We start from the raw sequence: 56,658 nt of genomic DNA on the forward strand, positions 1-56,658 counted from the left end.
ACGTCGCAGATAAGCAAACGAATGGCGCTGGCGCGCTGGAAAACCTCTTCTTCTACAGTGCCATAGCACGTATCAATCATATCAATACTCTTTAAAACGCTCAGCCCGAATGACGTAAACGTTCTATTTTGCCCTAAACGACGCCTGCGCGCAGCATATCATGCATGTGCACGACGCCTTCCAACTTATCGCCTTCGGCGACGATAAGCGCTGTGATGTGCTTAGACTGCATCAGATTCAGCGCTTCAACCGCCAGAATCGAAGGGGAAACCCGGATGCCGCCTTTAGTCATGACGTCAGCGATTTTTGCATCTCTGATATCAATATTCTGGTCGAAAATACGTCGTAAGTCACCGTCGGTAAAGATGCCTTTAATTATCATGTCGTCATTGCAGATGACGGTCAGCCCCAGATTTTTACGGGTAATCTCAACCAGCGCTTCTCTTAGCGTCGCGTCGGCGGCAACGCGAGGGATTTCATCGCCTGCGTGCATAATGTCGCTGACCCGCAGCAAGAGTTTGCGCCCTAGCGCGCCGCCGGGGTGAGAAAGCGCGAAGTCATCGGCGGTGAATCCCTTGGCTTTGAGCAGCGCGACGGCCAGCGCGTCGCCCATTACCAGTGTCGCCGTGGTGCTGCTGGTTGGCGCAAGCCCCAGCGGGCAGGCTTCTTTAGGGACGTGAACGCACAGGTGGACGTCGGCCACTCTGCCCATGGCGCTGTTAGGGTTGCCCGTCATGCAGATAAGCGGAATTTGCAGGCGTTTAATGACCGGAACCAGCGCCATAATTTCGCTGGATTCGCCGGAATAAGAGATAGCTATCACCACGTCGTTTGCGGTTATCATGCCCAGATCGCCGTGGCTTGCTTCGGCCGGGTGCACAAAGAAAGAGGGCGTTCCCGTACTGGCGAAAGAGGCGGCGATCTTACAGCCGATGTGGCCGGATTTCCCCATTCCCATCACGATGACCTTGCCCTTGCACTCAAGCATCATGGCGCAGGCGCGGTTGAAGTCCTTGTCTATGTATTGATAAAGCTGGTCCAGGGCGCTTCTTTCGATATCAAGAACCTGCTTACCCGCCTGCTGAAAGTCAAAACTGGACATTGCGCTGTCTCGCTGTATTTAAGGATGAATCAAAAAATGCGTCTAAATATCAACCGCTACGTTAGCGGCCGTCGCCCGATAAGGGCATAAAAATGAGTGTGGCTAAGCGTAACAGGTCAGCGGCACCAATCGCAAACTCACTGCGTCGCCGAAAGCGCTATTATGAGTGCCAACATGGTAAAATCCCAACTGCGAAATGAGATTAGAGGCTATTATAAGGCTATATCCTCCGTGGTCGTAAGGGGGAAGGGAATTTGTATCGCCCGCTTGTGTAAATTTCACGTAAAGAAGCATCTTTATTATGGTGCGTTAGTCATAATATCCGCCGGGTCGTGGCCGCAGAATTTGCTAAACGGCTGGCCCGATTCATAGAGTGATGGATGATGGTCTGATTTGGTTTTGCTTTACCGTTAGTCTTGGCGTGCGGTGAGGAGTTGAGCCAGAGTATATAAATACTTATGATGGACACATGAAGTATTTCATCCTGATAGTGAAGGACGAGAATGAATAAGTCGACAACAAATTTGGTTGAAGTGCGCGAGATGTCGTTTTTCCGCGGAGGTCGTCCAATTTTTCAGGATATCAACCTGACGGTGCCGCGCGGAAAAGTTACCGCGATTATGGGGCCTTCGGGGATTGGTAAAACCACCCTTTTGCGGCTCATCGGCGGCCAATTGACCCCAAGCAGCGGCGAAATCATCTTTGATGGGGACAATATCCCTTCGCTTTCCCGCAGGCGCCTTTACGACGTTCGTAAGAAAATGAGCATGCTGTTTCAGTCCGGCGCGCTGTTCACCGATTTAACCGTATTTGAAAACGTCGCCTATCCGCTGCGCGAACATACGCGCCTGCCGGAAGAGCTGGTGCGCAGCACGGTATTAATGAAGCTTGAAGCGGTAGGGCTGCGCGGCGCGGCGAACCTGATGCCGTCCGAGCTTTCTGGCGGCATGGCGCGCCGTGCCGCGCTGGCGCGCGCTATTGCGCTGGAGCCGGAGCTCATCATGTTTGACGAACCGTTTGTCGGTCAGGATCCTATCACGATGGGCGTGTTGGTGAAGCTTATCGACGAGCTTAATAACGCGCTGGGTATTACCTGCATTGTCGTTTCTCACGACGTGCCCGAAGTGCTGAGCATTGCGGACTATGCTTATATCGTGGCCGAGCATCACGTTATTGCCGAAGGATCTCCGGCCGAACTGCGGGCTAATCCGGACCCCCGCGCCCGGCAGTTCCTTGACGGCATTGCCGACGGGCCGGTGCCTTTCCGCTTTCCCGCCGATGATTATAAAACGGAGTTATTAAGCTGATGTTGCTACAGACGTTGGCGTCGCTAGGGCGCCGGGGCATTCATTTTATCGGCTCGTTCGGTCGCTCTGGCGCTATGCTATATGGGGCGCTGGTGGGGACGCCGGAGTTTCGAAAGCAGTGGCCGCTGCTTATCAAGCAGCTGTACGTCGTCGGCGTCCAGTCCCTGCTGATTATCATCGTTTCCGGCCTGTTCATCGGCATGGTGCTGGGGCTGCAAGGGTACCTTATTTTAACCACCTACAGCGCCGAGGCGAGCCTCGGTATGATGGTGGCGCTGTCGCTGCTCAGAGAGCTGGGCCCGGTGGTTACCGCGCTGCTGTTTGCCGGTCGCGCGGGTTCTGCCCTGACGGCGGAGATAGGCCTGATGAAGGCGACGGAGCAGCTCTCCAGCCTTGAGATGATGGCGGTCGATCCCCTGCGTCGGGTGGTGGCGCCGCGCTTCTGGGCCGGTTTTATCAGCATGCCGCTTTTGACCGCGATTTTTGTCGCCGTGGGCATTCTGGGCGGTGCAATGGTCGGTGTGGACTGGAAGGGCATTGACGGCGGCTTTTTCTGGTCGGCGATGCAGGATTCCGTCAGCTGGCATACCGACATACTAAACTGTTTTATTAAAAGCATGGTGTTTGCTATCACCGTGACCTGGATTGCGTTGCACAACGGCTATGACTGTATTCCAACGTCGCAGGGCATTAGCCAAGCGACGACGCGTACCGTCGTGCACGCCTCTCTTGCCGTATTAGGTTTGGATTTTGTACTGACCGCAATGATGTTTGGGAACTAAATCGATGCAAAGTAAAAAAACGGAAATCTGGGTAGGCGTGTTTATGCTCATTGGGCTGTGTTCACTGCTTTTCCTGTGTTTGAAAGTGGCGGACGTAAAGTCGCTGGGCAATGAACCGACATACCGAATCTACGCTACGTTTGACAACATCGGCAGCCTTAAGGTGCGTTCGCCGGTGAAGGTGGGCGGCGTGCTGATTGGCCGCGTGGCGGATATTACGCTTGACGAAAAGTCTTACCTGCCGCGGGTCGCTATCGACATTCAGGACCGCTATAACCATATTCCTGACACCAGTTCGCTGTCTATTCGTACCGCAGGCCTGCTGGGGGAACAGTTTTTGGCGCTGAACATAGGCTTTGAGGATGAAGATATGGGCACCTCAATTCTTAAAAACGGCGATACGCTGAAAGACACCAAGTCAGCGATGGTGCTGGAAGACCTGATTGGACAGTTCTTGTACAAGAGCGGCGATGAAAAGCCGGCGGAAGATCCCGCTGCACAGCCGCAGAGCGCTCATTGATTTTGGGTAATGAACCACGGGTAGTGAGAGGAACAGTTATGTTTAAACGTTTTATGATGGCCGCGCTTCTTGTTGTTGCGCCTTTGGCGGTTAACGCAGCGGCGAATAATCCCTATCAGGAAATGCAGGCGGCGGCGGAGAAAACCTTCAACCGCTTGAAAGCGGAGCAGCCTAAAATCAAGGCCAATCCCGACTATTTGAAAACCATCGTTAAGGAAGAGCTGATCCCTTACGTTCAGGTGAAGTATGCCGGAGCGCTGGTTTTAGGTCGCTATTACAAGGACGCGACACCGGCCCAGCGCGATGCCTATATGCCTGCGTTTGAGGCCTATCTGGAACAGGCCTACGGCCAGGCGCTGGCGATGTATAACGGCCAAAACTACCAGATCTCTCCGGAGCAGCCGCTCGGCGATAAAGACAACGTGTCCATTCGCATTACCATCAACGACACTAACGGACGCCCGCCGATCCGCCTTGACTTCCAATGGCGTAAGAACAGCAAAACCGGCGAGTGGAAGGCCTATGACATGATTGCCGAAGGCATCAGCATGATCACCACCAAGCAGAACGAGTGGGCGGAGACGCTGCGCCGCGACGGCGTTGACGGATTGACCACGCAGCTGAGCGCGCTTTCTAAACAGCCTATTAAGCTGGACAGCAAATAATGGCCTCGGCGTCGTTAGACTGGCGGGTTAATGACGGCACTATGGCGTTGAGCGGCGATTTAAACCGTGAGACGCTGATGCCTCTGTGGGATGCGCGTCAGACGTTTATTCCACCAGAGGTTCACACGCTTGACGTGGCCGGGCTCGATCGCGTTGACTCGCCCGGCCTGGCGATGCTGGTTTATTTGCTGGACGCAACGTCCGCCCGTAAGCGCCCCGTTATGCTGGTCGGGCTGACGGAAAAGCTGAGCTCGCTGATGGCGCTCTACAATTTGCAGCAAATTATTCAGCCGTATCTGGTGAGCCAGAGCGAAGGGCTGTGATACTATAAACCCTAGCCTATCGTACCGGCGCAGTAAAATGTGCCGGTACGCTGTTTTTATCGTTATAAAAATGACGGCCGCCTGCTTCTCGACTTTGGTTGTTTTTTCATCCGCAGCGGCTTGGCATGTTTAACCCAGTGAGCACAGAAAAGCCCATGGAAACTACCCTCATCAGACAGATTTTAATGGATGCCCTAAACCTGCAGGATGCCCACGTTACCGGCGACGGCAGCCATTTTCAGGTGATTGCCATCGGTGAAATTTTTGCAGGCATGAGCCGAGTCAAACAGCAGCAGGCAGTTTACGCGCCGCTGGCGGAATATATCTCCGATAACCGTATTCACGCGTTATCGATCAAAGTGTACACCCCGGCAGAGTGGGAACGCGATCGTAAGCTAAACGGTCTGTAATTCACTTTTTGCCTTCAGTGAAGAAAAAAACGCATAGACATCACAATCACTTCACCGAAGCGGTGCATGCTGATCGCAGGTTTTTTTAAGAGAGAACGGTTATGGACAAATTTCGAGTACAGGGGCCTACGCGTCTTAGCGGCGAGGTCACAATTTCCGGGGCGAAAAACGCCGCGCTGCCAATTCTGTTTGCCGCACTGCTGGCCGAAGAGCCGGTGGAGCTGCAAAACGTTCCCAAACTTAAGGATATCGACACAACGATTAAGCTGCTTAGCCGCTTGGGCGTGAAAATTGAACGCAACGGCTCTATTTTTGTCGATGCCTCTAATGTGACCGAACTCTGTGCGCCTTACGATTTGGTGAAAACCATGCGCGCTTCTATCTGGGCGCTGGGGCCGCTGGTGTCTCGTTTTGGTCACGGTGAAGTTTCTCTCCCTGGCGGGTGTGCAATCGGCGCTCGCCCCGTTGACCTGCACATTAGCGGCTTGGAGCAGCTTGGTGCGGAAATCAAGTTAGAGGAAGGCTACGTCAAGGCGTCCGTTAACGGGCGCTTAAAAGGCGCGCATATCGTTATGGATAAGGTGAGCGTTGGTGCGACGGTTACCATTATGTGCGCAGCCACGCTGGCGGAAGGTACGACCATTATTGAGAACGCGGCCCGCGAGCCGGAGATCGTCGATACCGCCGAGTTCCTTAACACTCTTGGCGCCAAGATTACCGGTGCTGGTACCGATCATATTACCATCGAAGGCGTTGAGCGCCTGGGCGGCGGCGTTTATCGCGTACTGCCTGACCGTATTGAAACCGGTACCTTCCTGGTGGCGGCGGCCGTTTCCGGCGGTAAGGTCGTGTGCCGCAACACGCGTCCCGACATGCTGGACGCCGTGCTGGCCAAGCTGCGCGAAGCCGGCGCTGAAATTGAAACCGGCGAAGACTGGATTAGCCTGGACATGAAGGGCAAGCGTCCGCGCAGCGTTAACGTGCGAACCGCGCCGCATCCGGGCTTCCCTACCGACATGCAGGCCCAGTTCTCTTTGCTCAATCTGGTTGCGGAAGGCACCGGCGTTATCACGGAAACCATCTTCGAAAACCGCTTTATGCACATCCCTGAGCTGATCCGCATGGGCGCCCACGCGGAAATCGAAGGTAATACCGTTATTTGCCACAGCGTAGACCAGCTTTCCCCTGCTCAGGTGATGGCGACAGACCTTCGCGCGTCCGCCAGTCTGGTTCTGGCCGGCTGTATCGCTAACGGCGTGACGACCGTAGACCGTATCTACCATATCGATCGCGGCTATGAGCGCATTGAAGAGAAGCTCAACGCGCTGGGCGCAAATATTCAGCGCGTGAAGGAAGAGTCGTAGTCAAGCAGCGATGCGGGTATAAATAAATGAGAAGGGGGAGCGCCTGTCGCTCCCCCTTTGCTTTAGGTGTCTATTCAGCCAGCCTGTCAGGTCGCCGGGTATTCAGCGATAGTGACGGTTACGGTGGTTTTCTGGCCTCGACGTAGGACCTCTACCGGAATGCTGGTGCCGGGGCGAATTTCGGCTATCTGATCCATAACTTCAAGAACTGAACCAGCGGCCTTGCCGTTGACGCTCAGCAGGATATCTCCGGCCTGTATTCCCGCACGATCCGCCGGCCCGCCGGGCGTTACCGATCTGACCAGGATGCCCTGCAGTCGGTCAAACGGGCCGCTTTGCGCCTGTACCTGACCAAGATCTCCGCCACCGATGCCGATATATCCGCGAATAACGCGCCCGTCGCGGATAAGCTTATCCATGATTTTGGTCGCCAGCTCGATGGGAATAGCAAAGCTGATGCCTTCCGGCGTATCGCCGTCCGTTCGTTTATCCAACGACAGCGTATTGATGCCGACCAGTTCGCCAAGCGAGTTGACCAGCGCGCCGCCGGAGTTGCCGTGGTTAATGGAGGCGTCGGTCTGAAGCAGGTTCTGGCGGCCGTAGGGGCTTAGGCCGATGCGCCCGGTTGCGCTGATGATGCCCTGAGTTACCGTTTGCCCGAGGTTATAGGGGTTGCCGATCGCTAAAACGACGTCGCCGACGTGGGACGTCCTTTTGGTATTGATAGGTATCACCGGCAGATTGCCTTCCTGAATTTTCAGAACGGCGAGATCCGTTAGGGTATCGCTTCCGACAACCAGCGCTTCGTCGATTTGTCCGTTTTGCAGCGCGACGATGATTTGGTCGGCGTTGACGATAACGTGTCGGTTAGTGAGGATGTAGCCCTTTTTATTCATGATGACGCCAGAGCCCAGCGTATTGATGCCCGGCCCGTTTTGGCTGTGAATGTTGCGGTTGTATATGTTGACTACCGCAGGGGCGGCGCGCTTGACGGCGCTGTTATAGCTCGCGGGCGCTTCGCCAAGGGAGAGCGAAAGCGAATTATCCAGCAGGCCTGAGGTATCGCGCAGCGACGGGAAAATGGTCAGCAGCGTCGCAGCGATGATAAGGCCGATAAGAATTGAGCGTAACAGTTTGGCAAACATGCATGTCATCAGGAAAAATAGGGGTAGTTAAGGATAACATGACTTTAACGGATACGGCACATCGCCGTATCCGTTTTTGCGATCGAGGTTAGCGCAGGATCAGGTAGATATTATCGTCGCCGCGTAAAATGTTCAGCGCGACTACGTTAGGCTTGCCGTCCAGAATCTTACGCAGCTCGCCGAGGTTTTGCGTACGCTCGCTGTTAACGCCGATGATCATATCGCCTGCGCGCAGGCCGCTTTGAGCAGCCGGAGAGCCTTTCTCAACGTCTTTGATTAGGACACCCTTGTTGCCCTGGACTTCACCGTTGTTCAGGGTTGCGCCCTGAAGAGCCGGCATCAGGGTTTCCGCGCTGGTGGAGGACTGGTCGCTGTTTTGCAGCTCGACGTCCACTTCCATCGGCTTGCCTTCACGCAGCAGGCCCATCTTCACCTTCTTGCCCGCACCGGCGGTCGCGACCTTGGCGCGCAGTTCGGCAAAGCTGCTGATGGTTTTGCCGTCAAGAGACACGATGACGTCGCCGGACTTGATGCCCGCAGCCGCTGCGGCAGACTTGGGAATAACTTCGCTGACGAAGGCGCCGCGCTGTGCGTCAACCTTGAAGGCTTTCGCCATCTCGGCGGTCATTTCGCTGCCCTTGATGCCCAGCATGCCGCGCTTGACTTCACCGTATTTAATCAGCTGCTCGGTCAGGCTTTGCACCATGTTGCTTGGAATGGCGAAACCGATGCCGACGTTACCGCCGCTTGGCGCAAGAATAGCGGTGTTGATGCCGATAAGCTCGCCGTTCAGGTTGACCAGCGCGCCGCCGGAGTTGCCGCGGTTAATGGAGGCATCGGTCTGGATGAAGTTTTCAAACCCTTCCAGATTCAGGCCGCTGCGGCCCAGAGCGGAGATTATGCCGGAGGTTGCGGTTTGCCCCAGGCCGAACGGGTTACCGACGGCGACGGCAAAGTCGCCGACGCGCAGGGAATCAGAGTCCGCCATTTTGACGGCGGTGAGATCTTTTTCTTTGGCGTCAATCAGCTGAAGCAGGGCGATATCCGACTGCTCGTCGCGGCCGATAAGCTTCGCCTGATACTCTTTGCCGTTGTTTAACTGAACGCGGATCTTGTCGGCGTTGTTCACCACGTGGTTATTGGTGACGACGTAGCCCTTTTCTGCGTTGATAATTACGCCGGAACCCAGGCCTTCAAACGGGCGTACGCTCTGCTGTTCGGACGGCATATTCGGTCCGAAGAAGAACTTAAACTCTTCAGGAATGCGCTGACGCTGAACCTGAGTGCCTTCAACGTAGACGCTAACGACCGCGGGCAGTACCTTCTCTAACATGGGCGCCAGGCTTGGCGTTTGCTCGCCGGCGACGGCAGTAGGCAGAGCGGCGTTGGCTGCCGGTACTGAGGAAAAAGTTAATCCTAGACTGACGGTCAGGGCGCTCAATAATAACGTTGTTTTCTTCATGGGTAATATACTCTCAATACCAACCTTTAACCTAAATAGAAGCCGCATAAGCGGCCGCTGATAAAGCTTCTTAGGGCCAATCCCATTAGGCTATTTAATTTGCCCGTTTGGATACGGGCAGTGCCAATATATACCTACTGGGACAGGCCCTTACTCTATGATAGTAGCTAATCTAAGACCCGGCATAGGCGAAAAAAGTTCATCAAAGAACACATTACGTCAGGGGGGAAGCGGAAATGTTAGAAATGTGACCGGCCTCAAATCCAGACGGCATGCGGGAGAACGGGGAACGTAAAGAAAGGTAATGTTATTCAAGTAGCTGCGGCGTCGTTAAAAACGGCGCCGCGTCGAGTTATTTTGCTTATTCTTTGCGCTCTGGCCGAAACAGGCCTGAAGCTCCTTCGGAATAGTCGCGAGGAGGATGTTCCGGACTCATGCGATCTTCTTCGCTATCGGCTGCGCCAGGCTTAAAGTTGAGATAGCTAAAAGGGTTGCTGGACGCCATGTCAGGCAGCAGGGTAGTAGAGCTTTTCACCATATGCTTGTGAAATTGGCGATAGTCCTGAGCCATTTTTTCAAGCAGTTCGGCGCTGTGGGAAAAGTGATTGACCAGTTCCTGACGGTAGGTTTCCAGTTCGGCTCTGCTCTTATCAAGCTCTTGTTGTAGTGCCGTTTGCTGACGCAGCTTCCGGTTGCCGAACCGCATGGCTAAGGCGCCAATAATAAGCCCGACGACTAAGCCAACGATCAGTGCATATTCCCAAGTCATAGTGACTCCTTGTTACGGTCATAAATTACAGAGGGACAAACCCGACAAAAGGCCGGAAAACGGTGACACAGCCCGCAGTTCCCCCGCGTTCTCGCGCATCACTATACCTGCAAAGATAGGGTTGGGGGAACCTCAATCAGTATGTTGTTATATCCTATCATGATAAAGACGCGTTTTTCATCTCAAAAGGCCGGGCAGAAAGCGAACGTCTGCCCACCAGTCGATTAGTTCTCTTTTCTCTGCGGGCTGAGCCGGTAAATGCGTTGAGGACGGCCTACTTTACCGTAAATGATCTCTGCCTTAAGGAAGCTTTCTTTTGTGCAAAACTCAAGGTAGCGTCGGGCCGTCGTGCGGCTTAAGCCTAGCTTTTTGGCAATGTCTTCGGCCGTGTAGCCAATTTCCTCGCCGCTGTCGATGAAGGCGTCCTGTACGACCTTCAGCGTAATTTCATCGATGCCGATAGGCATTGACGGTTTGGCTTGAATGCGAGCAAACGTATTGAACATTTCATCGACCTGCCACTGGCTGACGTCTTCTGCCTGACGCTGTACGCGGTGCAGGTGGCTTAGGCGTTCCAGTGTTTGCTCCAGCCTGTCGTAGGAAACCGGCTTTATCAAATAGTCAAATACGCCATAGCGGATAGCGTCAGCGACGGTTTCAATATCGCTGGCGGCCGTAATGAAGATAATTTGCCCTTGATACTTGGCGGCGGACAGTTCTTGTAATAGTTCGATCCCTTTGCCGTCGGGCAAGTAGTTATCCAGCACGATTAAGTCGGGTTTGAAGTTGGCAATCATCATCCGGCCCTGTTCCAGATTGCCGGCCAACCATACCTGACGGCAGGCGCTGTGGCGCTTTATAAATTCAGCGTGCATTTCGGCCAGCGGCGTTTCGTCCTCGATGATTAATATGTTCAGGTATTTCATGACTAATTTCCTTTTGCTGTCCCCTTAGGAATAAAAATAGAAAACACAGTACCGTAGGGCTCGTTATCTTCTATCGTAATGGTGCCGTTGTACTGATCGATATAGGTTTTAACCAGATAAAGCCCTATTCCGTGATCGCCGCTTCGTTTGGAGGATACGCCGCGGGTAAAAATTTTGTCGCGAATGTCGGGTGCTATGCCAGAACCCTGATCCGAAACCTCAATCACCAGCTCTTCGCCTTCGTCCGAGATATAGCACTCAACTATCTTGCTACCGTCCGGATTCTTTAGCGTAGCCTCAAAAGCGTTATTAAGCAGGTTGCCCAAAATGCTGGCGAGCTCATTTTCGGTGAGCGGCCCCGGAGTGGCGCTCAGTGAACTCCCCGATATAAAGTCGATCTCAAGCCCCAGTTCCTTCGCTCGATGATATTTGCCAAACAGCAGTCCCGCAATCAGGCGGTTTTTAAACATGCTGCTGATATTGTCGATAATAGACTGTTGATTAGACGACTCAAATTTCACCATCTCCAGCGCCCGATCGTACTCTTTTAGCTGAAGCAGCCCGCCAATAGTGGACATCCAGTTCAGGTGTTCGTGGCGCAGGGTGCGTAAATTCTCTACGTACTGTTGGATTTGCGACAGCTGGGCGCTCAGCATGTTGAGCTCGTCCTGACGCCGGAAGCTTATTACCCATCCTTGGAATTCATTGTCTATCCAAATGCCAACGCGGTTAGCGATGATTTTTACTCCGTTAAGAACCAGCAAATCATCAATACGGTTATTGCCCTGGTTTTCAGTAAAGTAGTCAGAAGGCGTAACCAGCGTTTTGATTCCCAGACCGATGAGATGTTTCGGCGCGCCGGTCAGCTTTAGCATTTTTTGTGCATTTTGGTTGATAGCGGTGATCTTCCCCTCCGTATCGACGGCGATCAGGCCTTCAAATACGGCGTCGAAAAGCGCGTCCTGCAGTCGCTGCACGCGTGCGATCTCTGCAGGTTCCATACCCATCATCTGTTTTTTGATGTGGGTGGAGAACTGCCAGGAAAGAAAAATCAAAACAAACAGAATAAGCAGCAGGGCGCTGGTCAAAGGAAGTATCTGATTTGAGCGCCAGATATCGATTTTACTGTTGAGATAGCCAAGGGAGATAACGCCGATAACCTTGTTGTTTTTATCCCATATCGGCGTTTTGGCTCTTAGCGCGAGGCCCATAGAGCCTTCGCTGCTGATGATGTAGCTCTCCCCGCGTTCCAGCGCGCCCGGCTTGTTCCACTGCATGGTGTAGCCGATTTTTTCCGGATTGGGGTGATAAAGCCTGACGGAGTTTTCATCACCTATGACCAGATAGCTGAAGTTGGACTCCATGCTTAGTCTGTCGGCAATTTTTTTAAGCTTTGTCGTATCCCTATGTTCCACGCCTTCGATGATGTCATCCATAGAAGCGATGATTTTGGCCTGGTTCATAGCGATTTCGCTGACTTTATCGGTTAGATAGATATCTAGCTGATATTCGACGAACTTGTTTAATGCGCCCAAGAGTAACGTAAACACGACAAGCAATAGTAAAAAAACACGCCATTGAAACGACATGTTCTTTAACATACTTTTCATATAATCTTTGGTTAATTTAATATGCATTTAACATTCGCTTTTTTATTTCTTATTCTACGATATCCGATATACTAAATATAATTAATTTGGTTATAAAATGCATTTAATTAATAAAGTTAATAAAAACCATTAAGTTATTTCTATTTATTCAGTTATCTGTGAAGCAGATCAATTAACTGGCTATAGCTAATTAATATGATGTGGTTCGCCATAATATTAGTCAATTGGCTTATCATTTCTAATGATTAAAAAGACATTTTCATTTATGCCGCCTATTGCTGGGGATAGGCTGCGCTTTGACTCTGACTGTGGTTTCGGCCGGGCGCCCGTGCGTGTCGCCTGCCTTTAAGTATTTCTTTGTTGTCTTATTAATACGTCTATAGAGAATGAATTATGTATAATTCAACAATATTCAATCGGGTAAAGCGTTCGGAGTTTAAAAAAATTGCCGAGATCGTGAAATTCCTTCGTCAAAACGATTTGAATATTGACACCACCGTTGAAGAATTTATTACCGTAACTCGCGATTCCCAAATTATCGCCTGTGGCGGAATTGCCGATAATATTATCAAGTGCGTAGCGATAAGCGAGGATCTTCGCGGTGAGGGCATCGCCCTTTCTCTGGCGACGGAGTTGGTCAACCTGGCCTACGAGCGCCACCATACTCATCTTTTCATCTATACAAAGACGCAAAACGAAGTGCTATTCCGCCAGTGCGGCTTTTTCCCGATCGCTTCCGTTCCCGGAACTATCGTTTTAATGGAAAACAGCAGCTGTCGCCTGAAGCGCTACGGCGAGCAGTTGGCGAAAAGCCGTAAACCGGGCGATAAAATCGGCTGTATCATCATGAACGCTAATCCGTTCACGCTAGGCCATCAATACCTGGTTCAGCAGGCCGCCGCGCAGTGCGACTGGCTCCACCTTTTTCTGGTTAAAGAAAATACCTCCACGTTCCCCTATGTCGATCGCCTGAAGCTGGTGACGGAGGGAACGGCCAATATTCCTAACCTGACGGTGCATCCCGGTTCGGAATACATGATTTCGCGCGCGACCTTCCCCTGCTATTTCATTAAAGAGCAGGGCATCGTCGACAACTGCTATACCGAAATCGACCTCAAAATTTTCCGGCAGTATCTGGCTCCGGCCTTGGGCGTAACGCATCGTTTCGTTGGCACGGAACCCTTTTGCGAAGTGACCCGCAAATACAATGCCGACATGCGTTATTGGCTCGGCACGCCAGAGCTTGCCAGCCCGCCGATTGAACTGGTTGAAATAGAACGTCTGCAGCATGAAGGGACGGCCGTTTCAGCCTCATGGGTGCGTCGTTTGCTGTCGAAAGGGCAGATGGACACCATTTCTCATCTGGTTCCGGAGTGCACGTATCAGTATTTGTTAAAAAGCCCGCTCCTTCGCCAGAAGTCCACGGACGCCCCAACAGAAGATTCCGTTATTACCGTAGGTGAACTATGAAAATTATCAAAGAAGCCGTAGCCGGCACGCTTGAGTCAAGCGATGTCATGATGCGGGTCGCTCCAATCGATGGACAGGAGATCGACCTACAGTTGAACAGCAGCGTAGAGAAGCAGTTTGGCGACGCTATCCGGGAGACCGTGATGGACACCTTAGCCAAGCTTGGCGTTACCGGCGTTCAGCTCATTGTTGACGATAAAGGCGCGCTGGACTGCATCCTGCGCGCTCGCTTACAAACCGTACTGCTAAGGGCCAGTGACAGCAAAACGCTACCGTGGGAGGCATTGAAATGAAGCCTGAATTGAAAAAACGCGTCCGCCGCAGCATGCTGTTCGTTCCCGGCGCTAATGCCGCTATGGTCAGCAACTCTTTTATCTACTCCGCTGACTCCATCATGTTCGACCTGGAAGACTCCGTCGCGCTCAGAGAGAAAGACGCTGCTCGACTGCTGGTTTTCCATGCGCTGCAGCATCCGATGTATCAAAAGATTGAAACCGTCGTTCGCGTTAACGCTCTGGATTCCGAATTCGGTATTAAAGACCTTGAAGCCGTAGTTCGCGGCGGCGTCGACATCGTTCGCCTGCCAAAAACCGACCGCGCGCAGGACGTCGTCGATATGGAAAAAGAGATCGAGCGCATCGAGCGTGAGTGCGGACGCGAAGTCGGCAGCACCGGCATGATGGCCGCGATTGAATCCGCCGAAGGCATCAACAATGCGGTAGAGATCGCCCATGCTTCCGAGCGCCTGATTGGTATCGCTCTGGGTGCGGAAGACTACGTGCGCAACCTGCGCACCGAGCGTTCTCCCGAAGGCATCGAGCTGCTGTTTGCGCGCTGTTCCATTCTGCAGGCCGCTCGCCATGCCGGCATCGCTGCGTTTGATACCGTATATTCCGACGCGAACAACGAGCAGGGCTTCCTCAACGAAGCTTCTCACATCAAACAGCTGGGCTTTGACGGTAAGTCTCTGATTAACCCTCGCCAGATTGAACTTCTTCACAACCTTTATGCGCCAACCGCAAAAGAGCTTGACCACGCTCAGCGCGTGATTGAAGCGGCTGAAGCGGCTGCGGCAGAAGGATTAGGCGTCGTTTCTCTTAACGGCAAAATGATTGACGGCCCGATTATCGAACGTGCCCGTCTGGTGGTTCAGCGCGCAGCGCTGTCCGGCATCCGTGAAGAATAAGGTGGGGTGAATCGAAATGTCTCGTCAACAACAAGTAATGAATATCTGTAACGGTTCTGAAGGCCGTAAGCTGTCGCCGTTTAGCGATATGCCGAAAGCAGAACTGCAGGCTCAAAGGCCGCGTAATAAAAAGATGTGTTCTTCTTTGGAAGAGGCTATCCGTCGTTCAGGTCTGAAAGACGGCATGACTATCTCTTTCCACCACGCGTTCCGCGGCGGCGACCTGACTATTAACCTGGTTATGGCGCAAATCGCAGCGATGGGCTTTAAAAACCTGACGCTGGCGTCAAGTTCGCTGGCCGGCTGCCACTCTCCGGTCATTGAACACATTCGCAACGGCGTCGTGACCAAGATCTATACCTCTGGCCTGCGCGGCCCGCTGGCGGAAGAGATTTCCCGCGGCCTGCTGAAAGAGCCCGTACACATTCACTCCCACGGCGGACGCGTGAATCTGGTTCAGTCCGGCGAGTTGAATATTGACGTCGCTTTTCTGGGCGTCCCGGCCTGTGATGAGTTCGGCAACGCCAACGGTTACACCGGCAAAGCGTGCTGCGGCTCGTTGGGCTATGCTCGCGTAGACGCTGAAAACGCCAAGACGGTCGTTATGCTGACCGAAGAAATCCTTCCTTATCCGCATCATCCGCTGAGCATCTGTCAGGATCAGGTCGACATGATTGTGCAGGTTGAGCGCGTAGGCGATGCTGAAAAGATCGGTGCCGATGCGACCCGTATGACCACCAACCCACGCGAACTGCTGATTGCCCGCCGCGCGGCGGACGTCATCATCAATTCTGGCTATTTCAAGCCGGGCTTCTCCATGCAGACCGGTACCGGCGGCGCTTCTCTGGCGGTAGTTCGCTTCCTGGAAAGCAAAATGCGCAGCCAGAACGTGAAGGCCGGATTTGCTTTGGGCGGCATTACCAGCGCAATGGTCGATCTGCACGAGAAGGGGCTGATTGAAAAGCTGCTGGACGTTCAGAGCTTTGACGCCGGCGCGGCGGCCTCTTTGGCCCGCAACCCGAATCACGTTGAGATCAGCGCTAACCAGTACGCTAACTTCACCTCCAAGGGCGCGTCCGTTGAGCGTCTGGACGTGGTTATCTTAAGCGCCTTGGAAATCGACACCAAGTTCAACATCAACGTACTGACCGGTTCTGACGGCGTACTGCGCGGCGCCTCTGGCGGCCACTGCGATACCGCTGCGGCTTCTCAGCTGGCTATCATCGTAGCGCCGCTGGTGCGTGGCCGCATTCCGACCATCGTTGAGCACGTTACGACGATGATCACTCCGGGAAGCAGCATCGACATTCTGGTTACCGACCACGGTATCGCCGTTAACCCGGCGCGTCCGGAACTGGCTGAGCGTCTGAAAGAGGCCGGCATGCCGGTGACCACCATCGAAGCGCTGTACGAACGCGCGGTGGCTCTGACCGGCGCGCCTAAGCCGATTGAGTTCACTGACCGCGTTGTGGCAGTGGTGCGCTATCGTGACGGCTCCGTGATTGACGTTGTTAATCAAATAAAAGAGTAAGCTCGCGATGGGCATTCTCCCGGAACTCGTCGAAGAACGCAGCGTCTCTCTGGAGGAAGTTTTACTCAGCAGAGAGGCTCGTCAGGAACGGCAGCGGGCTTGGATTAGCCGCTACGAAATGGCCATAGTTTCTTTGACGATAGTCGTTCCGGGAGAGTTTAAAGACACTCGACTGTCCCGCCAGGCCTTTAACATGGCCTGGCAGGCGCTGGACGCACTAAGCCTTGAAAAGGGCTGGCGCACGGTGGCCAAGGAAGTCTTTTGTCTGCCGACCGGCCCGGAAGGGCTGATGGCGATAGATTTACCCGCAGAAGACGTCAAACGCGCCAGCGTTGAGCTGGAGCAGCAAAGCGCCGCAGGGCGCCTTTGGGATATTGACGTTATCGGTAAAAACGGGATTTTGTCCCGGCAGGCGCTAGGCCTGGGTCCTAGGCGCTGTCTGGTTTGTGAGCGTGATGCGCGCATTTGCGCCCGCGAACGAACCCACTCTTTACAAGCGCTGAATCAGGCAATGGAGGCGCTGTTCTTATGATGTTGAAATCCACCGATCCCGTTCAAAAACCCGTTTCCCTTGAAATTAACAAGCTGCCTTGGGTTGTCCGCTGTAGCCAGCTGGCGCATGGCGCCATGCTGAACGAAGTCAACCTGACGCCGAAACCGGGGCTTGTGGACATGCGCAACAGCGGCGCCCACAAGGATATGGAAATTGTTGATTTCTACCGCAGCGCGGACGCCATCAGAACGTGGATCCCCTATTTTGTCGAATACGGCATGAGTTCATATCAGCAGGCGAGTCGCGACGTGCTGCACGGCATTCGCCCGCTGGGTCTGGCCTGTGAATCGTCAATGTATAAAGCGACGTCGGGGGTGAATACCCATAAGGGAACCATTTTCTCTCTCGGCCTGCTGGCCACAGCAATGGGGCGGCTGGTGGCTGGGCAGCGCCCCGTCACGCAGCTTAACCTGTGTAAAGCGGTGGCTGACATGTGTCAGGGAATGGTCGCCAACGAACTTGCTCAAAATAACCCTTCGCTCACTGCCGGCCAGCGGCTGTACCGAGAGTTCGGCTTAACCGGCGCAAGGGGAGAAGCCGAGTCAGGCTTTTCTTTAGTATTGACGGTTTCTCTTCCCGTTTATCAGCAGGCTATTTCTCAAGGCATCGACCCACAGAGGGCGCTTCTTCAGGCGCTGTTAAGCCTGATGGCGGTAAACGGCGACACTAACGTTGCTTCCCGCGGCGGCGCACAAGGGCTGAGCTGGATTAAGCACACGGCTCAGCAGTTTTTAGCCGACGGCGGCGTTATGCAGCCGGATTACATCACCCGCCTGAAAGAGTTCGACAATCAGTGCATTGAAAGAAACTTAAGCCCCGGCGGCAGCGCCGATCTTCTTATTGTGACTTGGTTTTTGGCTCAATTTCCCGAGTCATACGGAAAAAATTAAAACGACGAAACGTCACTGGAGGTTTTATATGAAAAGTCATAGCGTACCCTGCTTCTGGATGCGGGGTGGAACCAGTAAGGCCGGCTGCTTTGTTGAAAGCGATATGCCTGCCGATGTCGCCACGCAGAACGAGTGGCTTTGTAAGATTTACGGCAGCAGCGATCCGTCAGGTAGACAGATTAACGGCATGGGGGGCGGAACGTCGACCACCAGCAAAGCAATGATCGTAAGTCGACGCCCGGAAGAGAAAAACGGCGTCAACTATACGTTCTGCCAGGTTGAAACGGCGGCTAATGCGGTAGATCGTAAAGGAAACTGCGGCAACATCTCTTCGGCGGTGGGCCCCTTTGCAATTGAAAGAGGCCTGGTGGATGAAATCACCGAGCCGGTAACGCAGGTCAGAATTTATAACACCAACACCAAGAAAACCATCGTGTCGCACGTGCCGGTCAAAAACGGCAAGGTCGTGTACGACGGCAACTTCGCCATCTCGGGCGTACCGGGTACCGGCGCTCGCATTCAGCTGGACTTCCTGTCTCCTGGCGGTGCGGTAACGGGCAAGCTGCTGCCAACGGGTAACGTCAAGGATACGATAGACGTTCCCGGCGTTGGTCCTGTGGAAATCTCGATTGTTGACGCGGCAAACCCTCTGGTGTTTGTCAGAGCAGCGGACCTTGGGCTAACCGGCGGCGAACTTCCCGCCCAGATTGACAGCGACCCTGAACTGTTAAGAAGAATGCTTTCTATCCGCGAAGCCGCTGCGGTACTGATCGGGTTAGCGAAGGATATGGACGACGCTCGCGTCAACAGCCAGGCCGTGCCGAAGTTTTGTTTTGTCGCTCCTGCCGCTGGCTACGTCAGCCTGGCCGGTGAGAACGTCAACAAGAATGACGTCGACATTCAGGCCCGCATGCTGTCAATGGGAAAACTTCATCCCGTATTGGCTATTACCGGGGGCGTTTGTATTGGCGTTGCGGCAAAAATTGAAGGAACGCTGGTTAATGAGATCACTAAAGACATTAACCATAAAGATGAATTAAATATTGGACACTGTAGCGGAATACTTTCCGTCAGCGCCAACGTTGAAAATCATCAGGGAGAGTTCAACGCGTTAAATGGAACCGTATACCGAACGGCTCGTGTCTTAATGAAAGGCGAGGTTGAGGTATATTAATCTGGCGCGCTCAGCTGTCTACGCGTTATGTAGTTTTCCTCAGTAAGCTATTTTAAATAGAATAACGTTACACTATGTTAAACGGCGCCTATTTTGATGGGCGCCCTTTTTTATTCGGGTTTTAGCCATAGGAGTAATTAAATCCATAAGGTTGATAAGGAATAAAACGGAAATTAAAAACATTAAATTTATGATATCAACTTTAGCCTGTGTCACATATTTATCGTCAAGTATGGCGCATTATGCGAAACATTATAGAAGCGAAAATCCCGCTTCGAATTTTTTAATTTATTATTAACGGTTAGATAACGAAATAACTCCATAACCTAATTTTAAAATTCTTTAATAAGTATTTTCACGTTTAAGTTTTTTTAAACGTGGGGCCAGACTGTGTTTTTTATTATCAAGGAGAATGTCCGTAATGAGTAAAGAGAAAATGTGGAAGCTATTATTGCTAATAGCCATTCCCATTATCGTGGCTCTGATACCGACACCCGCAGGACTATCAAGTCTCGCATGGGTATTGTTCGGTCTCTATTTGGCCGCTATCGTTGGTTTGGTGCTAAAGCCTTATTCCGAGCCGGTTATCCTGTTGGGAACAATTGCCGCAACTGCCGTTGTCATTGGCGTGTTCGGCGAGTTTGGACTTGGCGAAAAAGGGCTGAAAGCCGGTGAAGTATTGAGAGGCTATTCCTCCGGTACGACCTGGCTGGTATTCGCTGCGTTTACGCTAAGTTCCGCGTTTGTTCTGACAGGTTTAGGTAAGCGTATTTCCTATATCCTTATCGGCAAGCTGGGCGGAACGACGCTGGGCCTGGGCTACGTTACCGCAATTCTGGACCTGTTAATCGCTCCGGCAACGCCATCCAACACGGCGCGCGCCGGTGGGATCGTGTTCCCAATCATCAACAGCGTCTCCGTCGCTTTAGGTTCAGATCCGAATGAAAGCCCGCGTAAGGCCGGTCATTACCTGATGGTTAACATCTATATGGTGACGAAAACCACCAGCTATATGTTCCTGACGGCGATGGCGCCTAACGCGTTGGCGCTGGAGATGATGTCCAAGATCCTGAACATCCAGCTGAGCTGGGGTCAGTGGGCGCTGGCCGCCTGCGTACCGGGTCTGATCATGCTGATCCTGACGCCGTTTATGATCTACAAAATGTATCCGCCTGAGCTTAAGAAAGTCGACAACAAGAAGATCGCAAGAGAAGGTCTTGAGCTACTTGGGCCGATGTCTCTGCGCGAGAAGCTGCTGCTGGTTCTGTTCGTTCTTGCTCTGCTGGGCTGGATGTGTTCAGACTTCATCGGCGTTGACGCTTCAACCGTTGCTATCTGCGTCATGGCGCTGACCATTCTGTGCGGCGTAGTGACTTGGGACGACATTCTGAAGAATAAGGGCGGTTGGAACACCCTGATTTGGTACGGCGGCATCATCGGTATGTCCGGCGTATTGACCAAGGCCAAGTTCTTTGAGTGGCTGGCGACAGTAATGAAAGACAACCTGTCCTTCGGCGATAGCGCGATGATGGCCCTGTTTGTCATCCTGTTTATCAGCGTGGCTATTCGCTACCTGTTCGCCTCCGGCGGCGCTTACGTTGCTGCGATGGTGCCGGTGTTTGCGACCGTAGGTTTGGTTGCCGGCGCTCCTCCGATGCTGCTGGCGCTGGGCCTGCTGTTCTCTAACTCCTACGGCGGCAGCCTGACCCATTACGGAGGCGCTGCGGCTCCTATCGTATTCGGTGCTGGCTACAACGATACCCGCTCCTGGTGGATTATCGGCGGCGTCGTAGCCTTCCTGAGTCTGGCTATTCATATGACAGTTGGCTTGGGCTGGTGGGAAATGTTAATCAGCATGGGCATCATCGGCGGCTGATAGATTTCCAGAATGCTCTGCGGCGCGTTCGCAGAGCGTTGGATGGAACGGCATCGAGTTTATCGATGCCGTTTTCTTTTATATAGAATAAATCATCGTAACGGCGTAAAAACAGGTCGATCTTTGTGGTCGACTTCTCTATAATCTTGCGACCCCACGTTACAACAAGGTTTTTTTCCCAGAACCTTGATAGTGTCGGCATGTACTGCTCGAAGGGGTAGGTTTGCTGGACTCGATTGGTCGTGTGAGCCTCAATAACGTTTCTTGACGATTGGTGTTCACCAACGTGTAACTTTAGATTGGGTAAGTTATTTAATGAAAACTTTTTCAGCTAAGCCAGAAACAGTAAAGCGTGACTGGTATGTTGTAGATGCGACCGGCAAAACGCTGGGCCGTCTTGCTACTGAACTGGCTCGCCGTCTGCGCGGTAAGCATAAAGCGGAATACACTCCGCACGTTGATACCGGTGATTACATCATCGTTCTGAACGCAGAAAAAGTTGCCGTAACCGGCAACAAGCGTTCTGACAAGATTTATTATCACCACACCGGCTATATCGGTGGTATCAAACAAGCGACCTTTGAAGAGATGATTGCCCGCCACCCTGAGCGCGTGATCGAGATCGCGGTTAAAGGCATGCTGCCTAAGGGCCCGCTGGGTCGTGCAATGTACCGTAAACTGAAAGTTTACGCAGGTAACGAGCACAACCATGCGGCACAACAACCGCAAGTTCTGGACATTTAATCGGGATATAGGCAATGGCAGAGAATCAATACTACGGCACTGGTCGCCGCAAAAGCTCTTCCGCACGCGTCTTTATTAAGCCGGGTAGCGGTAACATCGTTATTAACCAGCGCAGCCTTGAACAGTATTTCGGCCGTGAAACTGCCCGCATGGTAGTTCGTCAGCCGCTGGAACTGGTCGAGATGATTGGTAAACTGGATCTGTACATCACCGTTAAAGGTGGTGGTATCTCTGGTCAAGCTGGTGCTATCCGTCACGGTATCACCCGTGCGCTGATGGAATACGATGAGTCACTGCGTGGCGAACTGCGTAAAGCAGGTTTCGTTACTCGTGACGCACGTGAAGTTGAACGTAAGAAAGTCGGTCTGCGTAAAGCACGCCGTCGTCCTCAGTTCTCCAAGCGTTAATTGTTTGCCGTTTCGGCAGCCAATTAATATTAAAAAACCCGGCATTGCCGGGTTTTTTTATCTTCACGCTTTGCAAAATAACGTTATTTTACGGTGGAATAATAATCTGCCGTGAATGATGGATAAATTATCACGCTCATCTGATCAAGTGCGTAGAAAATCTGCTAAACTAGCCGACGTTTAGTATGCGTTATTGAATCAATAAGTGAATTCTATTACTGATGTTCCCTATTGAGACAGGCGTTTGGCGGATGAACGCTTAAGCCGCCGCTGTCACTATACATAAGCTATCAATTGAGAAACTTGGAGGTTTTCATGGCTGTCGCTGCCAATAAACGTTCGGTAATGACGCTGTTTTCCGGCCCGGCTGATATTTATAGCCATCAGGTTCGTATCGTTCTGGCTGAAAAGGGTGTGAGCGTTGAGATTGAACAGGTCGACATGGATAACCTGCCGCAGGATTTAATCGACCTGAATCCTTATGGTTCTGTCCCTACGCTGGTCGATCGCGAGCTGACGCTGTATAAGTCCCAAATCATTATGGAATATTTGGACGAGCGTTTCCCCCATCCTCCGCTAATGCCGGTTTATCCCGTCGCCCGCGGCACCAGCCGCCTGATGATGCACCGTATTGAGCAGGACTGGTATTCGCTGCTCGACGCTATCCTGACCGGCAGCGCTCAGGACGCTGACGCAGCACGCAAGCAGCTGCGTGAAGAGCTTCTGGCTATTGCGCCTATTTTCAACGAATCGCCTTATTTTATGAGCGAAGAGTTTAGCCTGGTTGACTGCTATCTTGCTCCGCTGCTTTGGCGTTTGCCGCAAATGGGCATTGAGATTAGCGGAAGCGGCGCGAAAGAGATTAAGGCCTATATGAACCGCGTATTCGAGCGCGAGTCGTTCTTAGCTTCACTCACGGAAGTTGAGCGCGAAATGCGCCTGCAGATGAGAGGATAAGCGGGATGACGCCTCGTCGACCCTATCTGCTGCGAGCCGTTAATGACTGGCTGTTGGACAATGGGCTGACGCCCCACCTGATCGTCGACGCCACGGTTGTAGGCGTCGTTGTTCCTATGGAGTTCGTTCGCGACGGGCAGATAGTTTTAAACATCGCGCCGCGTTCCGTCGGTAATCTGGAGCTGGGCAATGATGAAATTCGATTCAATGCTCGCTTCGGCGGCGTTCCTCGCCGCGTAGAGATCCCTTTGGCGGCCGTATTGGCTATCTACGCCAGAGAGAACGGAGCCGGGATGGCGTTTGAGCCAGAAGAGTATCCGGATGCGCACGGCTTTGAGCAGGAAGAGATCTTTTCCGATGAGATTCAGCCCGAAAGCGGGATCCATCTGGTATCAACGCAGGAAGAGTCCGCTGGAAAAAGCGACGCCGATGGAGATGATGATGAACCTACGCCGCCGCCTCGCGGAAGGCCCGCTCTGAGAGTCGTGAAGTAGCTGTAGCGTACGGCGAATAGAAAAATAAAAAAGGCGAAGCATTGTGCTTCGCCTTTTTGCATCTATCTCACCGGCTATGCAATGGCCGTCTTTTTACTGTTACCTCGGGTAAGCTTGATTCCCCAGGCGATGGTCATAACCACCAAAATGAGGAAGCAAAGCCCGAACGCCAGGAAGCAGGATTGCGCCATGTTCATAAACTTCAGTGAAGGGATGAGGTACCATCCTTCGGCCTGAACGTACATGTCGACAAAAAACTGCTGGAAGCTGCTCAGCGTTACGCCGTCCGGAACGATAGGAGCATCGTAACCGCAGTCGCCGGTAGGCATGAACCACTCGGGCGCCCATTGGGCCAAAGGGAGGCCAAAGGGGAAGTTAGGATCGGTAGAGCACCCCTGAACGCCGAACAGCGCATCCGGGCTGTGAACGGCGTGGTGTATATTGTTCAGCTTAATGGAGTAAAGCATTCCCGTAATGGCGCCATAAAATGCGGCAATACAGCCAATCAGCTTTAGAACTACATTTTTGGGATTGATTGCAGCAATAAGCCCGCCAATGACCATAACGAACATGGCAAAGCGGATGTATACACACTGTTCACAGGGCGCCATGTAGAGATAGATTTGAAAAAACGAGTGCGCAAGAATGATAAGCCCACCCATGACAACTACCATCAGAAGCCACAGGAAGCGCTGTTCTTGCCATCTCACCAGCGTATCTACCGGAGTAGTACGCAGGTCTCTCCACATTTTCTTAAACATAATGTGAAATCCTTATTTAGCGGCCAGCTCTTTGATTAAGTCGGCCATAGAGTCGACAGACTTGATGCTCTTGGTCAGGATCAAATACTTGCCGTTGACGACGTAGGCCGGAACGCCCTGGATCTTGGCGACGTCATAGGCCGCTTTCCATTTTTCCAACGTTTCCTGAACCTTTGGATCTTTCAGCGCGGTGTCGAAATCGGCTCTGCTCATACCGGCTGCGTCCAGACCCGTTTTGATAAAGGCGTCCGGATCTTTACCGTCAGACCAGCGCTCCTTCTTATCGTGGTAGGCGGCGTAATAGGCGAATTTGGCCTTTTTAAACTGTGAATTTGCGTCAAACAGGGAGAGGCCTGCGGCCTGATCTTTGGCGATCAGTACGGCGAAAACTTCGCTGCCTTGACGACCATATTCACCTTTTGTTTCCAGGTGGAAGGGGACGAAGGTCACGACGTCGGCCACTTTTTCAGAGACCTGAGCCGTTACGGCCTTATCATACTTGTAGCAGAACGGGCAGGCATAGCTGAAGACCTTAATCAGCGTCTTTTCGGCGTTAGGAATTGGCTTTTCCAAAACGACATAGTCAGTTCCCTCAGTAAAGGCTGACGCCATAAATGACGTAGCCAGCAGGCCTGCGCACAGAACGCTTTTAAATACTTTCTTAAACGGACTGGTATACATGGAATAACTCCTTGATGCATAAATATTTTTAAGTTGGCATTTAAAGGCCCCGCAGTGCGGGGCCTTTGGGTTAGTTACTTTTTAAACATGTTTTCTGGGCGAACCAGTACGGCACGATAGTGCGTCTGGTTTGGTTTGTCTGACAGAACGTCGATTTCTACCTTGACCTCTTTGGTTTTGTAATCGATTTCATTCAGTTTACCGATGGTTGGCTGACCGACGTCAAACAGGTGAATCGAGCCGCCGAAGCCAAACATGGTGTTGCGGTCAGGCTGATATTCAACGATAGAGGTGATTGGGCTATACCAGTCATAGCCGCGGTCTTTGCCGTATTCCCAGACCTGCTGAACGGTCATGTTCTTTTCATCAACCTTGTATTCAACAAAGCGCGAGTACTTCATGGTTGGCAGCGCGGGTTGTTCAAGGTTGCGGCCGTCGCCGTTATCGAAAATCGTTAACGTCCCCTTGCTGGAAAGCCAAGCGGTGTGCTGGGTGTAAACAAAGTCGAAGTCGGTGTTTTCACACTTGCCGTTTTCGTCACACTTGAGCGGCTTGCCGTTAGCGTCCACCGGCTTAAGCAGCTTCGGCGCCAGCTTCTCGTTCCAGCCTTTGGACGGCGCCAGAATCCACTTCACCTTCTTGTCGCGGGTGACTTTTACGACGCCCTGATGGCGGAAAGAAAGAATGATGGAGTCATCCTTATCGTCGTAGGCGATGGAGTTGACGTGCGCCCAGTTGCGGCCAGGGCCAACGCCCAAAGCGTCGCCGTACGGCGTATCCGGCTCAAGCTTGGCCTGTTGGCCCGCGTGGGCCAAGTCGACGTTAACGCAAACCGCACCGGCATCCAGCGCGCCCAGCAGGCTGTCGCGCAGCGGGTCGAGGATCAGGTTGAGGTCCCAAACGTCGAGAACGCGGCCCGCTTTGTCCACTTCGATAATGTGGTCACGGATAGTGTGAACGTGAAGGCCGTCATCGCGCTTATAGTTGCGTTTACCGACGCGCAGCAGCACGGTGCCTTTGGAGGTTTCAATCGACTCGTGGGTTGCATCCTGGAAGCCGCGGGGAAGCTTATGATCGACCAGAATCTGGCCCATCATGTCAAACTCGTACCAGTGCTGGCCCTGAACGGCGGTAAACGTACCGCGAGGCGTCTCGCGGATGCCCATCAGGTAGCCGCGTTTGTTAATGTTAACGTCGCGACCGTCGTAGGTGGCGTTTTGATCCAGCCACCAGCGGTATTCACCCTGAGTGTCAACGATGAAGGTGAACGGCGCGATGTCAAAAGGCAGGGCGCCGCCCGCCGGGCCTGCGTCAAGAATGCCGGCATTTTTGTCTTTTTCGCCGTGCCAGTGCAGATCAGAGCCGCGGGCGGTAAAGGTGTGAGTATTGACCAGATAAAGGCGGTCTTCAAAACCAGGAGCGACCTTGACGACCTTCGTTTCCTGCAGGTCGGTGATAGAACGGTTGTCCATATAGTTGTTTACGATGGCGGACGTTTTTATCGTGTATTCGTCCTTCATCGGCTTGCCGTTTTCTTTAAACTCAACGGTCACCTTGTTGTCGTGCTTTTGATAAAGGCCGAAGATGGGAACGCCGTCGTAGTTTTTCAGCGCTTCGGCGCCGACGTCGTATTTAATATCTACGCCCTTATCGCCTTTACCGTGAACGACAACCTTAACGTCGGAAATCTTGTGGCCGTCGAGCTCAACCAGAGCCGTCAGCGGGGCATTGCCGTACGGATCCACGATGACGGCGCCCAGGCTTGCCGCCGGCTGAGGCGGCTTAAAGCCTGCGGCAAGCGCGCTGGTTGCGGTCAAGCCGAAGGCTAATACGATTGCACTAGCTACCAGCGTTTTTCTGGTCTTTGTAAACATGATTCTCTCCTGAGTTGGCAATAATAATTTTGCAAATCTTGAGGGCGTCGTTTTGATTAAACCGTCTGTTTGCCCCGTAAGTCTTAAGGCCGTAAAAGTCCCGTCGCGTTTATGTAAAAAAGCGACTCGTTACTTTTGTTTTCAAAGCGTTATAACTAAATTCTGAAGGCAACCCGTAATTATTCGATGACGATTAAGTAACTACGTGATTCCTTTGCCTTTTTATTTTGATGGTCATACCTCTTTCATTAATTATGTTAAATAAGATATGAGAAAATTTACGATTAGTAGATGATTTATCTAAGTTATTAACGGTCTTAATTCAATTTAATCAAATAGTTATTTGATATAAGTTTGAACTGGATCACGTTACGTTTTTTACATTTATTTACTTTATGGCGATAGTAGGTTATCTCTAAAAAGAGATAAAGAGCCCTTTCCGGATAACGATCATGCGTAAAGTGGAAAATGTACCTCTGGATACTGAACTTCTTGGATTGTTCAGAGCGCTGTCAGAAACAGAGTCTTTGACGCTGGCGGCCAACAAGCAGGGAATGAGTCAGGCAGCGGCTAGCAGAGCGTTGACCAAGCTGAGATCTATTTTTAACGATAACCTGTTTATCAAAGCGGGATACGGCATGCAGGCTACGCCCAGAGCGAAGGCGCTTTCCCCTCGCATTACGGCCGCGCTGCTGGAGCTGGAAAGGCTGACCGAACCGGATATATTCAGGCCTGAAACGCTAACGCGGACGCTTTATCTTGGCGCAGTGGATAACGGCGTGTTTTCCATCTTTTCCCGCGTGATAAAAGAGCTGTTTGACCAGGCGCCAAAGGCCAGAATTGAGATTCTGCCTATCGGCAACGATCTCTGTTCCAGCCTTAAATACGGCAGAATGGACCTTGCGATTTTTCCTCTGGTGACGATGCCGCCCGATTTCCACGAAATAAACCTGTTTCAGACGTCATACTCCTGCGTTGTGCGCAAGGGACATCCGTTGGTGAGTTACATACAGGAGGGAAACCGGCTGACGCAGGAGAAAATCAACGGCTATCGGCGCATACAGGTGATGGTGCACGATGGAAAACAGGAACAGGGCTACGCGCTTGATGAAGCCGCATTTCCGCAAACGGGCGAGTTTGATATCGCAATGACGGTGCCCTATTTTTTAGCTGCGCCGATGGTGCTGGCCGAAACGGATTTTGTCCTGACGCTGCCGCGGCAAACGGCGCTGCACTTTGCGAAGATGGCTGACCTGGAGGTTTTACCCTATCCCTGCGACTCCCGAACGTTTTTCACCCGTTTGATTTGGCACCACCGCGTGCACCACGATCCTGCGGTTCAATGGCTGCGTGGGCTGTTTATTAAGCATGCATCAGAGGAAGTTGCGGAGAAGTACGCATCCTAATGAGTGAAAGAATAGCAAAAAGGCGATCGCCCGATCGCCTTCTTGCGTTTTTCAACTCGGTTAAACGCCGAGGTAAGACATCATGCTTTCAGCCGCCTTCCTTCCTTCGGCGATGGCCGTCACTACCAGGTCGGAACCTCGTACTGCGTCGCCGCCGGCAAAGATTTTTTCGTTGCCGGTTTGATACGGATACTCCCCGACGTCGGGCGCGGAAATCCTGCCGCGGCTATCAAGCGTAACGCCGAAGTCTTTCAGCCACGGCATGGCGTGCGGTTGGAAGCCGAATGCCATGATGACGGCGTCAGCGCTTAGGGTATGTTCCGAACCTTTTACCGGCTGGGGCGAGCGGCGTCCTTTTTCGTCCGGCGCGCCCAGTTCGGTGCGCACAACCTTAACGCCGCTGACTTGGCCGACCGCGTCAACCTCAATGCTTATCGGCTGCAGGTTGAACATGAATTCAGCGCCTTCTTCGCGCGCGTTTTTGACCTCGCGGCGCGAGCCCGGCATGTTTTTTTCATCCCGTCGATAAGCGCAGATTACCTGCGATGCGCCCTGACGAACGGCGGTTCTGACGCAGTCCATGGCGGTATCGCCCCCGCCCAGCACGACAACCCGCTTGCCTTCAAGGCTGACGTAGGGTTCCTCTTTGGTTGAAGAGTAGCCCATCAGGTGCTTGGTATTGGCGATAAGGTAGGGCAGCGCGTTGAGTACGCCGTTGGCCTCTTCGTTGGGCAGGCCTCCGGCCATCGATTGGTAGGTGCCGACGGCGAGAAACACGCCGTCAAACTCTTCAACCAGCGCGTCCAGCTTAACGTCTTTTCCGATTTCGGTATTGAGACGAAACTCAATGCCCATTTCGGTAAAGATTTCTCGCCGACGGGTCATCACCGCTTTATCCAACTTGAAAGAGGGGATGCCGAAGGTCAGCAGGCCGCCTATTTCAGGATGGCGGTCGAATACGACCGCCTGTACGCCGTTGCGGGCCAACACGTCAGCACAGGCGAGGCCGGCCGGGCCTGCACCTATAATGGCAATGCGCTTACCGGTAGGCTTGACCTGCGACATGTCCGGCTTCCAGCCTTCGGCCAGCGCGCGGTCGGTAATGTAGCGCTCGATGTTGCCGATAGTGACGGCGCCGAATTCGTCGTTGAGCGTACAGGCGCCTTCGCACAGCCTGTCCTGAGGGCAGACGCGTCCGCACACTTCCGGCAGGCTGTTGGTCTGGTGGGCAAGCGTTGCCGCCTCCATGATGCGCCCTTCGTTGGCCAGCTTCAGCCAGTTCGGAATGTAGTTATGCACCGGGCACTTCCACTCGCAGTAAGGGTTACCGCAGGACAGACAGCGATCGGCCTGCGCTTTGGCCTGAGTGTCCAGAAAGGGCTCATATATTTCCACAAACTGTATTTTGCGGATGTTCAGCGGCTTTTTGGGCGGATCGATGCGCTGTAGGTCGATAAATTGATAAACGTTTTCGCTCATGATGACCTCTCTCTTACTGCGCCAGGATCCGCAGCTCTGCGCTGGAGCGGCTGCGGTGGCCAAGCAGCGCCTTGACGTCGCTGGACTTGGGCTTGATTAAAACGAACAGGGTGGACCACTGCGACCAGTTGGCCAGGATCTCTTCGGCACGGGCGGAGCCGGTGTGCTGGACGTGTTCGGTGATCAGGCCGCGCAGGTGCTCTTCGTGGATCGGCAGTTCGTCCACCGCCAGTACGTCAACCAGCTCGGCGTTGACCCGCTTGCGAAACTCCCTGTCTTCATCAAGCACGTAGGCAAACCCTCCTGTCATGCCCGCGCCGAAGTTGATACCGGTACGTCCAAGAATACAGACGATGCCGCCGGTCATGTATTCACAGCCGTTGTCGCCGATGCCTTCAACCACCGTAAGCGCGCCGGAGTTGCGTACGGCGAATCGTTCGCCCGCGCGCCCGGCGGCGAACAGCTTGCCGCCGGTGGCGCCGTACAGGCAGGTGTTGCCGATAATCGACGCTTCGTGGCTCTTAAACGCAGAGCCGACCGGCGGGCGAATGACAATGACGCCGCCCGCCATGCCTTTGCCGACGTAGTCGTTGGCGTCCCCGGTGAGCGAAAGCTCAACGCCGCCGGCGTTCCACACGCCGAAGCTTTGGCCCGCAGTGCCGTTGAAATTGACCTTGATCGGAGAACCCGCCAGCCCCTGATCGCCATGCTGGCGCGCGATTGCGCCGGACAGGGCCGCGCCGACGGAGCGGTCAGTGTTGCGAATGTCGAAATAGAACGACTTGCTCTGTTTGGCCTGAACGAAGGGCGATGCCTGCGACAGCAGCGTTTGGTTCAGCATTCCCTTATCGAAGGGAGGGTTGTTTTCGGTACAGTAAAGCGCTTTGCCCGGATGCGGCTGAGCGCACGCCAGCAGCGAAGAAAGATCAAGCTTCTGCTGCTTGGCGGAAAAGCCTTCCAGCTCGATGAGCAGGTCGGTCCGTCCGATAAGGTCAGTCAGTTGAGCTACGCCCAGCTCCGCCATGATCCGACGCGTTTCTTCTGCAACGAAGCGGAAGTAGTTCATAACTCTTTCCGGCAGGCCGTGATAGTGCTCGCGGCGCAGCTTTTCATCCTGCGTAGCGACGCCGGTCGCGCAGTTGTTTAAGTGGCAGATGCGCAGATATTTGCAGCCTAGCGCTACCATTGGCCCGGTGCCGAAGCCGAAGCTCTCCGCGCCGAGGATCGCCGCCTTGACGATGTCCAGCCCGGTTTTCAGGCCTCCATCCACCTGCAGGCGGATTTTGTGGCGCAGGCCGTTGGCCACCAGCGCCTGCTGGGTTTCGGCCAGCCCAAGTTCCCACGGCGAGCCGGCATACTTCACCGACGTCAGCGGGCTGGCGCCGGTGCCGCCGTCGTAGCCAGCGATAGTGATAAGGTCGGCATAGGCTTTTGCCACGCCGGTAGCGATGGTGCCGACGCCCGGTTCGGATACCAGCTTAACGGAAATCAGCGCCCGATCGTTGACCTGCTTGAGGTCAAAAATCAGCTGAGCCAGATCCTCGATCGAATAAATATCGTGATGCGGCGGTGGAGAAATCAGCGTAACGCCGGGCACCGAGTAGCGAAGCTTCGCGATATAGGGGGTGACCTTGTCGCCGGGCAGCTGGCCGCCTTCGCCGGGCTTGGCGCCCTGAGCGACTTTTACCTGAATGACGTCCGCGTTAACCAGATAGGCGGGCGTAACCCCAAAGCGGCCCGAGGCGACCTGCTTGATGCGGGACACCTTATTGGTGCCGTAGCGTACGGGGTCTTCACCGCCTTCGCCGGAGTTGGACTTGCCGCCCAGCGTGTTCATGGCGATAGCCAACGATTCGTGGGCCTCCGGGCTTAGCGCGCCTATTGACATGGCGGCGCTGTCAAAGCGGGTGAACAGCGATTCGACAGGCTCTACGCTTTCAAGCGCGATGGCCTGCGACGGATCTGTTGGTTTCAATGTCAGCAGGTCGCGCAGCGTGGTGGCCGGACGGCTGTTGACCAGCCCTGCATAGACCTGATAGTCCTCATAGCTGCCGCTTTTTACCGCCGCTTGAAGCGAGGTAACGACGTCCGGGTTATAGGCGTGATACTCCCCGCCGTGGACGAATTTCAGCAGCCCGCCCTGATCCAGTGGCTTGCGTGCGAGCCATGCCCGCTTGGAAAGGTTTAGCAGATCGCGCTGGAAGTCGTCAAAATCAGCGCCGCCAATGCGGCTGGTAAATCCGTTAAAGCAAAGCTCGGTCAGTTCTGCATGCAGCCCAACGGCCTCAAACAGCTGGGAGCAGCGGTAGGAGGCGATAGTAGATATGCCCATTTTAGACATAATTTTATAAAGCCCCTTGTTGATGCCGTTGCGGTAGTTAAGCATCACCTTGCGCTGCGGTTTGTCTATCACGCCGCTTTCCACCATCCCTGCCAGCGACTCGTAGGCCAGATAGGGATAGATGGCGGTCGCGCCGATGCCGAGCAGCACCGCGAAGTGGTGCGGGTCGCGCGCGCTGGCGGTTTCAACGATGATGTTGGCATCGCAGCGCAGGTTGGCATTGACCAGCCGGGTTTGCAGCGCGCCGACCGCCATAGGCGCGGGGATCGGCAGGCGACCGGGAACGATATTGCGATCAGACAGCACCAGCAGCACGGCACCCTGGCGAACCTTTTGTTCCGCCTGCTTGCAAACGGCGAGGATTGCGTCCTTCAGACCCGACTTTTCCGGATCGTAGGTGATATCGATGGTGTCTGCGCGGTAGTATTCCTCTTTCATCGTCGTGAGCTGGACGAAGTCAGAGTAAAGCAGAACCGGCGAAGGGAAGCTTAGGCGGTGGGCCTGCCCCTCGGCTTCGCAGAATACGTTCATCTCACGACCGATATTGGTCGCCAAAGACATCACGTGGGATTCGCGCAGCGGATCGATAGGCGGGTTAGTGACCTGTGCAAACTGCTGGCGGAAGTAGTCGTAAATAATGCGCGGGCGGCTGGAAAGCACGGCGAAGGGCGTATCGTCGCCCATAGAGCCGGTGGCCTCCTGGCCGTTTTCTCCCAGAACGCGGAGGATCTGTTCCAGCTCTTCGCTGCTGTAGGCAAACTGCTTCTGGTAGGCGAGCAGACGGGCGTCGTCGAATTCCCGCTGGCCGATTTGGTCATCGGGCAGCGCCTCATAGGCCGTCAGGCGGCGGACGTTTTTGCTCATCCAGCTTAGGTAGGGGTGGCGTCCCTTTAGATCGTTATCGGTTTCGTTGTTGCGAAGAATTCTGCCGGTGCGCGTGTCGATAACCAGCAGCTCGCCGGGGCCGACGCGGCCTTTTTCCAGCACTTCGTCGGGCTGATAGTCCCAAATGCCGACTTCAGAAGCGCAGGTGATAAGCCGGTCTTTGGTGATAACGTAGCGTGCCGGGCGCAGGCCGTTGCGATCCAGGCTACAGGTCGCGTAGCGCCCGTCGGACATGACGATCCCCGCCGGGCCGTCCCACGGTTCCATGTGCATGGAGTTAAAGTCGAAGAAGGCGCGTAGCTCTTCGTCCATGTCCGGATTGTTCTGCCAGGCCGGCGGGACTAAAAGGCGCATGGCGCGAACCAGATCCATACCGCCGTTGAGCAGAAGCTCCAGCATGTTGTCCAGAGAGCTTGAGTCGGAGCCGGTCTCGTTAACGAACGGCGCGGCGTCCTGCAGGTCGGGAATAAGCGGCGTCTTGAACTTGTAGGAGCGCGCTCTGGCCCACTGGCGGTTGCCGGTAATCGTGTTGATTTCGCCGTTGTGCGCCAGATAGCGAAACGGCTGGGCGAGCGGCCATCTCGGCACGGTGTTGGTAGAAAAACGCTGGTGAAACAGGCAGATGGAAGACTCAAGGCGCAGGTCCGCGAGGTCGAGATAAAACCTCGGCAGGTCGACGGGCATACATAAGCCTTTGTAAATAATAACGACGTTCGACAGGCTGCAAACGTAGAAAGTATCGTCCTGTACCCGCTGTTCAATGCGGCGGCGCGCCATAAACAAGCGGCGCTCCATGTCAACGGAGCGCCAGCCCGCCGGCGCGTTAACAAAGATTTGTTCAATGCGCGGCAGCGACGACAGGGCGATTTCACCCAGCATGTCAGGATTGGTCGGCACCGTACGCCAGCCGACGACCGACAGCGTTTCGCGCGTGAGTTCTTCTTCAACGATCGCGCGGCTGGCCTTCGCCTCTTTTTCATTTTGGCTTAAAAACAGCATGCCGACCGCGTAATTCTTGGCCAGCCTCCAGCCCTGCTCTTCGGCGACCAGGCGGAAAAAGCGATCGGGCTTTTGCAGCAGCAGGCCGCAGCCGTCGCCGGTTTTCCCATCGGAGAGAATAGCACCCCGGTGCTGCATGCGTGACAGGCCGTGAATAGCCGTTCTGACAACCTTGTGGCTGGGTTCGCCCTCTATGTGGGCGATAAGCCCAAAGCCGCAGTTGTCACGCTGTTTAGACGCGTCGTATAGCATGATGTTGCTCTCCCGTTGCTCCATATATTGTGCATTTGTGCTGTGCAATTAACGTTATGTATCGTTTTTTAATTTATTGTTTTTCATTTCTCTACTAACCAAATAGCGGACACCAGTAAACCCGCCACGTGCTGCGCTGGCGCGACTTCAATCATTGAATATCAGGCTCAGTCTGGCGTTAGCCAGAGCGAAATAGTGCGCCAGCGCGGATGGCGTACTGAACGTAGAATGCCGGACCGGTTTGGCGGAGAGCCTCATCCAAAGGCCCAGAGAAACGTTTGTGACTCCAACTTAATATACAAAGAGAATTCAGGTCAAATGGCTGATAAAAAGGGGGGGGATTTTATTATTTTAATTTAATTATTTGAAAAACAATTATTTTATTGATCAATTGAGATTCGAGTTTTAAATCTGAAGAAAAATAAACTGTGACCTAAGTCACTATATAGCCCGCGGAACGTCGCAGTCATATGCTTATATTGTCGTTTAATCTGGTATGATATCCTTACAAACTATTTTTATTTGGTATTTAATTGCGTAATTTGTTGTGGAGATGTTATTGAGTCGTTGAGGAACGGTATGAAAAGAAATCATGATTCTATTCGCCGCTTCACTTTGACTAATAATAAAAAAGCGCAGATTACGGATCCCTGACGGTTTGATCTCTGTCGTGCCGTAGAAGGGGAATTATCGGTAGATTGTGGCTCTTTTAGCCAGACGATCTCTGGCATCAACGGCAACGAGAAAGCGCTCAGGTTAACTATGCAACTTCACCAGTATGTCAACATGTTCGGCGCGGATTTACAGCGACGCTATGGTGAAAAAATACATAAGCTGACGCTGCACGGCGGCTTCAACTGCCCCAATCGGGACGGCACGCTGGGAAGAGGGGGATGTACGTTTTGTAACGTCGCCTCTTTCTCTGATGAAGCCCAGCAGTATAAAAGCATTGCCGAACAGTTGGCGACGCAGGCTCAGAAGGTCAATCGCGCGAAACGCTATTTGGCCTATTTTCAGGCTTATACCAGCACCTATGCGGAGCTTTGCCTGCTGAGGGATATGTACCAACAGGCGCTGGCGCAGACCGACATCGTCGGCATCTGCGTGGGAACGAGGCCCGACTGCGTATCTGAGCCGGTGCTGGATCTGCTGGCGAGTTACTGTCGGCAGGGGTACGAAGTTTGGCTTGAGCTGGGCTTACAGAGCGCCAGCGACAAAACGCTCAAGCGAATTAACCGCGGCCACGACTTTGCCTGCTATTGCGCGACGGCCAGAGCGGCGAGGCTGCGGGGAATAAAAGTATGCACTCACCTTATCGTTGGGCTGCCCGGCGAGAGAATGGCGGAAAGCCTGAGTACGTTGGAAAAAGTGACTGCGGAAGGAACCGACGGCATTAAGCTGCATCCCCTCCACGTCGTTACGGGGAGCATTATGGCGAAGGCTTGGAGCGCAGGGCGTTTGCAAGCGCTTACCCTTGAAGAGTACGTTGATATCGCCAGCGAGATGATAAGGCACACGCCTGTGGAAGTGGTCTATCATCGCATTTCGGCTACGGCGCGGCGTCCAACGCTCTTGGCGCCCCTGTGGTGTGAAAACCGCTGGCTGGCGATGAACGGCATTGAAGCCCGCCTGGCGCAGGCGGGTGGGCAGGGCTCAGCCTTGTGATGGTTAAAAGCGCCTTTATAATGTGTGTTTCTCCGCTCGCCGCAGCGGTATTTTATTGTTTATACTCGTTATGTTTTTACCTGCGGGCGTTTCTCTTCTCGGCGCGCGAGTTATTTCGAATTATTTAGAGTATGTGCGTGAATTATCGCGCATTTTGTTGTAACTTCGACGCACTGTCATGTCGGGAGTCACCATGAAGCAACTGAGAAAACTGGCCCAGTACTACGTTAACGCTATGGTAAAGCTGGGGCTGGTGCGATTTTCTCTGCTGTTGGCCTCTATCCTTATCGTTCTTGCTTTTACGGTACAAATCTCCGTTACCGCCGCGCTAAACGGCAACATCGAACGCATAGACGTTGTTCGTTCGATCTTTTTTGGCCTGCTGGTAACGCCCTGGGCGGTCTATTTTCTTTCCATCGTGGTGGAACAGCTTGAGGACTCCCGCCAGCGTTTGGCAAAGCTTGTCGAAACGCTGGAAGAGATGCGCACGCGCGACCTTGAACTTAACCACAAGCTGCAGGACAACATTGAGCGCCTGAATCAGGAAATCCGTGAGCGTATTAAGGCGGAAGAGGCGAGAGAGAGCGCGATTGAAGAGCTGCAGATTGAGATAGTCCAACGCCAGCAGGCGCAGACCGAATATGAACAGCAGTCCGTGTTCCTGCGCTCGTTTCTTGATTCGTCTCCCGACTTGGTTTATTACCGCGATGAGAACGGGCGATTCTCCGGCTGTAACCGGGCTATGGAACTGTTGACCGGGCGTAGCGAAAAGCAGCTTATTGGCCTGACGGCAAGCGATCTGTACCCCAAAGAGGTGGCGGAAAAGGTTGTCGAAACCGACGACAAAGTGTTTCGCCACAACGTGTCTCTGACCTATGAACAGTGGCTCGACTATCCTGACGGGCGCAAGGCCTGTTTTGAAGTGCGTAAAGTGCCCTTCTACGCGCTGGACGGCAAGCGCCACGGCCTGATGGGATTCGGGCGCGACATCACCGAACGCAAGCGCTATCAGGACGCGCTAGAGAAAGCGAGCCGCGATAAAACCACTTTCATTTCCACCATCAGCCACGAGCTTAGAACGCCGCTTAACGGCATCGTAGGCCTAAGCCGCATTCTGCTGGATACCGAGCTTAATGATGAGCAGCTGAAGTATTTACGCACTATTTACGTCAGCGCCACCACGCTTGGCTATATTTTTAACGACGTCATCGAGCTCGACAAGATCGAACGGCGGAAGACGCAGCTGGACTTAGCGCCGCTCGATCTTTTCGCCTTCCTGTCAGATCTGGAAAACCTCTCCGGCCTGCTGGTTGAGCCAAAAGGGCTCAACTTTACGCTGGAATACAGTAAAGAGCTGCCAAACTTTATCATTACCGACGGCACTCGCCTGCGGCAGATTCTGTGGAACCTGATCGGCAACGCGGTCAAGTTTACCAAAGAGGGAGGGATCTCCGTTCGCGTTCGCCGCGAGGGGGAAAGCCAATTCTGCTTTGAGGTCGAGGATACCGGCATAGGCATACCGCAGGAAGAAACCGACAAAATCTTCGCGATGTACTATCAGGTGCCCAGCGAGCACGGTGGGCGACCCGCCACCGGCACGGGGATTGGTTTGGCGATTTCTCTGCGGCTGGCTCAGGCCATGGGCGGCGATATCTTTGTTAAGAGTGAAGTGGGCAAGGGCACGCAGTTTACCGTCTTTATTAAGGCGGACGCGGTTTCCCAACTTGAAGAGCCGCTCCATAAGCCCGAAGCGCCGCCTCCTGAACTTAACGTTTTGCTGGTTGAAGACATTGAGCTCAACGTCATTGTCGCCCGTTCCGTACTGGAAAAGCTGGGCCATCACGTCGACGTCGCCATGACCGGCACGGAAGCGTTGGAAAAATTCAAACCCTACGTATACGATCTGGTGCTTTTAGACATCCAACTGCCGGATATGACCGGCTTTGATATTGCTCGCCAAGTCAGGGAAACCTACAGGACCGAAGAGATCCCGCCGCTGGTGGCGTTAACGGCAAACGTATTAAAGGATAAGCGTGAATACCTTAATGCGGGCATGGACGACGTGCTGAACAAACCGTTATCCGTTCCGGATTTGATGGTGGTGATTAATAAAATTGGCGATACTCATGCGAAGGCGTTACCGAACCTACAGGAGAAAAACGCGATGAAGTCTAACGAGGATATACTCGATTTAACCATGTTGGAGCAGTATATCGAGCTGGTGGGACCCAAGTTGATTCTTGACGGCATCGCGATGTATGAACAGGTGATGCCGGGCTATCTGGCGGTTTTAGATTCCAATATGACGGCGCGGGATCAAAAGGGTATTACCGAAGAGGCGCATAAAATCAAAGGCGCCTCGGGTTCTATCGGATTAAAGCATCTGCAAACCGTCGCCCGTCAAATCCAAACGCCGACGCTGCCCGCCTGGTGGGACAACGTAGAAGAGTGGATTGACGAGCTGAAGCTTGAGTGGCGCGAAGACGTACAGATCTTGCGTAGCTGGGTTGATGAGCGGGTGAAAAAGCAGCCGTAATCGGCGAAGAAATCAAAGGTTCAGGCATTTGAATAGATATTGCGCGAGCCAAAGGTCCGCGTTATTAGCTGCGTGCGGCCTAAGCGGCGCGAACAATTAGGGGACACGCCCTTATTTGTTGGCGTAGAATAAACGTATATAAAGAGCGCAAACTCAAACAAGAAAAGACGTTTTTTAAGAGGAGTGACCGATGAAACGTGTTGCCGTTGTACTCAGTGGGTGTGGCTTTCTGGACGGCGCGGAAATTCATGAGTCCGTATTGGCTCTGCTCGCATTGGATCGCGCAGGCGCGCAGGTAACCTGCTTTGCTCCCGATCAGCCACAGGCTGACGTCGTTAACCACTTTACCGGCCAGCCTGCGTCTGAAAGCCGCAACGTCTTAACCGAATCCGCACGCATCGCCAGAGGAAAGATCCAGCCGCTGTCGCAGGCCGACGCCTCTCTGTTTGACGCCCTGATCGTCCCCGGTGGCTTCGGTGCTGCAAAGAACCTGAGTAATTTTGCAAGCGCAGGGGCGGAATGCGTCATCAATCAGGATTTAGCTCGCCTGGTAAAGGCTATGCATCAGGCCGGCAAGCCGATGGGCTTTATCTGTATCGCCCCTGCGCTGCTGCCTAAGCTGCTCGGCGTTCCTGTACGCGTGACAATCGGTAACGATATCGACACGGCGGAGATTATCGACGCCATGGGTGGGGAGCACATAACCTGCCCGGTTGACGATATCGTGGTCGATGAAGATCAAAAAGTCGTTACTACGCCTGCCTATATGCTGGCTCAAGGCATTGCCGAAGCTGCTCAGGGCATTGAAAAGCTGGTTTCTCGGGTGCTGGTGCTGAGCGAATGAAAAAATTTGCCCTTTCACGAGTGACGGGGCGCCTCTTCTTTTGGATAAAACGGTGCATTGTCGCCGTTTTATTACTGTGGTGCGCCGGCATTGCGCTTTTCGCCTTTCTGCCGGTGCCCTTCTCCGCCGTGATGTTGGAAAAGCAGCTGGGCGCCTGGCTAACCGGCAATTTTTCCTATGTAGCCCATCAGACCTGGGTATCGATGGATGAGATCTCTCCCCACATGGCGCTGGCGGTCATGGCATCGGAAGATCAAAAGTTTCCCAGCCACTGGGGATTTGACCTCAACGCCATCGAATCCGCGATGAGCCATAATGAACGCAAGCCGCAGCGGGTCAGGGGAGCGTCAACCATTTCCCAGCAAACGGCGAAAAACCTCTTTTTATGGAACGGCAGAAGCTGGGTGAGAAAAGGGCTGGAGGCCGGCCTGACCGTTGGCCTGGAGGTTGCCTGGACTAAACGTCGTATTCTAACGGTTTATCTCAACGTGGCAGAGTTTGGCGAGGGCGTATTTGGCGTAGAGGAAGCCGCTCAGCGCTACTTCAAAAAGCCCGCCAGCAGGCTTACGCCGACGGAAGCCGCTCGCCTTGCCGCCGTGCTGCCAAACCCTATCCGATTCAAGGCCAATAAGCCGTCGTCCTACGTTATTGCGCGGCAAAACTGGATACTGAGGCAGATGAACCTGATGGGGGGAACGCGCGTCGTTGACGGTCTCTAAAAGGACTGGCTGGCGTGTTAAAGGCGTTGAGACAGATAAAAGAAACGCTCGCATTGAAAAGTGCGGGCGTTTGAGAGTGTTAACAAAGGTCTTGAATAAAACTTACGGAGTTAAACGGCGGGAGAGGGTGCCGTGGGGGTCGACTTGGCGTAAGCCAACGAAGTGCCCGTAGGCAGCCTAGGCCCGTCGCACTCTCAAAGATAATACAGGCGCCCTCCCGGCCGAGCACGATAGTGATATAGGTAGATCGTATTTACGGCCGGAATATCCTCTGAAGATTATTTAAGGGGGTTTGTCATTAATTTGAAACGCCCGCATTGAAAAGTGCGGGCGTTTTTTGCTTTCAGCGAACTGCGCAAGATTATTTCAAGTAGTGGAATACGGTCACAACCTGCTTGACGCCGCTGACCTGGCTTGCGATTTTAGCGGCTTCCTGGCCCTGAGCTTCTGTCACCAGTCCGAGCAGGAAGACTTCGCCGTTTTCAGTGACGACCTTAACGTTGCTGGATTTCACCTTATCGCTGGTCAATAGCTGCGAACGCACCTTGGTGGTTATCCAGCTGTCGCTTGAAATTGTGCCGAGCTCTACCGGCTTACCCTCGCGAATGGCGCTGTAGACTTCCTGTACGCCGTCAACGCCCAGAGCGATGTTCTTAGCGCGCTCAGACAGCTCGGGGCGCGGGGACTGACCGGTAAGCAGCACGTTGCCCTGATAGGCTGTGGTAGTGACTCGAGCGTCCTGCTTGATTTCCTGATCCTTGGCGATGGCGCTGCTGACGCGAGCCTCCAGCGTAACGTCGTCTACCTGCGTTCCCATGGTGCGTGGGTCGGTCGCCGTTTTGGTCGCGACGGCGGCGCCGCCGGCGACAACGGCAACGCATCCGTTTAACACTACGGTACTAAGTAAAACGGCGAGTACGGTCAATTTATGGATTTTCATGCAAAGCGCTCCTTCAGTCGTCCTGGTGAGGGAATAAAGTGTCATCAATGAGATCGCAAAGGCAGTTTACCATAAGCAAGTGCATCTCCTGTATTCTGGCCGCCCGATGGGACGGGATCCGTATTTCGACGTCTTCCTGACCGAGAAGCCCGGCCAGTTCGCCGCCGTCGGAGCCCGTCAGCGCAACGATGGTCATGTATCGGGTGACCGCCGCTTCAACGGCCTTAATGACGTCGCGGCAGTTGCCGCGGCTCGTGATGGCCAGCAAAATGTCGCCGGCTTGCCCTAACGCGCGCACCTGCTTGGCGTAGCCTTCATCTTTGACGCCATCGTTACCGATGGCCGTCAGCGTCACGCTGTCCGCGCTTAGCGCAATAGCCGGCAGGCTGGGGCGCTCGGTTTCAAAGCGGTTAATCAGGTTGGCGGCAAAGATCTGCGCGTTAGCCGCCGAAGCGCCATTGCCGCAGGTCAGTACTTTGTTGCCGTTAAGCAGCGACTGGACTATCGTCATGGCCGCTCGCGAAATGGCGTCAGGCAGGGCTTCCGCCGCTGCGATTTGAGTTTGGATGCTTTCGGTAAAACAGCCTTTAATTCTTTCCAACATAGTATCTTTTTGCTTTTTAAGGCCCGTAGAGGTTCTTGTACTAGGCGTCGCCGTTGGCGTCAAACGCATTGGTCAGCCATTGTAACTGATTCCCGGTGATGGCTAAAACATCGAATCGACAGTCCGCCGTTTCTATAGATAACGAACGCCCGTGAAGCCAGCGTGAAGCCGCGTACAGCAAGCGCCTGCGCTTGCGCAGGTCGATGGATTCCAACGCATGCCCATAGCGTGCGTGGCGGCGGTAGCGTACTTCAACAAATACCCAGGTACCGCCGTCTTGCATAATGAGGTCAAGCTCGCCGCCACGGTACTTTACGTTGGCGGCGATAAAGCGAAGGCCTGAGCGCTCCAGATGGCGGCGCGCCAGGCCTTCAAAGCGCGTTCCTACGCCATAGTGAGTTATTTCGCCGACTTCACCGGCGTTAGCTGACCCATTCGGTACTGAATCCATGATAGTTTACGGTGCACCACGCAGTTATCGTCAGCGGAAAGTATGCCCGTTGCGCCACTCAGTTGATAGTCGGGCATCTGACGAATCTCTGCGAAATGGCTCGCAAGTTCCCAAGCATCTGCACCCAAAGCGTAGAGTCGATACTGGGAGAAGTCGCTGCCGTACTTTTCACCGCCCTTTTGCGCCAGATCCGGCGACAGGCCGACTAGCAGCGGAATTTCGCTAAACTGTAGGCCTTCCATCTCAAAGCGGAAGTCTGGGCCTGCGCCTGCCTGATAGCTGCGCGAGCTGGCGTACAGCGTTGCGGACTTGGACGCCTTGGAGATGTCGAGCATCGGCTTGATGAGCGAAATTTCCGCCGCCGTGGAGACGATATAAATCGCATCTACGGAGGCGCTCGGCGCACTGGCCGCGCCGGACGCCAGCGAGACGGGTTGACCGTTGGCCGCCATGCCGCCGCCCTGGCTGATAGCCGCCTTCAGGTCGCCGAGGCTGCCGTAAAACTGAACGCGCGCCGTGTTGCCGGTTTGAATTTTCCACTGTTCGGCAAAGGCCTTGGATACGCGTTCGCCAAAGTTGCCGCGAGAGATGATGATAAGCGGTGACTTCTTACCTTCGGCATAAATATGGCGGGCGGCGTCGGCAGCTTCATCTTCCGGGGAAAGCGTTAAGTAGCAAACGTTAGGCCGATCGACGATGTTTTCCGGCTGATTGAGCGCCAGTACGCCCAGCGTCGTGCCGGACTCGATGACTTCTTCAACGTTCTTTTTCAGCAGCGGACCGACGATCATCGTCGCGCCGTCCTGCTCTGCCTGGGTCAGAATGTCGGCCAGCGGCTTACTGCCGGTATCGTATACCTTCACCTGCGCGGAGGTTTTGCTCAAAGATTTGGCGGTGTTGAAACCGTCTTGAACAATCGGGCCAAACTTTCCGCCCGAGCCGCTTAGCGGCAGCAGCAGTGCGATATTCGAACCGGAGAATTTCTGCATTTCCAGTGAACGCATCAGCGAAGTCGGCGGCATTTTCGCAGCCGGGTGGCTAGCGTAGCGGGTCTGCCAGTCTTTAATGGAAGACTGCAGCATGTCGAGGTTTCTTCTGTTGTTTTGATAGGTCTGCAGGAGATCCAGCCAGCCGCGCAGCGTTTCTTCGTTGGCGTCAATAACCAGCGACTCCATCATTTTGGGCGTAATGCGCGTTGCGGTATCCCAGGTTTGGTCAATGACGCTCTGACGCTCCTGTTCCGTAACGCGAGGCTCAAGGTTGATGTAGGCGCGCAGCTGAGCCATGGTGTCACGGCCCTTGTAGACTTGAGTTTCAAGGCGGAAGTAGCGCGTTTTTTGCGATTCGGACAGCGTGGCCAGGTTGACGTTCTTCAGCCCCTGAATCATTTCCTTGCTTTTTTTCTGCGCTGCGGCAAGCTCTGCGCTCAACAGATACCGTTCCTGCTGCTGAGCGTCGGTCAAGGTTTTTGGCAATTGTTGTAACATTGCGGACGCTTGTTTGGTATCGTTCTCGCCAATAAGCGCGCGAATTGCCATCAGCTGCCAGTTTACCTGCGCCTCGCCGCTGCTGCCCGCTGCTTTCTCAAGGTAATAAGCGGCGTTCTGCGTCAGATCGCCTTGAAACGTATTGGTGGGAGAAGTGATTTGGCATCCTGCCAAAAACAGCGTTGTAGCCAGCACCATCGGCAGCGCGAACGCGGCTTTGGTACGTAATGAAGTCAATAAACGCATGCTGTATCCAGTTTTTGTTTAGATTATTAATAGTAACGTCAACGCGATCAATCGGATGAAACAATGAGCACACACAACCAGACTGCTATCCTGCCGTCGACACTTTATGTCGTTCCTACGCCCATTGGCAATCTTGGCGACATCACGCAGAGGGCGCTGGACGTATTGAACCACGTAAACCTTATTGCTGCGGAAGACACTCGCCATACGGGCCTGCTGTTGCAGCATTTTGCCATTAACGCGCAGCTTTTTGCACTTCACGATCATAACGAGCAGGCCAAAGCCGATATTCTAATCGCAAAATTGCAAGATGGACACAGTATAGCGCTTGTTTCTGACGCAGGAACGCCGCTAATCAACGATCCGGGTTATCATTTAGTGCGGCGCTGCCGCGAGGCGGGAATACGGGTTATCCCTTTACCGGGCGCCTGTGCGGCGATAACCGCGCTGTCCGCCGCCGGGCTGCCGTCAGACAGATTCTGCTATGAGGGCTTTTTGCCGGCGAAAACCAAAGCGCGGTGCGACACGCTGCGCGAGCTGGAACAAGAGCCGCGCACGATGATTTTTTATGAATCCACGCATCGCCTGCTCGACAGCCTGCGGGACATGGTCGAGGTTTGGGGGGCGGCCCGGTACGTCGTTTTGGCGCGCGAGCTGACCAAAACCTGGGAAACCATCTACGGCGCCCCGGTGGGGGAACTTCTTGCATGGATAGAAGAGGATGAGGTTCGGCGCAAGGGGGAAATGGTGCTCATCGTTGAAGGATATAAGAGCGATGACGATGACGCTTTACCGCCGGAGGCCCTGCGCACTTTGGCGCTGCTGCAAAAGGAGCTGCCGTTGAAAAAGGCAGCGGCGCTGGCGGCGGAAATCCACGGCGTGAAGAAAAACGCGCTGTATCGCTATGCGCTGGAGTGTCAGGAAGAGGAATAAAGAACGCATCGTAGCGCCTTTCTCCGCTGGCATATCGCGCCTTGCCCATGTATACTCCGCGCCGGAGTCGGCCAAGACAGTCGCCGCTTCGTCGTCGTCCTTTCGGGGAGACGGGCGAAGGGGAGGAAAGTCCGGGCTCCATAGGGCAGGGTGCCAGGTAACGCCTGGGGAGCGCGAGCTCACGACAAGTGCAACAGAGAGCAAACCGCCGATGGCCCGTGCAAGCGGGATCAGGTAAGGGTGAAAGGGTGCGGTAAGAGCGCACCGCGCGGCTGGCAACAGTCCGTGGCACGGTAAACTCCACCCGGAGCAAGGCCAAATAGGGGTTCACATGGTACGGCCCGTATCGAACCCGGGTAGGCTGCTTGAGCCAGTGAGCGATTGCTGGCCTAGATGAATGACTGTCCACGACAGAACCCGGCTTAACGGCCGACTCCACACTTCTTTTTTCGTTTAATAGCGCAGGTATTCCTTCTCTACTCAATTTCGCCCAAGGGCGCATTGAGCGCTGGTTTTGGACGGTTTTTAGCGGACAGGGAAAATAATGGACGAGATGACCGTTTTGGAAAAGGCCCATCGAGAATACGCCGACCTGCTTGCATTGCCGCCTCTGGAAGACGTCCGAGCGGCGATAAAAAGAGCTTATGAAGACGGTCGGGGCTCCGCGTCTTTTTTCTTCGCCCATCTGCCAGAATTTATTGAACCCAAATTCGTCAAAAAGATGTTTTATAAAAGCGACTTCATCTGGCCGATGATCTTTGGATTCGCTTTCGCTATCTTATCGATTTTCAACCTCTTTTCCGGCAAAGGAGGGCTTCACCTCATTTCCATTGGCCGCTTTAGCGGCGACGCGGTTTTTTTGTTCATTCTTTCAATGGCGCTATTGACCTCTTCATTTCCCTGTTTTGTTGATAGCTTCAATGCCAACATGCTGGAACGCCGGTTTCACAAAAGTTATTTTCGAAGACTGGTTGAATTTTTGGCCTGCTTTTTGTTGATCTCATCGATCGTGACCTGCGGCGCGCTGTTTATGGGGCTGACGCGAGTGGCGCTATAGTCATTTGCTCGCTCTAAAAGCGGCGATGAAGTTGGATATCATAGCTTGTTCATTTTCTTAATCATTTCCTTCTCTTATTTTCGTTTGCTCCTGAGTGCGACAGTAGTATTTTCCTGCCGATATTTTTATTAATATCTGTCTGTTCATTTACTTACGGCACTGTGCATGTTTTTTGGGAGCCAGATTCCATTTCTGATATTCCCTGTGCTAATGGCATGGCGCTTTGTCCGTAATTGTGGTTAATATAGTCAAAATGAAACTCAAATCTCATTTGGGTTGAAAAACGTTCAATGATGGCGATGGGAGATAGAGATGGAAAGAGAAAAAGGCCGTATCTATGTTGCAACAACGCTGGACACTAAAGGCGCTGAGGCGTTTTACGTACGCGATCTGATAAAAAAAGCCGGTCTGGAAGCGTTGGCGGTTGACCTGTCAACCAAGGATGCAAATGCGAACTACGGCGCCGACGTCAGCGCGGCAACCGTCGCTGCCTGCCATCCGCAGGGCGCTCAGGCCGTATTTTGCGGCGATCGCGGCAGGGCGATTACTGAAATGGCCGTTGCGTTTGAGCGCTTTCTCGGCCAACGCGACGACGTCGCCGCGCTGCTGGGGCTGGGCGGTTCAGGAGGAACGGCGCTGGTGACGCCCGCCATGCAGGCGCTGCCGGTCGGTACGCCCAAGCTTATGGTGTCGACTATGGCCTCCGGCGACGTATCGCACTATATCGGCGCCAGCGACATCGCCATGATGTATTCCGTCACCGACGTAGCGGGCCTAAACCGCATTTCTCGTAAGGTACTGAAAAATGCCGCTAACCAGATTGCCGGCGCGGTCAAGTTCTATGAAGAAGAGAGCGTTGAAGATAAACCCGCCATCGGATTAACCATGTTTGGCGTAACGACGCCCTGCATTCAGCAGATTACCGAGCAGCTGGAAGGTGAATTCGACTGCCTGGTATTCCACGCGACGGGCAGCGGCGGTAGAGCGATGGAAAAGCTGGTAGACGGCGGGCTGCTCAATGGCGTGCTCGATATTACGACCACCGAGGTCTGCGACTATCTTTTCGGCGGCGTTTTGGCGTGTTCAAAGGAGCGTTTTGACGCCGTAGCAAACGCCGGGATCCCCTGCGTGATGTCCTGCGGCGCGTTGGACATGGTCAACTTCGGCAGCCCCGATACGGTGCCTGAAAAATATGCCGACCGCCTGTTTTACCACCATAACCCGCAGGTGACGCTGATGCGTACCACGCCGGAAGAGAACCGCAAGATGGGCGAGTGGATCGGCGAAAAGCTCAATCAGTACCGGGGCGACGTGCTGTTTCTGATCCCCGAAGGCGGCTTTTCCGCTATCGACAGCCCGGGCGGTCCGTTCTGGCTGCCGGAGGCCAACCGGGCCTTTATTGAGGCGCTGGAGTCGACCGTGGTTCAAACCGACAAACGCCGGATTATTAAACTGCCTCACAACGTTAACGATCGGGCGTTCACGGAACGCGCGGTCGCCGAATTTATTCAACTGTTTCACCGTTAGGGAGAATTAAGCATGTCTACAACACGCGAAGCGCTTTTAAAAAAATTTCACGACATGATTGCGCGCAAAGAGCCGATTATCGGCGGCGGTGCCGGAACCGGGCTGTCCGCCAAGTGTGAAGAAGCGGGCGGCATCGACCTTATCGTTATCTATAACTCCGGGCGCTATCGGATGGCGGGGCGCGGTTCTCTGGCTGGCCTTCTTGCCTACGGCAACGCCAACGAGATAGTGATGGACATGGCGCGAGAGGTATTGCCAGTCGTTAAGCATACGCCTGTGCTAGCGGGCGTTAACGGCACCGACCCGTTCTGCCAGTTCGACAAATTCCTGGACGACGTCGCCGCCATCGGCTTTGCCGGCGTACAGAACTTCCCGACCGTCGGGCTGATTGACGGCAACTTCCGCGCCAATCTGGAAGAGACGGGCATGGGCTACGGGCTTGAAGTTGATATGATCCGCAAGGCGCACGAGAAGGGCCTTTTGACCACGCCGTACGTGTTCAGCGCGCAGAACGCCATCGATATGACCAAAGCGGGCGCGGACATTATCGTTCCCCACATGGGCCTGACCACCGGCGGCAACATCGGTGCGGAAACGGCGCTAACGCTTGCAGACTGCGTACCGCTGATTAACGACTGGGCGAAGGCGGCCAAATCGGTACGTGAAGACGTGATCGTTTTGTGCCACGGCGGGCCTATCGCCACGCCGGAAGATGCAAAATACATCATGCAGCACTGCCCGGACTGCCACGGTTTCTACGGCGCAAGCTCAATGGAGCGGCTGCCGACGGAAGTGGCGCTAACGGCGACCACCAGAGAGTTTAAGTCGATTACTCGCTAAGCTAAAAGAAACGGGCCGTTGATAGCGGCCCGTTTTACAATGTTCTCAACCTTATCCTACGGCTGCTTTTCCACTTTCAGCACCGTCCCCTTATAGCCGGTTTTCTCAATGGCCTTTAAAAGCTCATCGGTATTGAAGCCTTCCGGAACGATAACCTCGGCCTGCCGGGTTTTAAGCGAGGCTTTCGCCTTGATGACGCCGTCGGTTTTTCTCAGCGCCTGATTGATTGACGTAACGCACAGCGGGCAGGTCATGCCCGTGACGTCCAGCGTGACCTGAACGTTGTTAGCCCAAAGGGCGGGGGAGAGCAGCATCAGCGCCAGAAACAGTAAACGTTTCACTCCAACATCTCCAGTAACCAGGGAAGAACAAAGGGATAAAGCTGAAAAAACAGCACCACGGGAAGCGCAATCCAATAGGCCCACAGCATTTGCGTTCGGCTAACGCGCCCGCTGCAAAAGGGGCGTTTGGAAAAATAGAGCCGCCAGAATCCCATCACGATAAGTACGGAAGACAGCGCCAGCATCGGGTATTGCAAAAAGCCGAGCCTCTCCACGCCGGACAGGCCAGCGGCGGAGACGCCGAATACCAGATAAATCAGCGGCCCTATGCAGCACAGGCTGGACGCCACCGCGGCAATCGCGGCGGCGGCCAGCGTGGCCATAAAGCCTTTAGCGCTGTTCGGCTGAGCTGTAGTCATAGCTGAACGCTTTCGGGTCGTAGTAGTTGACCGGGTCGCCGTCGACTTCCGCGTAAGGGTAGCCAAAGTTGTTAATCGGCGCCTGTTCCGCTGCGGGGAAGAGGTCAAAGTCGCGGCCGACGTTAAAGCCCACCCAGTTCATTTCCCAGTTGCCGAACAGGTAGTCGTTCACCGCCTGCACGGCCGGATCGCTGTGCTCTTTTTTCTCCGTCAGGCGCATTTTTGTGACGTCCGCCGGGTCGGCCGGCAGCCAGCCGAAGCCCGCCAGGTAGAACATGGCGCGGCAGTGTTGGCCGCCGCTAACGCCCGATACGCCTTGCTCATTGGCGCTGCCGAACGCGGTTTTTGAGTACTGCGCCAGCTTGACGGATTTACCCAATCGGATGCCGAACATTTCGCGTGCCGGAATGCCCGCCGCGCGGGCTAGCGCTACGAATACGGAGTTGATATCGGTACACTTGCCGCCCAGCTTGCCGCTTTCAAGAATGGTCGCGACGTCGCCGGTGCCGCAGCCGATAACGTCGTTATCGCGGAACATGTTGGCGCTTACCCAGTTATAAATCAGACGCGCTTTTTTCAGCGGATCGGTTTCTTGGCCGACGATTTTATCCGACGTCTCTTTAACGATGCCGGCGGTTGGCATGTGGGCGGTAGGCTTTAAGTAGTATTCCACGTCGTTGGGGAATTGAACCTCTTTCGGCGCGCGCCAGTGGGCCAACGCGTCGTTTTTCAACGGCTCCCAGTCCTGGGTTTCAATCACCATTTCCACCGTCATTTCCATTTTGCCTTTGGCATTGGGCCAGGTGGCGAAGAGGGTTTTAGCGCCGTAGTGGTTGTTGGTGGTAATGAACGCGTCCTGATAGTTGCCGCTGAATTTCAAAGAGAGAAGCTGCTGAAAAGGCGTATCTTCAACTACCGGGATCCAAAGCTTCACGACGCCCTCAGATCCTTCCGGTGGCTGGAGGCGATAGGTCTGCGTCAGGGTAAAGCGGCGGCGTCCTTCTAACGGTTGAGATTCATGCGCCTTTGCGCTGACGCCGTTAGCCATAACGGGGGCAACCAGCCCTGCGGTAGACAGCAGCGCCGCGCTTTTAAGAAAACTACGCCTTTTCATATGTTGATGGCCTTATGGTTGAAAACGGAATGAAACAAGAGCGGATGGCCCTATCGCGAAAGAACGATAGGACGAGGCTTTTATATTATTGAACGTTTGAAATAGAGCCGCAAGCAGCTTAAGTCCGCGTTATTTATAGGGGCATCTCGAATTTCTGTATCAAAAGCTCAGTTATAAAATATTTGTTTGTTCTTTTTTAGCCTTCCTTGACGTTTTCCCTCTATGGAAAATTAGAAAAATTCTGGAAACCACCCAAAAGATATTATTTTTATCTTCTTTTAAATCATGCGATTAATTTTTATTTGAGTGGCTATTTTTGACTCTATTCACATTTTCTTAAAAGGGGATTAGCGCTTATTACATAACGGGCATAGTATCCACGAATAATCAATTGTTATTGTTTTGTTCAAAAGTTCAAAATAAAAAGACGGCGTGTTCAACTGATGTGGAGAGGGACGTAACGTTATGACCATGCAATATCAAGGGATCGGGCGGCGCTGGCTGCTGTTTATTCCCATCGCCAGCATTATGTACATGCTGGCTTTTCTTGACAGAACCAACCTGTCGTTCATCTTGCCCTATATTGGCCAAGACCTGCATTTGACCAACAGTACCAAGGGCATGGCTTCGGGCATTTTCTTTCTTGGCTATTTGCTGCTGCAGGTGCCGGCGGCGCTGTTGGCCGAGCGCTGGAGCGCCAAAAAGACGATCTTTCTTCTCATGCTGCTGTGGGGCGTTGCCGCTATCTGGACCGGAATGGTGCAGAGTACGAACGAGCTGCTGCTTGCCAGATTCGTTCTGGGCGTTTTTGAAGGCGGCGTTCAACCCGCGACGCTGGTGCTGTTGTTAAAGTGGTTCCCTCAGCGTGAAAAGGCGAGAGCGAACGGCTTTTGGCTGATGTGTATCCCTATTTCCGCCATTATCGCCGCACCAATTACGGGCTTCCTGCTTGAGCACTTTAGCTGGCGGACCGTGCTGATTATTGAAGGCTTCCCGCCTATTATTTGGGCTATCGTCTGGTACATCATGGTGGCGGATTCGCCGGCCAAAGTGTGGTGGATGGAGCCCGGTGAGCGTAGCTATATCGTTGAGGCGATTGCCAAAGATGAGGCGCAGAAGAAAAGTTCGGCGGTCATTAGTCAGGATTCGGCCCGCTATCGCGACGTATTTCGCAACGGTAAGGTGCTGACGCTTATCGTCGCCTGGTTTCTTTACTGCGCCGGTTTCTACGGTTTTACCATGTGGCTGCCGCAGGTTATCGCCAATACCTCCGGCTCATCGCCCGCAATGGTCGGTATCCTGACAGCGATCCCTTATCTGGTCGGCCTTATCGGTATGATTATTATCGCCGTGCGCACCGATAAAATCGGGCTGCGTAAGTCGTCCGCCGCGCTGCCTTTGACGATCACCGCCGTGGCGCTTTTGTGCGGACAGCTTTTCCCATCGCCCGTCATACAGTTTGTTTTCCTATGCATCGTTGCCTCCGGGCTGTATATCCACGGTGCCTTTTTTGCGCTGCCGCCGCTTATCCTGCGTTCAGACATTCTGGCTCTGTCGCTTGGCCTGATTGGCGGTATAGGCAACTTAGGCGGATTTGTCGGCCCTTATGTCGTGGGCTGGCTGATTGACCTGACGGGAACGACGATGGCCGGATTCGGCATTATGGCCGCCGCGCTGTTCTTCTGCGGGGTAGCGTTAGCGTCGGTGACGCCGAAAGCCGGTGAAAAGACGGCTGAGCAGATAGGCGCCGAGCCTGAAGTCGAATCGCGTTAACCTGCGGAAAAGAAGGGGGAACAACCGTGAAAACCCTACACGAAAGAATGGGCATTGAAGTGAAGTCTAACGGACTGACGCTGATTGACGCTCACCACCACCTTTGGGATCTGAGCAAGAACCACTATCCCTGGCTGGCGACCTATGAGCCCGGCACTTTCGTCGGCGACTATCGCTCGCTGATGCGCAACTACCTGCCGGAAGATTACGCCGCGGACAGCGCGGGCCACCGCGTGCTGGCGACGGTTCACTGTGAGGCGGACCACGACTATAGCAACGAAGTGGCGGAAACCCGCTGGGTGCACGAACAGGCGGCGCGCGCCGGCTTTCCTAACGCAGTGGTTGCCCACATCTGGTTTCATCGTGACGACGGCGAAGAGATCCTGAATCAGCATTTACACTTCCCGCTGGTGCGAGGCATTCGCAGCAAGCCCGTAACCGCCAAACGGCCAGAATTGGCGCATACGATTAGGGGCGCAAGCTGCAGCATGCAGGACGAAAAATGGCTGAAGGGCTTTGGCCTTTTGGAGAAATACGGCCTGTCGTGGGACCTGCGCGTGCCGTACTGGCACTTGGAAGAGGCTGCCGAAGTCGCACGCATTTATCCCAACGTGCCTATCGTGCTTAACCATATGGGATTCCCGTGGGACCGCTCGCCGCAGGGGCTTGATGCGTGGCGACAGGGCATGCGGGCTTTGGCCGCCTGCCCCAACGTCCACGTGAAAGTCTCGGAGCTTGGCGTACAGGACCGCCCCTGGACGATTGAAGGCAACCGCGGCGTGGTGTTGGAAACCGTAGAGATGTTCGGCATCGAACGCTGTATGTTCGCCAGCAACTTCCCGGTAGCAGGGCTGCAGCTGTCGTACCGGGAGCTGGTCAACAACATGTCTGAGATTTTCTCCGGCTTTAGCCCCCAGCAGCGAGAGGCCTTCTTCTGGCGCAATGCAAAGGCGTTTTATCGCATTGACCTACCGGAAGACTAATCGAAGGTTTTGACAAATCATGAAGGGTATAGCGTTTTGGGTGCGGCTTCCCGTTTGGGGCATCCGCAGCCAAGGCAGCTATATCCTTCGCTTGGCTTAGGCCTCACCCTCACCCTCACCCTCTTTTTCAATCGGCGACAGATCCTGCACGCACCGCAGCAGCATCGTTAAAAACAGCACCGCAAGCCCTCCAGCGACGACGGCCAACAGATGGAAGGGAAGCCTGCCGCCTGCCTCAAACCACAGCCAGCGGGCAATTTCTATTGTCGCTGCGCTGACGCTTAGCACCACGATGTTTAGCGCCGCTGAGACCGTGCCTTTCGGTAACTCGTTTGACAGCAGCGTAAAGCGAAACAGTGACGAGAAAATGAGCCCGATGCCGAAGGCATACAGCGTCGTGCCTGCCACTGACCATAGCCAAACGTGAGGGGACAGAAGGTTGCCAATAATCAGCGTCCCCAGCCCCAAAAGCTGAATCGGAATGGCGCGACGGATAAAGCTCGGCGCGGAAGGGGCCTTAATGAATTTCGCCACAATCACGTTGGCTATGATAATCGCGCCGAACACGGGCGTCTGAGTCCAGGCAAATTCGGCGGGCGTCAGGCCGCCGCTTTCAATCAAAATTGCCGGCGATACGGCTACCCAGATCATGAGTGGAACGTAGTTGAGGGAAATCGTCGCTGCGCCAATGCGAAAAATGCGGTTGTGGAACGTGTCGCGAAAGTTTCGCAGTACGCCGGTCATGCTAAACGGCGCTCTCTCTTTCGACAGCGTTTCCGGCATATTGAACAAAAGCCCTAACCAGGCGATAAATCCCATCAGCGTCACAATCGCGAACAGCGCTCTCCAGTCGACGATGTGCATTAACGCTGCCCCTGCCAGCGGGCCAACGATCGGCGCGATCAGAACAATCGAGGTAATAAGCGCCATCAGCTTGATGGCCTGTGTCTTGTCGAAAGACTCCTGAACGGTTACGTAGCCAACGGTCGCAATAAAGCACATGCTGGTGCCTTGAATGAAACGGGCGGTTAGAAATTGCTCCATTGATGATGCAAACAGCGTAGCGCAACAGGCCAGAGTGAAAATCAGCGCGCCGGTCAGTAGAACGGGGCGGCGGCCCACTCGGTCCGACAGCGGTCCCAGCAGCCACTGTAGCGCCATGCCGCCCGCCATATACATGCTGATTGAGGCGGGCGCGAGGCTGACGTCAGCGCGAAGGTCCCGCACGACGTTAATAATGCCCGGCTGAATAAGGTCGGTGGTCAGATAGGCCGCCAGTTCATATAAAATCAGCGAAGCCGGAAAAAGGAACGCTGCCGTACGTCGAGTAAAAAATGTCGGAACCTGCCGCATATGAAATTCCCAATATAAAAATAGTCCCGCATAGGGGGAAACCGTTAACGACGTTTAGCCATTTACATCATTAGCTCAGAACGGTTGTTAAAGGAAAATATACGGTGAATTTGAAATTATATCTTGATGATAATCAAGAGAAATTTTTTATCTCTACGCCGGGGAGCGTTTGGTGTTTCCTTTTTGGCGCCATATAGCGCACGCTTTCTGATAAAAAGCGGTCGTTTTTAATGAAACCTGAACTATAGCGTTGCTGTCTAAATAAATAGCTTCCCTGATAAAAAGGTAGGTAGACAATGTCTTGGCGAACGATAGCGGTTTTTCTGTTGGTCGGCGCGCTCTCAGGCTGCGCCAGTACGGAGAGCGTACAGGTAAGCTCCATTACGGCGAAGAACGCTTACGTGGGGGATAAGACGTTTACTATTGTGTCTGACGACTACCGGCCGATTGAAAGCGATCTTGGCTTTGTCGAGTATGCGCGTCAGGTATCGGACGTGCTGAGAGAGCAGGGTTACGTGGCCGTGAAAAAGCCCTCTGACGCGAAGATGTTGATTGCGCTTAGCTATCACGTGGGCCCGCCGCAGACGCAAACCCAGATAGTCAACATGCCGGTATATCCTATGCGGGGACCGGTGTATGCGCCCGGGTTCGGCTATTACTATCCGATGTGGAACTATCCGCTCTACGAACCGATGGTGTATCAGTTTACGGTCTACAGCAAATGGCTTCGTCTTCAGGCCATAGACGCAGCGGCCTATGCGAAAGACAAGACGGTGAAGCCGCTGTGGGACGCGCAGGCGGTGAGTAACAACGAAAATGGCGACCTGCGCTATATGTTCCCCTATATGTTAACGGCGTTGAAACCGTACATAGGGACGGACTCAGGGCATGCGGTCGACGTTTCCGTACCGATAGACTCACCCGACGTACAGGCGCTTAGAGTCGGCCAATAGCGTGTTAAGATGAAAGCCGGCGCCCTGCGGCGTCGGCCTTTTCATGCAAAAAAAGCAGAAGGATTAGTTAAACTCGATAACGCCTTTCAACAGCTGGCGGTTGTTGACGACGTCCTGCTCGTAGCTTTCTCCGATGGTGTCGAAGTTGAAGCGGTGGGTCAGCATCATGTTCGCGCTAAGCTTGCCTTCGCTCATCAGTCGGCCAACCTTGGCGAAGTCTTCTTTCGTTGCGTTGCGGCTGCCCATCATCGTGGTCTCTTTCTTGTGGAACTCCGGATCGGAGAAGGAAAGATCGCCTTTGAACAGGCCGACGAAGACGATGGTGCCGCCGTGGCGGATCAGGTTTACGGTGTTGTTCATCGCAAACTGGTTGCCCGTTGCGTCGATGACCTTGGCCGCCAGCATGCCGTCGAACTGGGCGCGAAGGTCTGCCTCAAAAGAGGCACTGGCAGGATCGATGACCGCAACGCCCAGTTGCTCCGTCACGTGGGCACGGCGTTCCGGGCTGGTGTCGGCGACGATGACCTTAGCGCCATCGGCTTTGGCAATTGCCGCAACGCCCAGGCCGATAGGGCCTGCGCCAACCACCAGCACGTGTTCACCCGCCGCGAGCGCGGCGCGGCGAACGGCGTGGGCGCTAATGGCGAAAGGCTCAATCAGCGCGGCGGCGATGGGATCGACGCCGTCAACGGCAAGCAGGTTGCTGACCGGCACGCTTAAATATTCACAGAATCCGCCGTCCTGATGGACGCCGATAACGGAGATGTTCTCACAACAGTTTGTCCGGCCGCTCTGGCAGGCGCCGCACTTGCCGCAGGAGAGATAGGGCATGACGGCAACGCGCTGCCCGACCTTAAACTGATTAACGCCGGCGCCAAGCGTAGTCACTTCACCGCAGATTTCATGCCCCAGCACGCGCGGATAGCTGAAAAACGGCTGCTTGCCTGACCAGGCGTGGATGTCGGTGCCGCAGATGCCTACCGCGTTGATTTTAATAACCGCTTCACCGGCGGCGGGAGAGGGAACTTCGCGCTGCTGATAAACCAGTTTGGTGGGTTCCTGACAAATTAGTGTTTTCATGTTGATGGTATCCTCGGTTTTTATTCTGTCTTTTTAGTTAAAAAATCGGATTTCTGGTTTTAATTTATTCTCTTTTGTGACCTAATAACGTTTATTCGGTACTAAATTGGTTTTTAAAGCGGAAAAAAGCAGAGGCGGGAAGAGGGAATGGCACGAACGCAAAACCTGCGGCAGAACGTAATTAATCAGTTTATTGACGCTATCGGCAATGGACACATTGGCTCACCGCTGCCGTCACAGTCGACCCTGGCGGATATGTACAGCATCAGCCGCACCACGGTGCGCCACACGCTGGACTATTTGCAGGAGCGGGGCATCTTGGAGAAGGTCGGCAACGACTATGCGATAGTGCGCCAGCCGGAGGATGAAGACGGCTTTGACACCATCGCCGAGATGCCGCAGGAGCAGTTGGCCATCTTTGAGCGCGCGTTCTATAAGATGATCCAACAGCGCGAGCTCAAGCCGGGCAGCACCTTTACCGAACAGCAGCTGGCCAAGCAGGCCAACG

The 56,658-nt window shown here is 53.9% G+C and carries 53 protein-coding genes and 1 other RNA gene (2 of these 54 running past the window's edge); 33 read left to right on the top strand and 21 right to left on the bottom strand.

What is annotated here, in order from left to right:
• Positions 1–80: the 5' portion of a 3-deoxy-manno-octulosonate-8-phosphatase KdsC gene (gene kdsC / locus G544_RS0112240; RefSeq protein WP_036023970.1), read on the bottom strand. The gene continues 469 nt to the left of window position 1, outside the view; the window shows 80 of its 549 coding nt (coding positions 1–80); its start codon is at positions 78–80; the stop codon falls past the left edge of the window.
• Positions 81–133: 53 nt separating this feature from the next.
• Positions 134–1,102, bottom strand: coding sequence for an arabinose-5-phosphate isomerase KdsD (gene kdsD / locus G544_RS0112245; protein ID WP_036023973.1), 969 nt, complete (start codon positions 1,100–1,102; stop codon positions 134–136).
• 503 nt (positions 1,103–1,605) lie between these two features.
• Here kdsD and mlaF point away from each other — a divergent pair.
• The 7 genes from mlaF to murA all read left to right on the top strand — a co-directional run bounded on the left by mlaF (position 1,606) and on the right by murA (position 6,473).
• Positions 1,606–2,409 (top strand): phospholipid ABC transporter ATP-binding protein MlaF, encoded by an 804-nt coding sequence (mlaF, locus tag G544_RS0112250; protein WP_036023976.1) that lies wholly within the window; start codon positions 1,606–1,608, stop codon positions 2,407–2,409.
• A complete protein-coding gene (mlaE, locus tag G544_RS0112255; protein ID WP_027274878.1) occupies positions 2,409–3,191 on the top strand; it encodes a lipid asymmetry maintenance ABC transporter permease subunit MlaE in 783 nt (260 codons plus the stop codon). Before mlaF ends, mlaE begins: the two co-directional genes overlap by 1 nt.
• 4 nt (positions 3,192–3,195) lie before the next feature.
• The gene (gene mlaD / locus G544_RS0112260) at positions 3,196–3,711 is read left to right on the top strand and encodes an outer membrane lipid asymmetry maintenance protein MlaD (RefSeq protein WP_027274879.1); all 516 of its coding nucleotides are present in this window, start codon (positions 3,196–3,198) and stop codon (positions 3,709–3,711) included.
• A gap of 38 nt (positions 3,712–3,749) precedes the next feature.
• The gene (gene mlaC, locus G544_RS0112265) at positions 3,750–4,376 is read left to right on the top strand and encodes a phospholipid-binding protein MlaC (RefSeq protein ID WP_027274880.1); all 627 of its coding nucleotides are present in this window, start codon (positions 3,750–3,752) and stop codon (positions 4,374–4,376) included.
• Positions 4,376–4,699 carry a lipid asymmetry maintenance protein MlaB gene (gene mlaB / locus G544_RS20485; RefSeq protein WP_036023978.1) on the top strand — a complete coding sequence of 108 codons (324 nt, stop codon included), beginning with the start codon at positions 4,376–4,378 and terminating at the stop codon, positions 4,697–4,699. Before mlaC ends, mlaB begins: the two co-directional genes overlap by 1 nt.
• 155 nt (positions 4,700–4,854) lie before the next feature.
• Entirely contained in the window at positions 4,855–5,109 is a 255-nt protein-coding gene (ibaG, locus tag G544_RS0112275) for a BolA family iron metabolism protein IbaG (protein ID WP_027274881.1), read from the top strand.
• A 101-nt stretch (positions 5,110–5,210) separates the two neighbouring features.
• Positions 5,211–6,473, top strand: coding sequence for a UDP-N-acetylglucosamine 1-carboxyvinyltransferase (gene murA, locus G544_RS0112280; RefSeq protein ID WP_027274882.1), 1,263 nt, complete (start codon positions 5,211–5,213; stop codon positions 6,471–6,473).
• Between the two features lie 86 nt (positions 6,474–6,559).
• Here the strand turns inward: murA and degS are convergent, their stop codons facing one another.
• From degS to dpiB, 5 genes are all read right to left on the bottom strand, one after another.
• A complete protein-coding gene (gene degS, locus G544_RS0112285; protein WP_027274883.1) occupies positions 6,560–7,618 on the bottom strand; it encodes an outer membrane-stress sensor serine endopeptidase DegS in 1,059 nt (352 codons plus the stop codon).
• Positions 7,619–7,706: 88 nt separating this feature from the next.
• Positions 7,707–9,080: a serine endoprotease DegQ gene (degQ, locus tag G544_RS0112290; protein ID WP_027274884.1), complete on the bottom strand. Its 1,374-nt coding sequence runs from the start codon at positions 9,078–9,080 to the stop codon at positions 7,707–7,709.
• 361 nt (positions 9,081–9,441) lie between these two features.
• On the bottom strand, positions 9,442–9,849 hold the full coding sequence (gene zapG, locus G544_RS0112295; protein ID WP_027274885.1) for a Z-ring associated protein ZapG: 408 nt from the start codon (positions 9,847–9,849) through the stop codon (positions 9,442–9,444).
• A gap of 224 nt (positions 9,850–10,073) precedes the next feature.
• A complete protein-coding gene (gene dpiA / locus G544_RS0112300) occupies positions 10,074–10,775 on the bottom strand; it encodes a two-component response regulator DpiA (RefSeq protein ID WP_027274886.1) in 702 nt (233 codons plus the stop codon).
• A gap of 2 nt (positions 10,776–10,777) precedes the next feature.
• Positions 10,778–12,412: a sensor histidine kinase DpiB gene (gene dpiB / locus G544_RS0112305; RefSeq protein WP_422655593.1), complete on the bottom strand. Its 1,635-nt coding sequence runs from the start codon at positions 12,410–12,412 to the stop codon at positions 10,778–10,780.
• Positions 12,413–12,778: 366 nt separating this feature from the next.
• Here dpiB and citC point away from each other — a divergent pair, with 366 nt between their 5' ends.
• From citC to sspB, 12 genes are all read left to right on the top strand, one after another.
• A complete protein-coding gene (gene citC, locus G544_RS0112310) occupies positions 12,779–13,855 on the top strand; it encodes a [citrate (pro-3S)-lyase] ligase (protein ID WP_027274888.1) in 1,077 nt (358 codons plus the stop codon).
• On the top strand, positions 13,852–14,148 hold the full coding sequence (gene citD, locus G544_RS0112315) for a citrate lyase acyl carrier protein (protein WP_027274889.1): 297 nt from the start codon (positions 13,852–13,854) through the stop codon (positions 14,146–14,148). Before citC ends, citD begins: the two co-directional genes overlap by 4 nt.
• Positions 14,145–15,041 (top strand): citrate (pro-3S)-lyase subunit beta, encoded by an 897-nt coding sequence (citE, locus tag G544_RS0112320; RefSeq protein WP_027274890.1) that lies wholly within the window; start codon positions 14,145–14,147, stop codon positions 15,039–15,041. The genes citD and citE overlap by 4 nt, the downstream gene beginning before the upstream one ends.
• Positions 15,042–15,057: 16 nt before the next feature.
• The gene (citF, locus tag G544_RS0112325) at positions 15,058–16,572 is read left to right on the top strand and encodes a citrate lyase subunit alpha (RefSeq protein WP_036023981.1); all 1,515 of its coding nucleotides are present in this window, start codon (positions 15,058–15,060) and stop codon (positions 16,570–16,572) included.
• A 7-nt stretch (positions 16,573–16,579) separates the two neighbouring features.
• Positions 16,580–17,104, top strand: coding sequence for a citrate lyase holo-[acyl-carrier protein] synthase (gene citX / locus G544_RS0112330; protein WP_027274892.1), 525 nt, complete (start codon positions 16,580–16,582; stop codon positions 17,102–17,104).
• A complete protein-coding gene (gene citG / locus G544_RS0112335) occupies positions 17,101–18,015 on the top strand; it encodes a triphosphoribosyl-dephospho-CoA synthase CitG (RefSeq protein ID WP_245614597.1) in 915 nt (304 codons plus the stop codon). The genes citX and citG overlap by 4 nt, the downstream gene beginning before the upstream one ends.
• Before the next feature lie 28 nt (positions 18,016–18,043).
• Entirely contained in the window at positions 18,044–19,189 is a 1,146-nt protein-coding gene (locus tag G544_RS0112340; RefSeq protein ID WP_027274894.1) for a 2-methylaconitate cis-trans isomerase PrpF family protein, read from the top strand.
• 421 nt (positions 19,190–19,610) lie between these two features.
• Positions 19,611–21,065: an anion permease gene (locus G544_RS0112345; RefSeq protein ID WP_027274895.1), complete on the top strand. Its 1,455-nt coding sequence runs from the start codon at positions 19,611–19,613 to the stop codon at positions 21,063–21,065.
• Positions 21,066–21,380: 315 nt separating this feature from the next.
• Positions 21,381–21,809, top strand: a complete 429-nt coding sequence (rplM, locus tag G544_RS0112350) for a 50S ribosomal protein L13 (RefSeq protein WP_027274896.1) — start codon at positions 21,381–21,383, stop codon at positions 21,807–21,809.
• A 14-nt stretch (positions 21,810–21,823) separates the two neighbouring features.
• Positions 21,824–22,216, top strand: a complete 393-nt coding sequence (gene rpsI, locus G544_RS0112355) for a 30S ribosomal protein S9 (protein ID WP_027274897.1) — start codon at positions 21,824–21,826, stop codon at positions 22,214–22,216.
• Between the two features lie 315 nt (positions 22,217–22,531).
• Positions 22,532–23,173 (top strand): stringent starvation protein SspA, encoded by a 642-nt coding sequence (gene sspA, locus G544_RS0112360; RefSeq protein ID WP_027274898.1) that lies wholly within the window; start codon positions 22,532–22,534, stop codon positions 23,171–23,173.
• Between the two features lie 5 nt (positions 23,174–23,178).
• On the top strand, positions 23,179–23,667 hold the full coding sequence (sspB, locus tag G544_RS0112365) for a ClpXP protease specificity-enhancing factor (protein ID WP_027274899.1): 489 nt from the start codon (positions 23,179–23,181) through the stop codon (positions 23,665–23,667).
• A 74-nt stretch (positions 23,668–23,741) separates the two neighbouring features.
• Here the strand turns inward: sspB and dsbI are convergent, their stop codons facing one another.
• The 3 genes from dsbI to G544_RS0112380 all read right to left on the bottom strand — a co-directional run bounded on the left by dsbI (position 23,742) and on the right by G544_RS0112380 (position 26,983).
• On the bottom strand, positions 23,742–24,428 hold the full coding sequence (dsbI, locus tag G544_RS0112370) for a protein-disulfide oxidoreductase DsbI (protein ID WP_027274900.1): 687 nt from the start codon (positions 24,426–24,428) through the stop codon (positions 23,742–23,744).
• 12 nt (positions 24,429–24,440) lie between these two features.
• Complete coding sequence (locus G544_RS0112375) at positions 24,441–25,109, bottom strand: thiol:disulfide interchange protein DsbA/DsbL (protein ID WP_027274901.1); 669 nt, start codon at positions 25,107–25,109, stop codon at positions 24,441–24,443.
• Positions 25,110–25,183: 74 nt separating this feature from the next.
• Complete coding sequence (locus G544_RS0112380; protein ID WP_027274902.1) at positions 25,184–26,983, bottom strand: aryl-sulfate sulfotransferase; 1,800 nt, start codon at positions 26,981–26,983, stop codon at positions 25,184–25,186.
• A 452-nt stretch (positions 26,984–27,435) separates the two neighbouring features.
• Between G544_RS0112380 and G544_RS20490 the strand changes: the two genes are divergently transcribed.
• Complete coding sequence (locus tag G544_RS20490; RefSeq protein ID WP_051155727.1) at positions 27,436–28,389, top strand: LysR family transcriptional regulator; 954 nt, start codon at positions 27,436–27,438, stop codon at positions 28,387–28,389.
• 60 nt (positions 28,390–28,449) lie between these two features.
• On the opposite strand, the gene G544_RS0112390 is transcribed toward G544_RS20490, so the two are convergent.
• Together G544_RS0112390 and gltB are read right to left on the bottom strand one after the other, a co-directional pair.
• Entirely contained in the window at positions 28,450–29,868 is a 1,419-nt protein-coding gene (locus G544_RS0112390) for an FAD-dependent oxidoreductase (protein WP_027274903.1), read from the bottom strand.
• 13 nt (positions 29,869–29,881) lie between these two features.
• Positions 29,882–34,345 (bottom strand): glutamate synthase large subunit, encoded by a 4,464-nt coding sequence (gene gltB, locus G544_RS0112395; protein ID WP_027274904.1) that lies wholly within the window; start codon positions 34,343–34,345, stop codon positions 29,882–29,884.
• A 762-nt stretch (positions 34,346–35,107) separates the two neighbouring features.
• Between gltB and mnmL the strand changes: the two genes are divergently transcribed.
• The 4 genes from mnmL to mtgA all read left to right on the top strand — a co-directional run bounded on the left by mnmL (position 35,108) and on the right by mtgA (position 40,109).
• Positions 35,108–36,010, top strand: a complete 903-nt coding sequence (gene mnmL / locus G544_RS0112400; RefSeq protein WP_027274905.1) for a tRNA modification radical SAM protein MnmL/YtqA — start codon at positions 35,108–35,110, stop codon at positions 36,008–36,010.
• 193 nt (positions 36,011–36,203) lie between these two features.
• Positions 36,204–38,546 carry an aerobic respiration two-component sensor histidine kinase ArcB gene (arcB, locus tag G544_RS0112405; RefSeq protein WP_027274906.1) on the top strand — a complete coding sequence of 781 codons (2,343 nt, stop codon included), beginning with the start codon at positions 36,204–36,206 and terminating at the stop codon, positions 38,544–38,546.
• 190 nt (positions 38,547–38,736) lie between these two features.
• A complete protein-coding gene (elbB, locus tag G544_RS0112410) occupies positions 38,737–39,390 on the top strand; it encodes an isoprenoid biosynthesis glyoxalase ElbB (RefSeq protein ID WP_027274907.1) in 654 nt (217 codons plus the stop codon).
• Positions 39,387–40,109: a monofunctional biosynthetic peptidoglycan transglycosylase gene (mtgA, locus tag G544_RS0112415; protein WP_036023984.1), complete on the top strand. Its 723-nt coding sequence runs from the start codon at positions 39,387–39,389 to the stop codon at positions 40,107–40,109. The genes elbB and mtgA overlap by 4 nt, the downstream gene beginning before the upstream one ends.
• A 361-nt stretch (positions 40,110–40,470) precedes the next feature.
• Here the strand turns inward: mtgA and dolP are convergent, their stop codons facing one another.
• Genes dolP through G544_RS0112435 form a run of 4 tightly spaced genes read right to left on the bottom strand, consistent with a single transcriptional unit; the run spans position 40,471 to position 43,837 of the window.
• The gene (gene dolP / locus G544_RS0112420; protein WP_027274909.1) at positions 40,471–41,049 is read right to left on the bottom strand and encodes a division/outer membrane stress-associated lipid-binding lipoprotein; all 579 of its coding nucleotides are present in this window, start codon (positions 41,047–41,049) and stop codon (positions 40,471–40,473) included.
• A gap of 13 nt (positions 41,050–41,062) precedes the next feature.
• Positions 41,063–41,653 carry a DnaA initiator-associating protein DiaA gene (diaA, locus tag G544_RS0112425; RefSeq protein ID WP_027274910.1) on the bottom strand — a complete coding sequence of 197 codons (591 nt, stop codon included), beginning with the start codon at positions 41,651–41,653 and terminating at the stop codon, positions 41,063–41,065.
• Positions 41,654–41,693: 40 nt separating this feature from the next.
• Positions 41,694–42,104 (bottom strand): YraN family protein, encoded by a 411-nt coding sequence (locus G544_RS0112430; RefSeq protein ID WP_027274911.1) that lies wholly within the window; start codon positions 42,102–42,104, stop codon positions 41,694–41,696.
• The gene (locus G544_RS0112435; RefSeq protein WP_027274912.1) at positions 42,053–43,837 is read right to left on the bottom strand and encodes a penicillin-binding protein activator; all 1,785 of its coding nucleotides are present in this window, start codon (positions 43,835–43,837) and stop codon (positions 42,053–42,055) included. Before G544_RS0112435 ends, G544_RS0112430 begins: the two co-directional genes overlap by 52 nt.
• Positions 43,838–43,900: 63 nt before the next feature.
• On the opposite strand from G544_RS0112435, the gene rsmI reads away from it, so the two are divergent.
• The 5 genes from rsmI (at position 43,901) to G544_RS0112455 (ending at position 48,194) form a co-directional block, all read left to right on the top strand.
• Positions 43,901–44,770, top strand: coding sequence for a 16S rRNA (cytidine(1402)-2'-O)-methyltransferase (gene rsmI, locus G544_RS0112440; protein ID WP_027274913.1), 870 nt, complete (start codon positions 43,901–43,903; stop codon positions 44,768–44,770).
• 63 nt (positions 44,771–44,833) lie between these two features.
• An RNA gene (rnpB, locus tag G544_RS21355) (RNase P RNA component class A) lies at positions 44,834–45,211 on the top strand.
• Positions 45,212–45,314: 103 nt separating this feature from the next.
• Positions 45,315–45,827: a hypothetical protein gene (locus G544_RS0112445; protein WP_027274914.1), complete on the top strand. Its 513-nt coding sequence runs from the start codon at positions 45,315–45,317 to the stop codon at positions 45,825–45,827.
• 312 nt (positions 45,828–46,139) lie between these two features.
• On the top strand, positions 46,140–47,354 hold the full coding sequence (locus G544_RS0112450; protein WP_027274915.1) for a Tm-1-like ATP-binding domain-containing protein: 1,215 nt from the start codon (positions 46,140–46,142) through the stop codon (positions 47,352–47,354).
• Positions 47,355–47,366: 12 nt separating this feature from the next.
• A complete protein-coding gene (locus tag G544_RS0112455; protein ID WP_027274916.1) occupies positions 47,367–48,194 on the top strand; it encodes a phosphoenolpyruvate hydrolase family protein in 828 nt (275 codons plus the stop codon).
• A gap of 56 nt (positions 48,195–48,250) precedes the next feature.
• On the opposite strand, the gene G544_RS0112460 is transcribed toward G544_RS0112455, so the two are convergent.
• Genes G544_RS0112460 through G544_RS0112470 form a run of 3 tightly spaced genes read right to left on the bottom strand, consistent with a single transcriptional unit; the run spans position 48,251 to position 50,008 of the window.
• Entirely contained in the window at positions 48,251–48,508 is a 258-nt protein-coding gene (locus G544_RS0112460) for a heavy-metal-associated domain-containing protein (RefSeq protein WP_134389275.1), read from the bottom strand.
• A gap of 23 nt (positions 48,509–48,531) precedes the next feature.
• Positions 48,532–48,894: a membrane protein gene (locus G544_RS0112465; RefSeq protein ID WP_027274918.1), complete on the bottom strand. Its 363-nt coding sequence runs from the start codon at positions 48,892–48,894 to the stop codon at positions 48,532–48,534.
• Entirely contained in the window at positions 48,866–50,008 is a 1,143-nt protein-coding gene (locus tag G544_RS0112470) for a transglutaminase-like domain-containing protein (RefSeq protein ID WP_027274919.1), read from the bottom strand. The genes G544_RS0112465 and G544_RS0112470 overlap by 29 nt, the downstream gene beginning before the upstream one ends.
• Before the next feature lie 465 nt (positions 50,009–50,473).
• Here G544_RS0112470 and G544_RS0112475 point away from each other — a divergent pair, with 465 nt between their 5' ends.
• Together G544_RS0112475 and G544_RS0112480 are read left to right on the top strand one after the other, a co-directional pair.
• Positions 50,474–51,781 carry an MFS transporter gene (locus tag G544_RS0112475; RefSeq protein ID WP_051155728.1) on the top strand — a complete coding sequence of 436 codons (1,308 nt, stop codon included), beginning with the start codon at positions 50,474–50,476 and terminating at the stop codon, positions 51,779–51,781.
• Between the two features lie 26 nt (positions 51,782–51,807).
• On the top strand, positions 51,808–52,764 hold the full coding sequence (locus G544_RS0112480) for an amidohydrolase family protein (protein ID WP_211218905.1): 957 nt from the start codon (positions 51,808–51,810) through the stop codon (positions 52,762–52,764).
• Positions 52,765–52,860: 96 nt separating this feature from the next.
• On the opposite strand, the gene G544_RS0112485 is transcribed toward G544_RS0112480, so the two are convergent.
• Positions 52,861–54,117 (bottom strand): MFS transporter, encoded by a 1,257-nt coding sequence (locus G544_RS0112485; RefSeq protein WP_027274922.1) that lies wholly within the window; start codon positions 54,115–54,117, stop codon positions 52,861–52,863.
• A 296-nt stretch (positions 54,118–54,413) separates the two neighbouring features.
• On the opposite strand from G544_RS0112485, the gene G544_RS0112490 reads away from it, so the two are divergent.
• Positions 54,414–55,070, top strand: a complete 657-nt coding sequence (locus G544_RS0112490; protein WP_027274923.1) for a DUF4136 domain-containing protein — start codon at positions 54,414–54,416, stop codon at positions 55,068–55,070.
• 63 nt (positions 55,071–55,133) lie between these two features.
• Here the strand turns inward: G544_RS0112490 and G544_RS0112495 are convergent, their stop codons facing one another.
• A complete protein-coding gene (locus G544_RS0112495; RefSeq protein WP_027274924.1) occupies positions 55,134–56,150 on the bottom strand; it encodes a zinc-binding alcohol dehydrogenase family protein in 1,017 nt (338 codons plus the stop codon).
• Between the two features lie 147 nt (positions 56,151–56,297).
• Here G544_RS0112495 and G544_RS0112500 point away from each other — a divergent pair, with 147 nt between their 5' ends.
• Positions 56,298–56,658, top strand: partial view of a GntR family transcriptional regulator gene (locus G544_RS0112500; RefSeq protein WP_027274925.1) — the 5' portion only. It continues 545 nt past the right edge of the window; only the first 361 of its 906 coding nucleotides appear in the window; its start codon is at positions 56,298–56,300; the stop codon falls past the right edge of the window.

This window comes from Leminorella grimontii ATCC 33999 = DSM 5078, assembly GCF_000439085.1.
In the GTDB taxonomy this organism is placed as follows: domain Bacteria; phylum Pseudomonadota; class Gammaproteobacteria; order Enterobacterales; family Enterobacteriaceae; genus Leminorella; species Leminorella grimontii.

Excerpts from the sequence above, each read along its gene's own strand:
- G544_RS0112490 (WP_027274923.1), top strand. The coding sequence starts at position 54,414 with ATGTCTTGGCGAACGATAGCGGTTTTTCTGTTGGTCGGCGCGCTCTCA.
- sspB (WP_027274899.1), top strand. The coding sequence starts at position 23,179 with ATGACGCCTCGTCGACCCTATCTGCTGCGAGCCGTTAATGACTGGCTG.
- citX (WP_027274892.1), top strand. The coding sequence starts at position 16,580 with ATGGGCATTCTCCCGGAACTCGTCGAAGAACGCAGCGTCTCTCTGGAG.
- G544_RS0112470 (WP_027274919.1), bottom strand. The coding sequence starts at position 50,008 with ATGAAAAGGCGTAGTTTTCTTAAAAGCGCGGCGCTGCTGTCTACCGCA.
- ibaG (WP_027274881.1), top strand. The coding sequence starts at position 4,855 with ATGGAAACTACCCTCATCAGACAGATTTTAATGGATGCCCTAAACCTG.
- murA (WP_027274882.1), top strand. The coding sequence starts at position 5,211 with ATGGACAAATTTCGAGTACAGGGGCCTACGCGTCTTAGCGGCGAGGTC.
- G544_RS0112460 (WP_134389275.1), bottom strand. The coding sequence starts at position 48,508 with ATGCTGCTCTCCCCCGCCCTTTGGGCTAACAACGTTCAGGTCACGCTG.
- G544_RS0112475 (WP_051155728.1), top strand. The coding sequence starts at position 50,474 with ATGACCATGCAATATCAAGGGATCGGGCGGCGCTGGCTGCTGTTTATT.
- G544_RS0112340 (WP_027274894.1), top strand. The coding sequence starts at position 18,044 with ATGAAAAGTCATAGCGTACCCTGCTTCTGGATGCGGGGTGGAACCAGT.
- rpsI (WP_027274897.1), top strand. The coding sequence starts at position 21,824 with ATGGCAGAGAATCAATACTACGGCACTGGTCGCCGCAAAAGCTCTTCC.
- citE (WP_027274890.1), top strand. The coding sequence starts at position 14,145 with ATGAAGCCTGAATTGAAAAAACGCGTCCGCCGCAGCATGCTGTTCGTT.
- G544_RS0112450 (WP_027274915.1), top strand. The coding sequence starts at position 46,140 with ATGGAAAGAGAAAAAGGCCGTATCTATGTTGCAACAACGCTGGACACT.
- citF (WP_036023981.1), top strand. The coding sequence starts at position 15,058 with ATGTCTCGTCAACAACAAGTAATGAATATCTGTAACGGTTCTGAAGGC.
- dpiA (WP_027274886.1), bottom strand. The coding sequence starts at position 10,775 with ATGAAATACCTGAACATATTAATCATCGAGGACGAAACGCCGCTGGCC.
- sspA (WP_027274898.1), top strand. The coding sequence starts at position 22,532 with ATGGCTGTCGCTGCCAATAAACGTTCGGTAATGACGCTGTTTTCCGGC.
- elbB (WP_027274907.1), top strand. The coding sequence starts at position 38,737 with ATGAAACGTGTTGCCGTTGTACTCAGTGGGTGTGGCTTTCTGGACGGC.
- G544_RS20490 (WP_051155727.1), top strand. The coding sequence starts at position 27,436 with ATGCGTAAAGTGGAAAATGTACCTCTGGATACTGAACTTCTTGGATTG.
- G544_RS0112435 (WP_027274912.1), bottom strand. The coding sequence starts at position 43,837 with ATGCGTTTATTGACTTCATTACGTACCAAAGCCGCGTTCGCGCTGCCG.
- G544_RS0112495 (WP_027274924.1), bottom strand. The coding sequence starts at position 56,150 with ATGAAAACACTAATTTGTCAGGAACCCACCAAACTGGTTTATCAGCAG.
- mlaD (WP_027274879.1), top strand. The coding sequence starts at position 3,196 with ATGCAAAGTAAAAAAACGGAAATCTGGGTAGGCGTGTTTATGCTCATT.
- citD (WP_027274889.1), top strand. The coding sequence starts at position 13,852 with ATGAAAATTATCAAAGAAGCCGTAGCCGGCACGCTTGAGTCAAGCGAT.
- G544_RS0112345 (WP_027274895.1), top strand. The coding sequence starts at position 19,611 with ATGAGTAAAGAGAAAATGTGGAAGCTATTATTGCTAATAGCCATTCCC.
- G544_RS0112465 (WP_027274918.1), bottom strand. The coding sequence starts at position 48,894 with ATGACTACAGCTCAGCCGAACAGCGCTAAAGGCTTTATGGCCACGCTG.
- G544_RS0112445 (WP_027274914.1), top strand. The coding sequence starts at position 45,315 with ATGGACGAGATGACCGTTTTGGAAAAGGCCCATCGAGAATACGCCGAC.
- gltB (WP_027274904.1), bottom strand. The coding sequence starts at position 34,345 with ATGCTATACGACGCGTCTAAACAGCGTGACAACTGCGGCTTTGGGCTT.
- G544_RS0112390 (WP_027274903.1), bottom strand. The coding sequence starts at position 29,868 with ATGAGCGAAAACGTTTATCAATTTATCGACCTACAGCGCATCGATCCG.
- G544_RS0112375 (WP_027274901.1), bottom strand. The coding sequence starts at position 25,109 with ATGTATACCAGTCCGTTTAAGAAAGTATTTAAAAGCGTTCTGTGCGCA.
- dolP (WP_027274909.1), bottom strand. The coding sequence starts at position 41,049 with ATGAAAATCCATAAATTGACCGTACTCGCCGTTTTACTTAGTACCGTA.
- dpiB (WP_422655593.1), bottom strand. The coding sequence starts at position 12,412 with ATGCATATTAAATTAACCAAAGATTATATGAAAAGTATGTTAAAGAAC.
- G544_RS0112430 (WP_027274911.1), bottom strand. The coding sequence starts at position 42,104 with ATGGATTCAGTACCGAATGGGTCAGCTAACGCCGGTGAAGTCGGCGAA.
- rplM (WP_027274896.1), top strand. The coding sequence starts at position 21,381 with ATGAAAACTTTTTCAGCTAAGCCAGAAACAGTAAAGCGTGACTGGTAT.
- diaA (WP_027274910.1), bottom strand. The coding sequence starts at position 41,653 with ATGTTGGAAAGAATTAAAGGCTGTTTTACCGAAAGCATCCAAACTCAA.
- G544_RS0112455 (WP_027274916.1), top strand. The coding sequence starts at position 47,367 with ATGTCTACAACACGCGAAGCGCTTTTAAAAAAATTTCACGACATGATT.
- citG (WP_245614597.1), top strand. The coding sequence starts at position 17,101 with ATGATGTTGAAATCCACCGATCCCGTTCAAAAACCCGTTTCCCTTGAA.
- mlaC (WP_027274880.1), top strand. The coding sequence starts at position 3,750 with ATGTTTAAACGTTTTATGATGGCCGCGCTTCTTGTTGTTGCGCCTTTG.
- dsbI (WP_027274900.1), bottom strand. The coding sequence starts at position 24,428 with ATGTTTAAGAAAATGTGGAGAGACCTGCGTACTACTCCGGTAGATACG.
- degQ (WP_027274884.1), bottom strand. The coding sequence starts at position 9,080 with ATGAAGAAAACAACGTTATTATTGAGCGCCCTGACCGTCAGTCTAGGA.
- mnmL (WP_027274905.1), top strand. The coding sequence starts at position 35,108 with ATGCAACTTCACCAGTATGTCAACATGTTCGGCGCGGATTTACAGCGA.
- arcB (WP_027274906.1), top strand. The coding sequence starts at position 36,204 with ATGAAGCAACTGAGAAAACTGGCCCAGTACTACGTTAACGCTATGGTA.
- G544_RS0112485 (WP_027274922.1), bottom strand. The coding sequence starts at position 54,117 with ATGCGGCAGGTTCCGACATTTTTTACTCGACGTACGGCAGCGTTCCTT.
- degS (WP_027274883.1), bottom strand. The coding sequence starts at position 7,618 with ATGTTTGCCAAACTGTTACGCTCAATTCTTATCGGCCTTATCATCGCT.
- rsmI (WP_027274913.1), top strand. The coding sequence starts at position 43,901 with ATGAGCACACACAACCAGACTGCTATCCTGCCGTCGACACTTTATGTC.
- mlaB (WP_036023978.1), top strand. The coding sequence starts at position 4,376 with ATGGCCTCGGCGTCGTTAGACTGGCGGGTTAATGACGGCACTATGGCG.
- mlaF (WP_036023976.1), top strand. The coding sequence starts at position 1,606 with ATGAATAAGTCGACAACAAATTTGGTTGAAGTGCGCGAGATGTCGTTT.
- citC (WP_027274888.1), top strand. The coding sequence starts at position 12,779 with ATGTATAATTCAACAATATTCAATCGGGTAAAGCGTTCGGAGTTTAAA.
- mlaE (WP_027274878.1), top strand. The coding sequence starts at position 2,409 with ATGTTGCTACAGACGTTGGCGTCGCTAGGGCGCCGGGGCATTCATTTT.
- zapG (WP_027274885.1), bottom strand. The coding sequence starts at position 9,849 with ATGACTTGGGAATATGCACTGATCGTTGGCTTAGTCGTCGGGCTTATT.
- kdsD (WP_036023973.1), bottom strand. The coding sequence starts at position 1,102 with ATGTCCAGTTTTGACTTTCAGCAGGCGGGTAAGCAGGTTCTTGATATC.
- mtgA (WP_036023984.1), top strand. The coding sequence starts at position 39,387 with ATGAAAAAATTTGCCCTTTCACGAGTGACGGGGCGCCTCTTCTTTTGG.
- G544_RS0112380 (WP_027274902.1), bottom strand. The coding sequence starts at position 26,983 with ATGTTTACAAAGACCAGAAAAACGCTGGTAGCTAGTGCAATCGTATTA.